Here is a 44,788-nt window from a genome sequence, read left to right on the forward strand (position 1 = left end):
GCGTTCCAGTAGAATCGTCCTGACGATACGTAGTTGCGCGCTGTCTCGGCGTTGGGCTTTTCGACGAAGCGCGAAACTGCAGCCACGCGGTCGTCAGTTGCTGCAACCTCGATGTAGCCGTATCCAGTTTCCGCATGCGTTGGCTTGATGCCGAACACGATGATGCTCCCTGACTCGGCGGCATGAACGCCCGACTCGACGGTCTCCCAGAATTGCGCGTCGGTCGATATTTCGTGATCGGAGGGAACCACTAGCACAAGTGCATCGCTGCCATGTTCCGATATTGTCTGCAGGGTGGCTATGGCGACGGCTGCGGCGGTATTGCGACCGACAGGCTCGAAGATCGGCTTACCGCCGTTCAGGCCGAGCGAAGCAATGTCAGAGATAACACGATCGGCATGTCGTTCGGAAGCGATCAGGTAGATTGGGGTCTGATTGTCGGGCCGCGCCTTGAGGCGCCGGACAGTCTTTGCGAGCATTGAACCGTCGCCCGAAAGGTCGTGGAATTGCTTTGGATTGTCTTCGCGCGAAAGCGGCCACAGGCGTGAGCCCACGCCCCCGCTCATGACAAAACACACCAGCTCGGATGCCATATTCGAGTCCCTTCTCAGAAATCTCTAACTACTGGCTCGACCTTTGGATCTTGGCGCAACTGCAGGTCGAGAGCATCGACCATGTCGTGGCGCCCTTTGGACGGAGCAGCGCACCAGAGCCGGATCATAGGCTTCTCCGAGAGGCTGTCACTGTGGCCCCGGCGAGGAGCTGGCAGCAGCGGCGTGAGGCAGGCAGACTGCGAAAAGCCATGCCGACATTCTGGACCAGGCCGCCAAGGAACAGCCCGGCGATTGGGCGCCAGGCAGCGATCAAATGGCTGCCCAAGTCACGTCCACTACCATCCAGCGCGGCGGCCGGCCCGACGCCGCGTCGTGATGCAATTGAGTTTGTAAAGGACACCTTCCGCTCCGAAATCGCTCACGAGGGAAGGTTTTAGCATGCTGCGGGGCGCCGGCCTCGTCAGGAATTCGGGCAGTCCTGACATCCAGATACGCTCCCCTCATCCAATAGGAGATGCCAATCGGCCGCCGAAAGGATGTCTCGTAGAGGCGAGAGCGTTTTGTATTCTGGCACATGCGTTCCATTCGGGCGCTCACGTTAAGGATTGGGCCGCAAAATGCCGCTTCCCGCATTGAGGTCCCCGTCGCGCGAACTCGTCGATGAAAGGCGCCTTGGCCGGCTGGTTCGGCTTCTTCAGGCCACGCAAGTCGAAATCGAGAAGGAGGCGACGCAACTTTATCGGTCGGAAAACGCGATGGCGGACTGCGCCGCGTTTTCTGTGCAGGCGCTCGAGAACGGCGAAACCCTCGACGTTATCTCCGTCAGGATCGATACGCTCACACATAATATGATGTTGAATCACCAACGGCAGGTCTCGCTGCAGCGGCAGCTGTCATTCGTGCGCAGGACTCAAGCAGAATTGCAGCGCCTTCTTCCCTCCCATAGGACGTAGCCGCATACGCCAATTGGCGGCGTTTACCTTCCGCACCGCCGGGATAGTCTTTTGGGGCAATCTGGGATCGCGGGGCCGCAGCTTTCCACCAGACATCGGCCGGACAACATGCTTCGCCTGCATCAGGATGGCGCGTGCGCCGGAGTTTCCCGCACGCCTGCAGGAGAAGTTGAATGGACCGCATGTTGCCTCATCAATGGCCTGCGACAACGAACAAGCAGGGTGCCATCAGCCAGGAGTTTATCGGCCTCGCTGATATAACCGGATTTTTGCGGCGTTACCTCAGAACGATCATTGCCTGCCTTGGCGCCGCGCTCTTGGTGGCCTGGTTCTACAACTCGACCACCGACCCGGTGTTTACCGCCAGTGCGCAGATCCTGATCGAGCCGAAAGTGCCGCAACATCTCCAGGAGGGCGGAGAAGTAAACCTGTCATTGGACACCGCGCAGGTGGAAAGCCAGATCGCAGTGATGCAGTCGGAAAAAATCGCCGCGATGGTCATTGAGCAGCAGAAACTCGTCGAAGACCCTAAGTTTAACCGTCCACAAGCGCCGATTTTGCCGGGGGCATTCAGAAAAATAAAAATGGTCCTGGCTGACGCTTTGGGAGCCCAAAAAAGCGCCAGGCTGACCTCGCTGTGGGATTATTTCGGCTTGGGCATGCCAGAACCCGCCGCATCACTGAGCGACTATCAGAAATTCCGCCACACAATGTCGAGTTTCCGCGACGGCCTCGATATCCGCAGGGTCGGTGTTTCCTACGCGATAGACATTTCCTTCACCTCCGTTGATCCCGAGGGCGCATCCAACATTGCCAACGCCACGGCCGATGCCTTCGTGCATGAACAGATCGAAACCAAGGCCGACGCGGCACGGGAAGGTGGCGCGTGGCTTGAGAAGCGTCTTCAGCAGCTTCGTGCGCAAATGAACGCGGCCATGGCGAAGGCTCAGGAATTCCGTTCTCGGCACGACTACAGCGTCGGCAACGAGGCCAACAATGAAGAGGCCAATGCCACGGACGGCGTCAACGCCGTGCCGACGCTCGAAGAGCTCGAGGTGACCGCCGAAACCTATCAGAAGATGTACGAAAGCTTCCTCCAGGCCTACACCAACTCGGTGAGCCAGCAATCGTATCCCGTGGCCGACGCGAGGGTGATCACGGCCGCGACAGCGCCGCTTTATCCGAGCGCTCCAAGGCCGAAACTGGTCCTTGCCTTCGCCGCGATTGCCGGGCTCATTGTCGGCATCGGGATTTCGTTTGTGAGGCACACGCTCGATTGGACCGTCAGGTCGCCGCGGCACATCAGGGAGAACCTCGGCATCGAGTGCCTCGGAGAGTTGCCTTTGACGAGCAAGCGAATGGAATCCGGCCACATTGACGAGGTCAAGAGACGTCCCTACTCGCGATACAGCCAGTGCCTCAGGAAGGCACGGGCCGAGATCAGCCTTGCGGAAACCAACCATCAGGTCAAATTCCTCGGGTTGACCGCCGTATCCAACGGCAGTCCCAAGAGTTCCGTCATCAGCAATCTCGCCACGCTTTACTCGATGTCGGGTCTAAAGACGCTGGTGATCGACGCCGATGTCCGGCGATCGGTGACCACCATGCGGCTGCTCGGCCGCTCGGTTGCCTATGACAGACTGTGCCAGGACCCGATCCGGCTCAGCATCGTGCGCGCACCAGGCCGATCGTTCGACCTGCTTCGCAGTTCCGTGGTGGAGGGCACCGACTTGTTGACGCCACGCAACATGGAGGCGTTCCTCTCGGAAGTTACAGCTTTTGGTCTCGCCGATCACGAACTTGGCGCTTACGACGTTGTCATCGTTGACCTGCCGACACTGGCCTCGGGAGCCGACGAACTGATGGTCGGATCCGTTCTGGACGGTGTCGTCATCGTTGCGGAATGGGGCAAGACGCATTCCGAAACGCTGCGGGACCTTGTCAGAGCGTTGCAGGCCAGCAGGGCGCATGTGCTTGGAGCCCTTTTGGCGAACGCTCGGGCGATGACATCCAAACAGCGCACGACATGAGAAGGGCAGATGCGTCGTCGAAAGCCTGGAAGACGTTCGGGATCATCCCTTGGCATTAGGGTTAGGGTGGGGCGCGTAGTGCTACCTCCTTTGCCTTTCTTGCCGAGCGTCCTCCAGATTGGGAAACTGTCAGCGTCACACAATTCGAAACAATGATCGTCATGACAAACGCCTTCGAGAAGCAGTCACATCTGGCACCCTCGAGTTGGGGCCCGCCATCCGTTCCGGTAGCAGTCGACAACCGAGCGGTCCTGCATGTTGTTTCGGCTCCCGACCACGACAGTGGCGGGGTGTTGTTGATCGACTTGTCACCCGCCACCAGGGCAGGCTCTACAAATCCTCCCGTGGGAGGTCTTCTGAAGCGAATCCTGGATTTGATCATAGCGGTCACGGCGCTTGTCATGGCCGCGCCGGTAATGGTTGCTGTTGCCCTGCTCATCAGGATCACGACAGGCGGCCCGGCGGTGTTCCCGCACCGCCGGGTCGGCCTCGGCGGAAGACCGTTCAACTGCTATAAGTTCCGTTCGATGGTCGCCAATTCGGAAGCCGTTCTGAAAGCCTGCCTCGAAGCCAATCCCGACATCAGAATGGAGTGGGAGAAGACCCACAAGATCAGGAACGACCCGCGCGTGACGTTCCTCGGGCGAATGCTGCGAAGGTCAAGCCTCGATGAACTCCCCCAGCTCTACAACATTGTCCGTGGCGACATGAGTTGCGTGGGGCCAAGGCCGGTCGTGAAGGAAGAGCTCCAGCTTTACGGCGACCACGTAGCGGACTATCTCCGCGCCAGGCCGGGACTGACCGGTCTTTGGCAGGTGAGCGGAAGAAGCAGCGTGGACTACGCCACGCGCGTGGCGCTGGACAGCCACTATGTTCGGAACTGGTCTGTCTGGTCCGACATCGTGATCCTGTTCAGGACCGTCTTCGCGGTGATGCGCTTCGACAGGACCTCCTAATCCCCCTGACCCGTCACTCTGCGGTTTGCTTCCAGCGGACGGACAGAAACACCCCTATGATGTACGCGCCTGCCAACACGAATGCCAGGATCAGGAATTTGAGGACGCTCACATGGCCCGGAAATCCAAAGCCGTTCCAGGCCAAGCTTCCAATCGCAAGCAGGGCGGTGGCTGCGAGAAGGGCGGAAACCTTGAACCGCAGGCCTATCAGAGCGCCCGCAGCCGCCAGGGCGATTAGTGTCATGAGCACCGACATCTCCAGTGGCAGGACGGATCGACTCACTGCGGCACAAGGTTCCGTCCGGGGCCTGAGGGCCCACGGTGCTCACTGATATGCGGCCTCAAAGAGCAAGGCAAGTGCTGCGAGCATTGCCTAGACGGTCGGCTTGAGTGCCGAGTCTTGCTTCATCTTCCTGATCTTCCTGAATGGCTTCGGCCGCCGTGGTTTCAGGGCACAAGCCAAGCCGATCATATGGAGGCGATCGAGAGCGTCACAGGATCTGATGCGGGGGGACCGATCAGCCAACTGGTCAGTTGCCCTGGCGGATCGCGGACTTGATCAATTGATGCCCTGAACCGGAACCGTCTCGGCCTGAAGGCTACCGCCTGCAGGTATGCTAGCCAGACCTGCGTCCGGCGCCGGGATCTCGACCTTCACTGTGTCGCCGGGTTCTAATGCTGTCGTCTCCTCGGCGGGAAGTTCGGCTGTGCTTCTATCCGTCGTCCGGACGATCTTGAAGATTGGCTTGGCACTTTCGGAGCGTTGCCTCAGAGCGAGTAGGGCGGGGACTGCAATCTCGGTTTCGTGCAGCAACTGCACCGCGGTATCGGCCTTGCTGGTCACTTCGTTGAGCTGCAGCTGGGTTTCGCGCAAACCTTCAGCGACTTCGCTGGCGTGCCGGTTGCTGATGTTGAGAATCTCGATGTCGGTCTTGCTGATCTCCTGCCTCACGCGCAGCAGCGAGGTCTCGGCAGCGAGCCTGTCCCCTTGCATCTGCGCGACCGTCCCCTCAAGCGATAGCTCGCGTGGTGCAACCGCCAGTCCCTTCTCGACAAGCGTCGAAACACTCGCGAGCTCCTTCTGGACAAGCTCGATCTGTTTGTCGTGGAATGTCAGTTGCTGTCCCAGCGAGTCCAGTTCCTTTTCCAGGAAGTCCCGGAGTTCATGGAGTGAACGCAGTTGCGTCGTCAGCGCGTCCTTGCCGATCGCAAAGATCTTGCGCTCCTGGTCCATTGTCGATGCAACGGTTTGGTTGGAAGCCCTGTCGTTCAATTCCGCAGGAAACGAGATCTCCTCGCTGCCGGCCAGTTCGGCTTCGAGGCGCGCCTTGCGGGCAAGAAGGCTGACATTGTTCAGCGCCAGTAAACCCACATCGCCCTGGCCTGAGATGACTTCCCGCCCCAGCCGCGATATGTCGTCCTGGCGTATGGGCAGGCCGCCCGCGATCCCCACCGCCTGCAGCACGGTCAGTCCGGGCCGATAAGGAAACTCCCCGGGTTGCTTGACATTGCCGACGATGTAGAAAGGTCTGTACTGCACAATTTCTACAGCGACATCGGGCTGGCGGCCGAGCCCCATGTTCCGCATCAGGCGATCGCCGATGGCCCGGGCGAGGTCGCCGGGAGCGGTGCCCTGCGCGCGTATCTGGCCGACAAACGGAAGGAAGAGCGTGCCGTCGGCACCGACGACGAAAGCGTCGTTGAGAGCCGTCCATTCGAAAATCACATCACGTGATGCGCGCCATTCATAAACCTTGAGCCTGACCTTATCTTGGGGTCCGAGCAGATACTCGGCAGCCGCGGAAGGCAAGGCGCCGGCGACTGTCGCGGCCAGTGAGGCAGACGCGATCGTCAAAACCCATTTGCGCATTGTCTTCCCCTTCGTCAGATTTTCAAGATGTACTCGGGTTCGATTCGGCCAATCGCGACGTGCAGGATAGCGAGCAGGTTACCCCTGAGCCTGCCCCTACGGTCGACATACGGCTCGGGCCACAGGCTCTTTGCCAGATTGGCTGCAATATTCCTGAGCATCAGGGGAAGCGCGAAAGAGGCCGGCACGGACCCCTTTCTGATCAGATAGATCGCATTAGCAACCTGGGAGTAGCCGAATCGCTCTCCGCTGACGCGACCTGTCTTGATGCCCAGATGGACTCCCCTGATCGAGGATACGCAGACCACCCGGCCTTTGGATCTCAGTTGGCTGGTGAAGTCGATGTCCTCCTGCCATCCATACAGGACGAGGCGCTCGTCGAAACGCAAATCGCCCACAAGCGAGGAACGGACCGACATGTTACATCCGTATGCACCCACATGGTCGATTGCCGAAGGTCCGGCACTGCGGGTGCCCTCTGCTGCCCGCAGCGCGGCTTCGGCATCTTCCCAGGTGAGGCCAGCGTTGGCGGCCCCGTCCTTGATGACCCTGCCCATCACCACCGCCCACTCGTCATTTGTGATAAAGGCTTCTTCGACCTGCTTCAGGTATTCGGCCGATGGGACGAAATCGTCGTCGAAGAATGTGATGATGTCGAAGCGCGCCAGCGACGGCGCAAGAGCCGTGTTCCGCTGTGCGGTCAGCCCCCTCGGCCCGAAAACACATTTTACAGGAAAGGGGCAACTGGCCGGCAATTCAACATGCGTGGCGTCGGGCGCGGACACTATGACTTCATCGGGAAGTCTTTTCTGGCTACCCAAATAGCCGAGCAGGCGCGCAACCTGCGCGCTGCGGCCTAGGGTTGGGATAATCACTGCCAGTCTCATGCCAGGTCCATGTTTCGCTGTCCGCCGACCCTAGGACGGCGAACACACCTGGACAGCCTGCATAAAAGGGTAAGCACAGCCCCAGGTTACCTCGGAGCACAGGCTTTTGGCGTATTGCGGGCCGACTCGCTCCAACCAAAAGGATTAGGCCGGCCCGCGCTCCCAGCGTCCTGTAACCGATCGGACGACTTGCAAGAGCCATGGCATGAAAGGGAGACTGCCGGCAGTGCGATTGCTGGCTGCGGCAAGGGGGGAACCATGCTCCACGAACGTTCTTCCGACCTGGCAATCGCCGCCAAATTCGCGGTGCCAATCGAGAAACCGCCGACCGCGCCGGGAAGTGTCGACAGATACGCGAGAATAGCGGTGGTTCACGACTGGTGCCCCAACTTCCGGGGAGGGGAGCGGGTTCTTGCGCAAATCTGCAAGCAGTTTCCGAATGCCGAAGTCTTCACGCTTTTCGATTTTCTGCCGGCCGACGTCAAAGAGCAATATTTCCGGGATGTGGAATTCCATACGTCGGCAGCCAACCGGATTCCCATGGTGCGGAAGTTCTACCGGTCTCTTTTCTTCTTTTGCCCTTTCCTGATCGAGCAGTTCGACGTGACAGGCTACGATGCGGTGATCTCCTCTTCGGCCGCGTTTTCGCGCGGCGTCATCACCAGGCCGGATCAACCGCATTTATGTTACGTGCACAGCCCCGTCCGCTATGCGTGGGATGAGCAGTTCTCCTATCTTCAGCAGGGAAGGTTGGGCTTTGGTCCCAAGGGAATTCTCTATCGATACATGCTGCACCGGCTGAGGACGTGGGATACCAGGACCGCGCATGGTCCGGACCTGATGTTGGCGAACTCGAACTATGTCCGTTCCCGAATCCAGCACATCTACGGGCGCGACGCGCGTGTCGTCTTCCCGCCGGTTTGCGTAGGAGAACTGCCGTGTGTGGAGGACAAGGATGACTACTACGTCTCGGCATCCTTCCTGGCCCCATACAAGCGCACCGACCTGGTCATCAGGGCCTTCAACGAAATGCCGTCGCGACGGCTGGTCGTCGTTGGCGAGGGCCAGCAATCCGCCAGCTTGCGATCGCTGGCTGGGCCCAACATCTCGTTTTCGGGTTTTCTACCCCGCAAGGAGTATATAGAGACGCTGGCGCGGGCAAAGGCCATGGTCTTCGCGGGCTGCGAGGACTTCGGCATCGCTTTGGCCGAGGCGCAAGCCTGCGGGACCCCGCTGATTGCCTTCGGCCGCGGCGGCGCGGTTGACATCGTGCGGCGCCTGGGGTCATCGGCCGAGCCGACGGGGGTGCTGTTCAAGGCGCAGACTATCGAGTCTCTCAAGGCGGCGGTCGTGCGCTTCGAAGAAAACAGCCACGCTATCACCCCCAGTGCCTGCACCGCCAATGCAGCGCGCTTTTCCGAAGAGAACTTCGATCGCGCGATTCTGGAATCGATCGGGGCAGTCCAGTCGCTTCACGACATCATATGAGTTCGCGCACCCTGGCGCCCTTGGTTTGTGCGTCGAGGCCGTCGGCGGCCGCCATGGCCTTGAGATAAAGCAACGCCGTCGCCCTCCAGCTGTATGCTGAGGCTCTTGCCCTTCCCTTCGCCACCATCTCCGTTCGCAACGCCTGAGAACGATGAAGTCGCATGAAGCTGTCGAACCATGCCTCCGGATTGTCGGGAGAAGCGTATAGGGCCGCGCTCGCGCAGACCTCAGGCAGGCTTGCGCGGTCGGAAACCACCACCGGGCAGCCGACAGCCATCGCCTCGAGGGCAGGGAGGCCGAAGCCTTCGGTAAGCGACGGGAAGGCCAGGCAGAGCGAGTCCGCAAGGAGAGCAGCCAACTCGCCATCCGAAACGCGGCCAAGCCAGTGGATGTTTCGCGCTTGCGTGCGCGCAGAACCTGACCGGTAAACGCGGCATTCCGACATTCCGACGATGGCTATCCTGAGCCCGACTGCTCCAAGCCGGTCAGCCATGTTCAGGACGAGGTCTACATTCTTGTGGGGTGCGGCACTTCCGATCATGACTATGGTGTCCCGGGAGGCCGCCAACCGTGTCGGCGCCGAGTGCTCAGGCTTCCAACGCAAGACATGCTCATGGCCGTTAGGGGCCACGAGGGCCCGATGGGCCTGGATCACGCCTTGGCGGATGAGTTCACCGAGCGAGAAATCGGAGACAGTCGAAATACTCCACGCAGTCTTGCCGAGGCAAGGCAACAGCGTTCTGTAAAGGCTTCTGAAGGCGAGGGAATAGCTCTGCGGCGCGTTCCAGACATTTGCGTCATGAATACAAACGATATGTTTGTGGGCAAGCAGCGGCCCGGTATTGCAGAGGCTGAGCAGACCGCCGCCGTCGAGAGCGACGGGAAGTCGCGCTTGCTCCCAAACATGCCCGCGCGCGCCGCCGATCTCGCGGCGTTCGATGGACGTGAGGGGGATGTCCCCGGATCCGGGTGGACAGAGCAGGCGGAGCTGGAGATCGCTAGCAAGTGGTACTCGCTCCTCAATCAAGGAGTCCAGCGAACGGACGACTTCATGGGCATAACGTTGCACGCCCGTTGTCGCCTGGGAAAGAAAGCGCCCATTGATCGTCCAACGTCGTGGCATGCCCTTACCCCCGAGACTTTCACTGTGGAGCGGCCATAGGGGCGCAGTCACTACGGCCATTCGGTCACCTGTTGGCGCGGAGCCTCATCCGGCCGGGCGAGGGCGGTGTTGAACCTACCTCGAACGTTGGAGGGCCGTGCGCGACCGAGAATGCTAATCTGACCACAGGTGCGGCCGGACCGGAGAGGGTTATGGGTAATTCCGAATTCGATGCGACGCAGTCGCCGCCATCAAGGCGGTTGAATGGCCACGACAGCGGCACACAGCTGGCGGGAACCCTTGTCGAAGACGCCAAATACCTGGTTGGTATACCCGAGCGAAAGTCACGGGATCAGGGGGCGGCGAGGCGACGCTGGACGATAAACGGAGACTTCACGACGCTTCGCCGTAATGGAGTAGCCCGTTATGCTCGCGAAGTGACCATGGCTCTCGATGCTCTCATTTCGGAAGGTCATCCCCTTGGTCGCGACCTGGACATGGATCTGGTGATCCCACGCCCGCTAACCGAACCCTTGCCCCTTAAGGCCATCGCCGTCCGCATCATTCCGGAATTCAACAGACCACGACTTCCTCAATTTTGGGTTCAGGCGCAGTTGCCCTGGCATGTGCCTGGCGGGTTGCTGAGTTTCTGCAATCTCGCTCCCGTCATGCTTAGCCGTCAAATCGCTTGTATCCACGACATGCACACCAGGCTGATGCCGTTGAGCTATGCGAGAGGCTTCCGGTGGGCGCACCGCCTCATCCTCCCAGCGCTCGGCAGGCGGGCTGCTCGTATCACGACGGTCTCGCAGCTGGCGCGAAGTCATCTGATCAAATTCGGAATAGCACCGGAGGAAAATATTGTCGTCACCTACAACGGCAGCGACCATGCCAGGAGATGGGATGCCAAGAAATCGTCCCTGGCCGTGGATCGGCGTAGGCCATATGTCCTTTGCCTTGGCCGGGGGGACCAAGAATACAAGAACCTGGAGCTTCTCGCCCGGCTGGCCCCACTCCTCGATGACATGGGTCTGGATCTGTGGATGCCTGGCGACGTCGACGAAGCCACGATCCTGCGATACGTTGCGAAACTGCCCGACAACATCGTCTTGCTTGGCCGCATAGGCGATGACGACTTCAAGAAGGCGCTCGAGGGCGCTTTGTGCTTCCTGTTCCCCTCACGCATCGAGGGTTTCGGGCTCCCCGCGGTCGAGGCGATGGCGTCTGGCTGTCCCGTCATTGCATCGAGCTCGCCGTGCCTCCCGGAAATCTGTGGGGACTCTGCTCTTTATGCCGATCCCGACGATGTCCATGCGTGGGCCGAGAAGGTCCGCCAGCTTGTGCTCACCCCAGCCTTGCGCGATTGGCTGGTGACCAAGGGCAACGCCAGGGCAAGCAGTTATTCCTGGCGGTGGATCGCGTGGAAATACCTGGAACTGATGGTCCAGGTTGACGCCGATTTCGGGGAGCGGTCCCGCGGCTGGAGACCGTCCGAAGGAAGCGACCTTGTCGATTTCTCGAAACCGGCCGCAAAGCCGCGCTGATTGAAGGCTTCGTGTCTGGCCGGGTGCCAATCCGCGCTCGACGGCCTAACAGAAACGATTGACCCAATATTCCTCAAATGGATTAGCAATGCGCCGTTTGGGTCAATTCTCAGGTCCGCTCGCCTCCGGTAAATTGAGATCGAAGCCGATCGAGGGCAAACAGGCCACCGTAGCGGCTTCATTGGATAGGGCGATGGTCTTCTTAACACTCGGCACGGTCGGCCTGGCATCGATAACGTCCAGGGTCAACGCTGAGTACTCTCCGGCCACGGCCCGGTCTGCTCAGGCAAGGAAGTTCTGGCACAATCCTCAGCTTTTGAGGCTCGTATCCGCCTATGCCATCGCCTACATCCACATGCCCGCAGTGGTTGGCGCCGCCCACATTCATCCGGCTGTCTTGGAGATTTTCCGTTTCGGAACGGATCTGTTCGTGGTTCTGGCCGGCTTTCTAAGCGCGCATGTGCTCGGGAACAACGGCACGTCCGCAGGTGCTTATTTGCGCGCAAGGCTCATTCGCATCGTGCCTTTATACTGGGGCTTCACGGTTCTCGCATTTCTTGTCGAAAATTACGCGATGAATAACCATTCGACGCCCTTGTCAGCACTCTTCATGTCGCTTGCCTTCGTCCCCTATGGTCCCTACCCGATCCTGTATCCGACCTGGACCTTGCTGGTCATCGTCGAGTTCAGCTTGATTATCGCGGCTTTTCAGACTGCCAGCGCCAAAAACGGTGTTTTCTATTCCGCCGCCTTTGCGGTACTCCTTGCAGGCGCTGGCAAAATAACGAGATTTGAAAACCCGATTTTCGTATTCTACACCAATCCCATACTGATCGATTTTGCCCTCGGCATCCTCATCTTCACGCTTGTCAGCTCTGGGCCGTTCCTTTTCAAAATGCCGCGGCGCCGCGTCGTTGTTCTCGCAGCGGCGGCAGTCACCTTCGGAGCTGTGGCTGCAGTCTTGCGTCCGTTCTTCTGGCCGGCGCTGCCCCGCGTCCTCGCCCTCGGCGTGCCGATGTCGCTTCTATTGCTGGGGGTTGTTATTCTGGAGCAGCTTGGCATCTACAACGACTCGAGATTTGTGAACTTTCTCGCCAAATGCACCTACGCGATCTATCTGACACACTGGTTCATGGATCTCATCTCCGAAAAGCTCGTTGTCGAAAGCGGAAATTCGGCACGGCTGGCCACGGTGCTGTTGTTCGTGACCCCCATGGCCGTAACCTGCGTTTCAGTCTTCATTTATCTTTATGTTGAAGTGCCTATGACTCGATACCTGTCCGACTGGTTCGTCGCACCGGGAATATCACCGTCATCGGCAGCGCCCAGATCGACGACAGGGCATCAAGGTGGCGCGCAGCCCGGATCGGAGCATCGGAGCCGTTTGCCATGAGCAAGATCCTGGGCTGAACGCCTCATCTTAAACAAAGCCACCGACAGAAGCTGAGGTCGGCTTCTCGCTTTTGAGTAGGTCAATTCAATATCGACGTCCGAAACGAAAAAGATAACGTTATGAGACACCGCTCGGCGCCAGCTCTACCTCTCGTCGCGGTGGTAACGCCCGTATACAACGGAGGTGCCTATCTCGAGGCTACGATGAGATCCGTTCAGCGGCAAAGTTATGATAACATTATACACGTTATCGTTGACAATTGCAGCTCGGACAACACGCCGCAAATCATCGATCGCTTTCGGTCGGAGCGTGTTGAACTGATTACCATTCGCAATGACAGCCTCCTTCCGCTGCGAGAAAACTGGACTAAGGCGCTTTGTGCGGTTCCCACCGAGGCCCTTTACGTGAAGGTTCTATGCGCAGACGACCTGATGCATAGCGATTGTATCTCGCGCTTCGTGGAGATTGCTCAATGCGATGAAAAAATCGAAGTCGTTCTTTGCCACGACATCTTCATGGACAGGGTCCATCGCGCGAATTTGCCGTTGAAGCAAGGTATTTTTGGAGGCATTGAGATTGCGGCCAAGATGCTAGACGAAAGCATTAATTGGTTGCCCTATCACCATCTATTCGTTCGATTTCCTGGCAGCGCGCAAAGCGCGGTTTTCTTCAACGATGCCCCGATCCATTTTGATTTTTCTGCAGTCGTGCGCAGTGTCCTGCGTGGCAAGCTCGCCTATCTGCACGCGCCACTCGTCTACACACGGTGGCACGCGAATTCGCTTACCAGCCAGCAGCTCGGTGCGAACCAGTTAAGAGCCTTACTTGAGCGTTTTGACATTTTATGTGCCTTCGGGGCTCAGTGTTGGGACGAGGCGACCTTCCGAAGTAAAAAGGAATGTATGCGTGCCAGAATGATGCGCTTGGCCATAAAATGGACACTGATGGGAAGGCTGGACGCGGCTCAGGAACTCTTGAAGGGCCTGAAAGAGCGGCAGGTCGCTCCGAACGCCGCGGATTGGGCCAAATCGCTGGTTGAATGGCTGCCCTATTCGAATTGGAAACGAAGCTGGCGTCTTTCAACGGGCCCTGAGATTGACGAAGCCAAGTTCTGCTCGGAGAATCTTTAAGGCGGCGGCCGCTGACCGAACGCATCCACAGGAGCTGCTGGGCTGTTGAAGCCGCGACTGATCGCGCGATCGACAATCTTTCAGTAGGCAATAATTAGCGCCTCGGCTTAATCAAAGGAACTTGGACAACAACTCCTGCTCGTGCTCCTTTACCCGAAACAGTACATCATCGAGGTGCCGCCGAAGGACTGCGCGATAGTGCTTCCTGTTTTTCAGCAATTCCGTGAGGTGCGTCTCCAACAGGTCCAGGTTGAGATTTTCTATGGATTGACAGAAATTCCCAAGGCCGAAATCAGTCATCACCGCATCGTTCTTGGCCTCGTATCCGATGGAGATTGTCGGTAGAGCAAGCTTCAAAGCGCAAACCACGTTATGAAAACGTGTGGCGACAACGACGTCAGTGTCGCCAATTTGCCGCATGACGTCATGCAGGGACTTGATTGGCTCGGCGACAAGCTGACGAGCCTGCCGCGTGAAGCGGGTGCCGTCGATCAGGTCATATCCGCTTGCCTTAGCAATTCGACCGATATCCCTGACTGCCCGCATATCCACGGTTTCGCCGATAATTAGGCGTACTCGGTAGCCTCGATCCAGCAATGAGTTGACGAAACGGCCCATCTTCTCGATGTAGGTTTCATAGATAGCGGTGTCCGATCCTGAGCGCGCGCCTGCGCGCCAGCCGTTGTAGTTCATGAGCCCAACCCCAACTGTCGTCAGTTTTCCTCCGGTGTTGTCTCGCGCGGGCAATGGCGTAGGCAGTCTGAACACCAGATCTGGGTAGACTTCATCTCTACTTGTATCGATGCCGAGTGACGATAAGAAATCCTTGGAGACCTGATCGCGGAACGAACGGAAGTAGGCCCAGGCCGCTGCAGACCTCAACATCCGGCGGCTGGTAGAATTTAGGATCGGACCTGCGCCGGTTCCAATAAAGCAGAACTTCACCCCCGACAGTCGCGCAGATGCAGCCCAGCGGAACAGACCGTAGGATGTTCCAAATGGACCTGAGCCGTAGTCGTTTAACGTTGACGTTCCTGGCACAATTATGATGTCGAATTGCCTGACATATTTGATTGCCCGGCCCCAGTTCGCTAGCCTTCCAATTGTTCTCAGGCTGACTTTATTGCAGAACCTCAGGAGGGCATTGGAAAACTCTGGGGCGCTGATTGGTGTTGTGGCAATCTGATGCGCTTTACCAATGGCATCTGGATCAACACAGACGCACGCGATAGCCGCCTCCGGCCGAGCTTCCCGCAAGAAAATCAAGAACGCTTCCAACGACGCGTCATTACCGAAATTACCCCCGCCAAACATTCCGAAAAGGCATATTTTCTGTGGCTTTGCGCCGATGACCTGCGAGAACCCATTCCTGCGCGAAAGGACCATGGTCTGTGCTCGCTATTGGTGCATGCATGCGCGCGGCGGCAGCATGATACTGCGGCCGTGCACGCTCTGATTGGAAGGGGTGACAGAGGTCAGGAGGTTCGAATGGCAAATTCGGCTGCTTCGGCATGGCTCGCACTCCAAGCCTTTCGGCAGGGTGAGGCCCTGCTTCTTGTCCCGCTGGTTCTCGTCCATGAACATTCGCGTCCTTCCAGGCTCGTTTGGATAACCACTGGCCATGCGACTTTTTCGTCGGCCATCGTGTTCACTGATGCTCGCCTCACTCGGCCGGGCGGAGCGAGGCACGCCCGAAACCGGGGATGGACTTGATTATCTCGTCAACCAAAGGATGTCGGGTAAGGACCAATGCCGCTCCCCATCCAGCCAACGCCAACACCCCTGCTGCGAGTGCCTGCCCATGCGAAAGAGCGAAGCCTGTGCCCGACAAGAAAGCCACGCACAGCGGACCAGCCGCGCTCGCCATGGCCATGACTGCACTTCCCCATAGCGCTGCGGCGATATCCTTCAGCTTCAATCCCAACCGTCGCCTAACGAAGCTCAGGGCAACGTATGCCTGGAAAGGAATCGTCACCAGCATACACCAGGCGGCCGCCTGCAATCCACCGAAGATGCCAGCCATTGACAACAGAATGCCAGAAATCGGGAAGACGATGAGGGCACGGATGAACAAGTCGCGGATCGCACCGACTGCAACCAATACCGGGTAATTGAGCTCAAAACTGAAGGAGAAGAGAAGAGCAATCGCGAGGACCTGAACAAGCGGCGCAGCCTCGATCCATTGGCGACCGAGCACGACGTCCACGACCGGGTAGGCCAGCACTGAGAGCACAAGGAGAGCCGGCCAGTAGAAAGCCGTGACAATAGAAAGGGCCGCGAGATACGGGCGCTTCAAATCGCTGCCTTGTCTGACCTCTGCCGAAAACGCCGGCAATACGACAGCCACGGCCCCTCCGAGGAGGAGTTTGTCGGGTATCTGGCTGATCAAAAGGGTCCTGCTGAACAAGGCTGCGGCATTCGGTGACACCAGTCGGCCCAACAAGAGCAGGGGCAGGGCGTCAAAAATGCGGAAGAGTATGGCGATGGAGCCGTTGTATCCGCCGAACGAGACCATTGCGCGCCAATTGACGAGGGTTGGCTTGAACATCCAGAAATGCGGGCACAGGGCAAGCGCAAGGCATGCAGCAAGCCCACTGCCGATTAGCCACGCCCAAGCGAAGCTCATATAGCTGAAGCCCGCGAACGCCAAAGCGATTGTTGCCACGGCTCCTGTCGCTCCGTTGGTGATGCTAATGGCAGCTACCTTGCCGAAGGCCATGTCCCGGCGCAGGAGAGCGTTGACCAGGATGACCAAAGCGTCGAGGAAGAGGCAGGCTGAAATAACTCGAAAATAGGGAACGAGGTTCGGCTCCGCGTACACTGAAGCCAGAATAGGGGACGCGGCTAGGAGAACGGTGACGGCAATCCCGGTAAGGACGAACATCACTGTGAAGGCCCCCCGAATATCCTCGCGGCTGAGTTCCCCGCGCTGGATCAGAAAGCTTGAACTGGAGAATTCCCTGACGGACAGGGCTATCGCCAGGATTGCCATCCCGATCACCGACACGCCGATTTCCTGTGGTGTCAATATGCGCGAAACCACTGCGGTCGTGGCGAAATTCGATACGAGCAGGACATAACGTTCGCCCGTGCTCATCAGAAGTGCGCGTTTAACAGAAGGCATAGTGCCCTTTCCCGGTAGCGGCGGGGCCGCCTTCGTCACGCTGAATAGTCCAACAAACCCAGTTAAAGGTCAGTACCTTCAAAGTAAGGACTAATCACAGACGAAAGGGGTAACGGGCATGCCGGCCGGAGTTGTCGGGCCTTGTTCCAGATCAGCTAAGGGCTGATCAGATTTGGGTAAAATAGAGCGTAAGAGGTTCAAGACAGGGCTTGAGTTGGTGGCGACCTCCGAAAGGGGTATCGCAGACGCGTCGGTCACCCGTATGGGTAGATTGCTACCGGCGCTCGCAGTCCCGACTATCGAGGCCGCCCCCGACCGGGAGAACTGTCGCCATGTCGTTTCGTTTCGCAGTCGCTTTGGCTTGCCTGCTGGCGTTCGTCTCGTCTGCCTCCGCCAATTTCCTTTGGGGCATTAACGGCCATCCGATAGTTGCTTATCCGGGTATCCCGATCGAACGGCAACTCGACTTCGTCAAGGATCTCGGCCTGAAGTCATACAGGGTCAATGTTAGGGGCGAGAGCGACGTCGATATGCTTGCCAACCTTGTCTCCGCCGGAAAGGTGAGAGGCATCGAGATCCTGCCCGTCCTCACGCCCGCCGGCATCGATATGGACAAGGACAGTCCGGAAGAACTTTACGCCAGGACCCGGAAACTTGCGATCGCACTTGGCTCAAGGTTCAAGGCCGACATCCGTGTCTGGGAACTCGGCAACGAGATGGAGAACTACGCCATCATCAAACCTTGTGAGAAGCGCGATGATGGTTCGCAATATCCATGTGGTTGGGGACCTGCAGGTGGAACGGGAACGCTCGATTACTACGGCCCGCGCTGGATGAAAGTGAGTGCCGTCCTCAAGGGCCTGTCCGAAGGGATGATTGCGGCCGATCCGACCATCAGCAAGGCGATCGGCACCGCCGGATGGGGCCACGTCGGCGCGTTCGCACGGATGAAGCAGGACGGCATCGCTTGGGATATCTCGGTGTGGCATATGTACGGCGAGGATCCGGAATGGGCTTTCCGGGAAATCTCGGCCTACGGCAAGCCGATATGGGTTACCGAATTCGACAACCCTTACGGAAGCCAGCGCGGCGAGAAGCAGCAGGCCGACGGCATCAAGCAGACAATGACGAGACTTCAAGACCTCAACAAGAAGTACAAGGTCGAGGCCGCGCACATCTACGAACTCGTCGATGAGGCCTACTGGGCTCCTAGCATGGAAGCCAATATGGGATTGGTGAGGCTGATCCCGGCGCCCTATGGTAAATGGAGGGTCGGCGAGCCTAAGCCGGCCTATAAGACGGTGCGTGACTTCACCCGCGGCCCGCAGCCGGCGCCTAGGCCGTACCGGGAATGCGATCCAGAGACCCTGGCTGCAAACAAACCCCTATATGTGAGGCAGGCAAGTTTCGTCTATTGCCTCATTCTTGGTCACGATGGCGACACGGCCAGCGTGGATCGTTGGTCGGCAGCTCTTGAAAGCGGGAATAGCAAGCTTGCTGACATGATATTGGACATGATGGACACCGACGATTTCGAAAGCAGATATGCCACGATCGGCCTGACGGACCGCGCCTATATCAGTTTCCTCTACCTGCTGCTTCTTGACCGTCCCGCAGACAACTACGGCCTTGACTCCTATACGCGGCCGCTACGCGCGGGCACCATGACCCGCAAGGACGCAGCCTTCGGCATTGTCACCTCAGCGGAGTTCAACTCCAGGCACTCCGCCATCCATGAGGTCTCCGGGGCGCCGACCCCTGGGTGAGCATGAACGACGGGCCGGAGGGAGTGAGCGCAATGCGCTTGATGTCTGTTCTCATGACCTGCGTCTATTTGGTGGCTATGGAGACCGGAAGCTTGGCCTGCGAACGCGACAAGGGGACGCGTTTCCCCTTACGGATCGAATCTGGAAAGAGCTTTCCGGTCGACAAGGACGGCGATCCATTCTTGATGCATGGCGACTCGGCCTGGTCCCTCATCGCAGATCTGAAGGATGACGAAGCATACCTCTATCTTGAGGACCGCAAGGCTCGTGGTTTCAACACGGTGCTGGTCAACCTGCTAGAGCACCGATTTTCCCGCAACGCGCCCGCAAACGCATATGGCGAGAGACCATTCGCTGGCAACGCCGATTTCGCCGTTCCGAATGAGGCGTATTTTGCCCATGCGGACCGTGTCCTGCAGAAGGCATGCGACCTCGGTTTCCTGGTGCTGCTTGCCCCAGCCTATCTCGGCTATCGCGGTCGTATTGACGGTTGGTATCAGAACATGGCGGCTGCTGGGCCAGGAAGGCTTGCTTCGTACGGCCATTTCGTCGGACATCGCTACCGGCACTTCGACAATATCATGTGGGTCAACGGTGGCGATGATGATCCAGCGGACAAGGATCTGGTGAGGGCTGTTGCCAAAGGCATCCTTGACGAGGAGCCGGGCGCTCTTAGCACCATCCATGGCGCTCCCGAAACGCCACCACTTGATTTGTGGACTCACGAATCCTGGCTGAACGTGAACAACATCTACACATACGGCCCTGTCTACACTGCCGCGGTCAGGGAGTACGGCAGGGGTATGCCTTTCTTCCTGATTGAGAGCGCCTATGAGTTCGAAAGTGGTACCGACGAGTACCGGGTCCGCATTCAGGCTTACCAGGCGATCCTCTCGGGCGCCTTTGGCCACCTCTACGGCAACAACCCGATATGGCATTTCGGCGGGCCCGGTCTCCATCGGCAAACATTGGGGTGGAAAGAGGCTCTGAACAGCCCGGGGGCAAAAAGCATGGAGGTGCTTTTCGCCTTCGTCTCGTCGATAAAATGGTGGCTGCTCGAACCCGACGCCACGAACAGCTTCCTGGTCAACGGTATGAGCGCGGGCATGGAAAGGGCGGTCGCTGCGACCGCAAGGGACGGATCCTATGCTGTCGTCTACATGCCCGGCAACGGCCGCATTACAGTGGACCTGGCGCGGCTTTCGGCGGCTTCCGTCCGCGCTCGCTGGCGCGATCCGACCAGCGGAGAGGTGATGGATGTCGAAGGTTCTCCCTTCAAGGCGGAGCGCACGGTTTTCAAGCCGCCAGAGCTAAACAGCCGCGGATACAAAGATTGGATCCTGGAGCTGATAGCTCAAGGCCGCCCCGAAGCGCAAAGTCAATGAACGCGCGATTGCGTGCAGCAGGCAACGCAAGGCAAGAAGTGCGCCGATTCCTCCGAAAGCATTAGACGAGCGCCACTGCAAAGGAGGTAAGCGCCGGCAACGCTTCCTCGAACGGGGAAACCTGGGCGTCCATTGGCGTTCTCCCCCGTTCCTTCAAGCCCAAGTAGCCTCCCGGATATCAATATCGGTTTGAGAAGAGGTGCGCGATGAAAGTCATGGTAACCGGCCATCAAGGCTATATCGGATCGGTGATGGTGCCGATGCTGCTTCGTGCCGGGCATTCGGTGACGGGCTATGACAGCGATCTCTACCGGCGCTGCACCTTTGCCGCTGGGGGCGAGCGGGCTTCAATTCCATCTATCCAAAAGGACGTCAGGGACGTGCATGCGCGCGACCTCGAAGGGTTCGATGCCGTCATCCACCTTGCGGCCCTTTCCAATGACCCGCTGTCCGACCTTGATCCGGACATCACCTATGAAATCAACCATAAGGGCAGCGTCCGCTTTGCCAAAGCGGCCAAGGACGCCGGCGTGTCGCGCTTCCTGTTCGCTTCGTCGTGCAGCAATTACGGACAGGCGGGCGACGGGATGGTCGATGAAACGGGCGAATTGAAGCCGGTAACGCCCTATGGTTGGTCCAAGGTCCTTTCAGAACGGGATATTTCCGAACTGGCCAGCAACAGCTTTTCTCCCACCTATTTCCGCCCCGCCACGGCCTATGGGCTCTCGCCGCGGCTCCGTTTCGACATCGTGTTGAACAATCTGGTCGCGTGGGCGGTCACCAAAGGCGTCATCCTGCTGAAGTCCGATGGAACACCGTGGCGGCCGATCGTCCATATCGAGGACATTTCCAGGGCATTCATTGCCGGGCTGGAGGCGCCCCGCGAGGCCATTCACGATCAAGCCTTCAATGTGGGACGAACCGACCACAATTACAGGATCCGGGACATCGCCGAGATCGTCGCCGAGATCGTGCCCGATTGCCGGCTTGAACTCGCGCCCGACGCCGGACCCGACAAACGCTCCTATCGGGTCAACTTCGACAAGATCGCGCTTGCCCTGCCTGCCTTCAGGCCACAATGGGATGCGCGCAAGGGTGCCGAGCAACTCTACCAGGCATACCGGAAGTCGAATGTCACGCTGGAGGAAGTCGAGGGGCCGCGCTTCCAGCGTATCGGTCATATCAGGCATCTGTTGACCAGCGGACTTTTGGACGAGCGGATGCGGGTCGCTGGAGTATCCAAGCCATTGGAGGAGGCGCTCGGATAAGCTGGATGGAACACCTGAACCCCGCCGGGATCGGGCCGCCGCCGGCAACCGGAATCGGTCACGAGATTTATGGCCTGGCCGAACGTCTGTTTCCCATCTGCCGGAGCATCACGGGAAACGGCGTGCGAGCAACGCTGGATGTCTTGTCACAGCATATCGAGTTGGAACGGCACGAAGTGCCCACCGGGACGCAGCTGTTCGACTGGACCGTTCCAAAGGAATGGAACATACGCTCGGCAACCATCACAGGCCCGGACGGACATACGGTCCTCGATTTTGCGGACTCCAACCTGCACGTCGTCAACTACAGCTTGCCGTTCAAGGGGATCCTGACGCTCGCCGAACTGAGGCCGCACATTCATACGCTGCCCGATCAGCCGCAACTGATCCCCTACCGGACCAGCTATTACGCCCCGACCTGGGGCTTCTGCGCAGCCCACGTCCGTGTGGCTGACCTCCCCGACGGTTTCTACCATGTGGAGATCGACGCCGAGCTCGAGGACGGCAGTCTCACATACGGCGAATACCTGCACCGCGGTCAGACCGAGCGGGAGTTCCTCCTCTCGGCGCACATTTGCCATCCCTCACTTGCCAACGACAACTGTTCGGGCTTGGCGCTGCTGGCGATGCTGGCGAGAGGTCTCAAGGCAAGGAAGACACGGTACAGTTACCGCTTCCTATTCGCTCCCGGCACGATCGGCGCGCTCGCGTGGCTGTCGCGCAATGAGGACCGAACATGTCTCATCGACCACGGTCTGGTGCTGTCATGCGTTGGCGATTCAGGAGGCCCGGCATACAAGCGCAGCCGCCGCGGCGACGCCTTCATCGACCGAGCCATGTCCCACGTGCTGGGGCATCGCGCCGGGGCAAAGCTGATGGATTTCTCCCCATATGGTTATGACGAGAGGCAGTATTGTTCGCCGGGCTTCAATCTTCCGGTCGGCATGTTCCAGCGAAGCGTCCACGGCACATTTCCCGAATACCACACATCGGCCGACAATCTTGACTTCATCAGCCCAGAGCATCTCGAGGATTCCTTCCGCATCTTGATGGAGTTGATCGACATTGTCGAAGAGGACTGGACGCCGTTGAACCGCTTGCCCAAGGGCGAGCCGCAGCTCGGCAAGCGCGGCCTTTATGCAGCCGTGGGAGGGCAGAAGTCGTCGGGGGCGACGTCGATGTCCCTGCTTTGGGTGCTGAACCTCGCCGATGGGCAGCATTCGCTCCTGGCCATGGCGGAGCGCTCGAACCTGCCCTTCAAGGAACTGGCCGCCGCTGCGAAACTGCTGTTGGAACATGAGCTCCTGGTAGCCTTATGAGGCCGTTACGGTTCGCCGTCTGACAAGGGGCCAACTTTTGTCCCTTTCCGACATGGCCGTCGGCATCAAGGGCCATGCGATGGAAAAGGTGGGGTCATTGTAGAGGACGCCGGTCGACGCGTTGGGCGTATAGAACTGTGATATGAGATACGAGACCTCGGTGCCGTCGGTTAGGGTCTGGAGGCCGTGGGCGAAGCCGGCAGGGATATAGAGCTGCTTCATGTTTTCGGAAGTCAGCTCGAAACCAAGCCACTTGTAGCGTGTCTGCGAATTCGGACGCAGGTCCACGACGACGTCAAAAATCGCGCCGCGGACACAGGAGACCAGCTTGACCTCTGCGTAAGGCTCCTCCTGGTAGTGCAGCCCCCTGAGAGTTCCCTTTTTGATCGAATGAGCCCGGCTGTGCTGGACAAAGCGCGTCGCCAGACCACAATCGGCCATCTCCTTCTCACAGAAAAGGCGGGTGAAAGAACCACGGTCGTCAAGCATGGGAGTAGGCTCGATCACCCAGACCCCTTGAAGCTCCGTTTCGGTGAACTGCATGCCTTGACTCCCCGGCGCCGAGCGAGACTGCCGCATCAATTGTCAGCGTCGCCAGCCCACGCTGTAAGGGCTACCTAAGCCTTAGCTGGCCTCTCCGATAGCGGTATGTGCGGATGAAAGCTGACTACCCGTTCGGCGAGCCTGGCGTCGGGATCACCGCCGCCGGCTCGCTATAAGGATTAACGCGCCCGACGGATTGGCAAATCGAAGCGGAGAGGGCCGGATCCTAACCTGCCGTCATGTGCCTACTCAGGCGCGGCAGGCATGGGTTCTGCGGAGCGGACCCGCGGGTTAGGTAGCAGACAGGAGCGGGGAATGAATATTCAGGCTATCGAAACCGTTCGCGGTCACGGTGCGGCAAGCCGCGATGTCGGTTGCAGGCTCTGCGGGTCGCGCCTGCGCCACACCTTGGTGGATCTAGGCATGTCCCCGCCTTGCGAAAGCTTCCTGCAGGCCGAGCAGCTTGACCAAATGGAAGCTTACTATCCGCTCAACGTGCTTGTCTGCGACACTTGCTACCTGGTGCAGCTCAAGGAGTATCTGAGCCCCGAGACCATTTTCAGCGAATATGCCTACTTCTCCTCGTTCTCGTCCAGCTGGGTGGCTCATTCGAAAGTGTATTGCGAGGCCATCACCAGACGGCTTGGGCTTGGCCGTGACAGTCTTGCGGTCGAGCTCGCAAGCAACGATGGCTACCTGCTGCAGCACTTCCTGCCACTGGGCGTTCCGGTTTTGGGCGTCGAACCGGCAGCCAATGTTGCGCGCGCCGCGATCGAGAAAGGCGTGTCCACCCGGGTCGACTTCTTCGGGGTCCGGCTGGCAAATCAACTGGTCGGGGAAGGACGTCGCGCCGACCTGATCATTGGCAACAACGTCCTGGCACAGGTCCCGGACCTCAATGACTTTGTCGCCGGGATAAGAATCCTGCTCAAGCCTGAGGGCGTGGTCACGCTCGAATTTCCGCATATCGAGCGGCTGATGGCGGAGAACCAGTTCGATACCATTTATCATGAGCACTTTTCATATTTCTCGCTGCTGACGATCGAAATTATGGCGGCGCGCCACGGATTGCGGCTGATCGACGTCGAGGAGTTGCCCACCCATGGCGGCTCGCTGCGCGTCTATCTCGCCCATGATGGCAGTCGCTGGGGCGTGGATGACAGGGTGGGCAAACTTCTCGCCCGAGAAAAGCGGCAGGGGCTAACGGAGATGATTACCTATGCCTCCTTCGGTCACAAGGCGCAGCGCGCCAAGCGCGACCTGTTGGCGTTCCTTATCTCGGCCAAAAACGAAGGGAAGAAGATTTGTGGCTACGGCGCTCCAGGCAAGGGCAACACGTTGCTCAACTACTGCGCTATCGGCACCGACTTCCTTGACTTCACGGTCGACCGTAATCCTTACAAGCATGGTCGCTTCACACCGGGGATGCATATCCCGATCAAATCCGTCGAGGCCATCCACGAAGTCCGGCCAGATTACATCCTCATCCTGCCGTGGAACCTGAAGGACGAGATCATCGAACAGATGCGCCATGTCGCCTCCTGGGGTGCAAGGTTTGTGGTCCCAATTCCTTTTGTGGCGGTGATCGATCCATCGGAGTTAGGCAGATGAAAGTTGTCCTCTTCTGCGGCGGTCGCGGAACCCGGATCCGCGACTATTCCGACAGTATACCCAAGCCGATGATCCCGCTTGGCCATCAGCCGATCCTGCGCCATGTGATGCAGTGGTACAGCGATTATGGACATGACGAATTCGTCTTGTGCCTGGGCTACAAAGCCAATGTCATCAAGGATTTCTTCCTCAACACACGGCCGCAGACCTTTTCCGATTGCGTGGTCACGCAAGGAGGTCAAGACGTGAAACTGCTCGGAGACCAGGTCAAGGACTGGAGCATTACCCTGCTTGATACCGGGGTCTGGCGCAATATCGGCGAACGCCTCTGGGCGGCAAGGGACCAGGTCAAGAACGAGAAGATGTTCCTGGCCAACTACTCCGATGGTCTGACCAACGTCGATCTCGACGACGTGGTGGCGAAATTCGAAGCCAGCGGCAAGATCGGTTGTTTTCTCGCAGTGCGCGCACCACTGACATACCATTTGGCCGATATCGCGGAAGATGGTCGCGTGCGTGAGTTCCGCACAACCGATACCTCGGAGATCTGGATCAACGGCGGCTACTTCCTGTTCCGCCCGCAAATCTTCGACTATATGCGCGATGGCGAGGAGCTCGTTCTGGAACCTTTCAGACGACTGATCGACGACAACATGCTCATGGCGTACAAACATAATGGCTTCTGGCGATCGATGGATACGCTACGCGATTGGCAATCGCTCGAAGACATGGTCGAACGGGGCGACATGCCCTGGAATAGAAAAGTTACCGCCGAGAAAACCAGGCGCGGTCTGGTGATGGCCGCTTCATGAGAGGGCTTGGCCTCGCACGTGGCGGGGAGGAACTCTCGATCCTCTGCCTTGGCGCCCATTCCGATGACATCGAGATCGGCGCCGGCGGCACTATCCTTGGTTTGATCGCGTCGGGGGTGAAACTGGACGTCCACTGGTGTGTGCTGAGCGCCGGCGGCCAGCGGTCGGTCGAGGCCCGCGCTTCGGCCGAAGCGTTCCTGAAAGGATCGAAGTCGTCCGTAATCGACATCGCGGATTTCGAAGACAGCTATTTCCCGGCCCATAGCCGGGCGATAAAGCAGCGGTTGATAGATCTAAGATCTCGCGTCCATCCCGACCTGGTGCTGACCCATGCGAGGTTCGATGCCCATCAAGACCATCGGGAGGTCAATCAACTGACCTGGAATGTCTTTCGCGATCATCTTGTGGTCGAATACGAGATTCCCAAATGGGATGGCGATCTTTGCCAGCCAAATGCCTACGTGCCGCTCTCTGCCGCAGTGCTGGAACGCAAGATCGAGCTCCTGCAACAGCACTTCGGCACGCAGCGCTCCAAGGACTGGTTCGACCGCGACACATTCGCGGGGCTGGCGCGATTGCGCGGGATGGAGTGCAGGGCCCCGGAACATTTCGCCGAGGCGTTTACACTCAGAAAAGCCAGACTTCTTTAGCGGATTTCCGTCCCGATTTGCTTGAGGGCTTGTCTGAGCCGAGGGGGCGCATGGTTCCTGGGGAAGACTTCGGGTCGGGCTTTGCCTTCACGAGCCATCCTCGACGTGGTTGGCGATCTTCGCACGACACTTTTGGCGCACCACGCTGCCAGATCGGGGTTACCGGCTCATGAAGTGGGTACGAGCCCGCGGGTTTCTGATTGTCGTTTGGTCTCACTGCTCGCTGGCCGAGGGTTCTGTGAGACGGCCGATATCTGGGCCTGTGCATCGCCGTTGTTGAAGCGACGAAACACGATCTGCGAGGGGCGGCCGACCAAAAATTGGCTTGCTCCCGAATCCAGGGCCTTCGCGTACACGCCCAGAGCACCATCGACGGCGTCTATGGTTTTCATGACCGACGCGTCGTCGTGCGTGTAGCTGACGACGAGAGATGGCATGAGGACACCACGCTTGATCGTCTCCTGCAGGAACAGGGAACGGTATGTCTGTGAGGGCTTGCCGTCCTGGTCAAGCGTGGCGTAGGCGAGACAACTGGGACGGCCGACAACTTTGAAGTGCCGATCCAGTCCATGGCGTCTGCAAACCTCCGTGATGCCTTCCTTCAATTTCGTTCCCTGACGGTGCAGGTGTTCGATGACGGACTGGTCCTGATAAACCCGCATGGTCGCGATGGCCGCGGCAAGCGCGTGGGTTTCCGCACCATGCGTGGTCGACAGCAGAAAGACACGGGGGCGATCCGTATGCTCGAGCCCACCCAGCCGCATATATTCGCGTTTGCCTGCCAGGGCGGAGACCGAAAAACCATTGCCAAGAGCCTTGCCGAATGTCGACAAGTCCGGTTCGATGCCATAGAGCCTTTGTGCTCCCGCTGCATGCCACCTGAACCCGGTGATCATTTCGTCGAGAATGAACAGCGCGCCATTTTCCCGGCAAAGACGCTGGACATTATGCAGGAAGCCGTCGGCCGGATCGTCGCCACGGGAAGGTTCCAGGATCAGAGCGGCTACCTTACCCGGGTGCCTGTCGAACAAATCCTTAACACTAGCGATGTCGTTGTACCGGAAAGTGAGGGTCAGGTTTTGAACCGCTTCTGGAATTCCCGCATTCATCGGTGTGGTGCCGATGAACCAATCGTCTGTCGAAAAGAAAGGGTGGTCGGCGCAGCACGCGACGAGATCGCGACCCGTGTAGGCGCGGGCAAGGCGGACGGCGCCTGACGTCGCGTCCGATCCGTCCTTGCAGAATTTTACCATCTGCGCGCCGACGAGTTCAAGGAAGGTTTCGGCGCAGTCAACTTCGATCCTTGCGGGGCGCGTGAAGTTGGCTCCGCCTACAAGCGCCGCCTCCACCGCCCTGAGCACCGTTGGGTACGCATGCCCCAGCCCGACGGAACGGTTGCCCATGCCGTATTCGATGTATTGGTTTCCATCGACATCCCAGACGTGGCACCCCAGACCACGTTCGATAAAGCCCGGCGCGAGAACGGGATACTGATCCTCGCCTTTCGCGTAGGTGTGGCTGCCGCCCGGGATCAGCTCGCGGCCACGTTCTTGAAGGCGTCCCGATTTGCGAAAACAGAGGCTTTGCTCAGGCATGCGGACTGCTCCAGTTCGACAGAAAGTCTAGATGCCTGAGCCTGGATTTTCGCGTTCTCCATAAGGTCACCGGTTTAGCACTTATGGTGGATGGTTGGCCCGATTGTGCGGTCTTGTGCGGCAAACGCGCAACTGACAAGCAGCATCAAGGCGCAAGCGAATGAATTCGCGCAGCGTTGCCTGCGGCCGGGAGCAGCTAATCCAGCGTAGGTTGCTTGAACCAGGCTCAACACTGGGACCCTGGGCGAACAGCCGGCATGTCCGAAATGCTGATGAGCATTTGCGCCGCGGCTGCCGCGAACTACGACCCCTGACCCGCGGACAACCCGGAAATTCCAGGCGATCCTGCCAAATAGCAGTCCCCTGCGTGATCACGCCATTCACGAAAAAGAATCTTATGGTAAACAGCTAGGAGCGGTCGATTCCCCCCGGGATGTAGCCGCTCAGAATGAAGCCCGCCCGGGTCGCTACCGTGGCGGGCTTTTCGTTGACGGCGACGCGCTTGGTGCGTTCGCTAAAACAAGACCGCGATCGTACATTGAGGGAGGCGGCGTGTGATTGCGATCACCGTTCAGCCGCAGTTCCTTCCGCGAAGAGATCATTGACCTTGTATGCGACTTCCGTGCGGTTGGTCGCCTTGAGCTTCTTCATGATGTTGCGGATGTGCACCTTCACCGTGCTTTCGCGCAGGTTCAGTTCAAAGGCGATGATCTTGTTGGCCTTGCCGCGTCGGAGCGCCTGCGCGACCTCAGCCTGCCTGAGCGTGAACATGCCGGTCAAAGGCGCATCACGGCTGCTTGAATCTATCAGGTGACGCATAGACAGTACGCTACTTGCCGGAACGAAGATGCCTCCCGCTGCCGCAAGATTGATTGCCTCGACACAGACATCGATCCCTACAGAGGTTGGAATGTAGCCACGCGCGCCACATTCGAGAGCCGTCAGTATCTGTGCGAGGTCTTCGGTGTCCGCCAAAATCACTACGGGCACTGACTTGAATTCGCTCGAAATTCGCCTGATCTGGTCCGCGATACCCTGGTCGGTGACTTTCCGGCCACCTAGGTTGAAGAGAATGGCTGCAAGGGTCATCCCCTCTTTGGCGCGCCATTCGGCAATCGATCCCATGGCCTCGACGGCCATGCCGAGATCGTGGTCTTCCAGCGCCGATGCGAGACATTCGCGGTCGAGCGCCCTGCCGTCCAGGATGAGCAGACATTCCCTGCCTGCTCGCTGCACCATTCCCGCTCCGCTTGACGGGATGTCTGCCTGATCTGCCGAAGTATATTTATGCAGTCCTACTGTGGAGCCCATACACTTACCCACCCTTTTTCCACGCGATCCGCCCTGCGGCGGCCAATTAGCCCCTCACTCTTCAGTTCCTCCAGAAATTTAAAAATAGCGCCCACCATTTTGGGAGCTTCAGCTGGAATTTGCCCAGCTTTGCACTCACTGCTGTTCCCTGTTCCCAATCCCAACCAGAACAACCTAAGCTTATGGGCTATTTATGAGCCAGCGCTAACTTAGATTAACATTTGGTTAAATTTTTGAATCTGCGAAAAACACTAACGGCTAGCCCCGCCGCGGACGCTACGGTGTTAGGTAAAACAGCGAGCTGGCCAGTCGTGGATGTGTTGTGGAGCGTCTGAATACCGCACGACATCGCAACGCTGCGAAGGTGAACCCATCCGAAGACAGCTGGCCTCGGCGGTCCTCATCCCATAGGCGTAGCCAAGGACTGCTTGCCCCTCCGGCAGTCAAAAGCCAATGTATCACCAAAGCATCGGTTGATTGCTTAGGCGCCGACACTGTCATCTAAGCGCCTGCTTCGCGCAACGCTCAACCAAAGGACGGCGTAGGGCAGCTCCATGGCGCTCCTTGGACGCTGTGGCAAATGCCAGCTCGTTTGGTCGGGAAGGGGAAGGCAAATCCGCCAGCATCCCTAGCGGACATGAGGGTCCGAAGCAGCACACGGTGGCCTACTTACCCCGACAGAGCCACGCCATGTATAGCTCGGGCTCAGGCGGTCCCCTGGGGATCATTCTCGGTCAGCCAAGATGCGTCCAGAACAGGTCCGGCATTCTGGACATCGGCTTCGAAGGCGTCGATCAACCTTTTGGCGGCTTTGCTGGCGATATGGCTCTCAGGGTAGGTGGCCTTCACGGCCCGTGCACACTCGTAAACCTCCTTGAGTTTCCTAACCTGCTTGAGCCCTAACGCGCGATATACTCCATGGCTGGTCATATCGCCTCTCCTCCCTGTAGTGGAATTCTCCGCTGCCTGGCCTACTACGCGCCTGCATTGACAGAGAGTTTCCTGGCTGAAAGCAAAAAACTGCGTGCGACTGTAGTAAGGTCGTCGGCTTCCCGGGTCGAGGCGTTCTTTAGGGGGCCCGCCGGAACCAGGGCTTAGCCATTCGCGGGAGGGTACGACCCGCTTCGCGCCTCCGTCGCAGACCTGTTTGTTCTCGAATTGTGCTCAGGTGCATGTTTTGGCGCGACGTTGATGGGGACATTCGATCACTCAACGCCCAGCGCTTTTGAGCGCACGCCACCACCTTGACTATCAAGGCCACGGAAGTGACGTCGGGACGAGCATTGGCGCGCTCTACCATCGCCGGTGGAAGGCTACCCCCTTTGACTCACTTGCTCAGGACATCCAGCTGTTGAAAGATTAGCGATCGGACAGCTCGCTGTATCCGCGTCACAGGGCCAAACCAAGCGGGAACTCGTCGGCATGCAGGTGTCTCTGCCGGGACTGCTAATATGCGCGGCTATTTTGGTCACGTCCTACTATTTAAGGGGAATGCTGATCATCGGCTTGATCGCTTCCCAGGCTTTCGGCGCGACGGCCGTCATGACACTGACCTTTCTGGGCGGGTCATCTCCATTGATCTATACCATGTTCGCGGCCTTGCTTGTCACGACCGTCGCTGCAAGACGCCGCATATGGCTTGATCTTGGACTCGTGTTCGGAAGCATCCGGACGGTCTGGATCCTGACAAGCCTCATGTTGTACGCAGTCATCGGATCATGGTTGTTTCCGAGATTCTTTGCAGGACAGACCGCCGTATTCGTGCAGTCCAAGACCCGCGGCATAGTCATAGAAGATTCTTTGGCGCCGGTTTCCGGCAACATCTCTCAGACCGGCTATTTCGTCCTTGGTGGACTCGCCGCTATAGCGCTTTGCGCCCTGCTGCTGCACTCCGACCGGATCGACCAGGTCCGGCGCGGCTTCTTCTTGTGGTGCGGCCTCCACACGGGGATGGGAGTCTTCGATTTCATCAGCAAGACGGTGGGCGCGGGAGACCTGCTGGGCCCGATCAGAACCGCCAACTACGCGATCATATCGAACGCGACGGAGGCCGGATTCGTGCGGATCACCGGACCTTTTTCGGAGGCCTCTTCATTCGCCAGCGTTTCCCTCGCCTGCCTGGCATTCTGCTACAGCTACTGGAGAAGGACGAAATCACCGCTGGCCAAATGGCTGTCTGCCATCCTGCTCTTCCTGTCCATCCTGTCGACTTCATCGACCGCCTATGTCGGGCTGATACTGCTATGCGTCCCCGTTGCTTTGTCGATGCTGGCCTCGGTCCTGAGGGGAAAAGTCGAGGGCGAAGAGATCCTCATAATGGCACTCATGGTGTTGGGCGGGACTGCCATATTGGGCATAAGTCTTTACAAGGCCGAGGCGTTTGACCCGTTCGTCAGGCTGATCAACAGCACCATCATCAACAAAGCGGATTCCGGCTCAGGCCATGAACGCACCTATTGGAATGTAAAGAGCCTGCAGTCATTTCTCGATACCAGCGGACTGGGTGTGGGGTTCGGCAGCTCAAGAGCATCGAGTTGGCCCATCGCTGTCCTTTCCCAGTTGGGCCTGTTCGGGTCGCTGATGATGGGGGGCCTGCTGTGTGTCCTGGCTAGGGGGCTGGGAGGGGTTCGGCAGTGGGTGGATCCAGAAACAGACGCCGTCGTGGCCAGCGTCAGGAATGCTGCCCTTGCAAGCATAATTGCCATTTCGGTGTCGGGCGGCAGCGCTGATCCAGGCATCCTCTTTTTCATTGCACTTGCAGTCGTTTGCGCCACGAGAGTCAGTGCTCGGCGCGGCATTGCCGCATTCGAGCGATCTAGCCCGGCGTCCAGCGACGGCGCGGCCAACGCCGTGTACTCCGGTTCCGCCGAGTTGGGTTTGCGACGGCAAAGGTTGCTGGCAATGTGCCAGGGCCCGGTCATGTTCAAAATGGACGGGGATGTTGACTAACCGGCGACCTTGGGCTCGAACGCCCTTGGCTGGGGCGCCGGTCGCCTGGCGAGGAGAGGAGGGTTGCCGCCAAAAGCTGGTCGCAGCCTGCGGGCTGTGCCGAACAAGTGCAACACGCTGGCGCCACAAGCCTGCCTGACCTCACCTGCGCATCCGACGGCTATATCGTTGCGGGGCAGCTCATCCGTGCGAAGCTGATGCCGGTTTTGCGAATTTTCAGAAGACTTTTATATTGCAATCAATATTTGCTTCCATCACGGGCCTACGGCTTTCGTCGGATACGACTACCGAAAGCTTGCTTTGCAACTCGCCCTGAACTTCGTCCTGTGCCATGGCGACCAGCATTCTGACTGCGTCTACCCGGGCCTCGCGCGCACCGACGTAATGGGTGCCCTCCGTGTCGGGAAAATGGGATTTGCCGTCCCGAACATCGAAAAAAAACAGTGGCATTTTGCATCCGCGCTTAACAACAAACCGCTCCTCAAAGCGGGGTTTTGCATCTTGCTCACGGCTGCTTAGGGCATTCCCCCACAAGATTCTAGCAACCGCAGATGGTCAACCGGAGACGGTTGTGGAGAACTCAAATCCGGTTGATCACAAAATATTAATAACGATCGATTGGCCGACAAAACCGTTTCCCGAGGCTTCGCCTGCTGCACTATCGGAAGGCGACAGCCATCGCCATTTCAAAATCAGTGTCGGCCCGCTAAGGGCGCAGCAGGCGTCGAGCCTAGGCTCAACCAAACTGATAGATAGGCCCGAGGAATGGTTCCGGTAAGCTACCGCCTCGACAAGCGCGTTCGTGTCGTTTTCATCGTGCGGAGTTTCCTTTCGTGCCTCTGAATTTCATTGCCGAAGCCCGGCCCAACACCTTCGCGTTTGAAACCTCTGCGCTGATCAAGGCATGCGGCTTCAGGGAATATGACGCGCGCTGGTGGTTTGGCCAGGTCGCGCCCGAACTCAACCTGATCGGCGTCCAGGCGCTTGGCATGGGGCTCGGCACGCTGATCCGGCGGCTCGGCGCCGGGCCTGACATCGTCACCGGGCATGATTTCAGATCCTATTCGCTCGGCATCAAGCTGGCGTTGGTTTCCGGGCTGATGGCAGCCGGTGCACGGGTGAAGGATATCGGTCTGGCGCTGTCGCCGATGGCCTATTTCGCGCAGTTCGAGCTGGAGACGCAGTCGGTGGCCATGGTCACCGCCTCGCACAACGAAAATGGCTGGACCGGCGTCAAGATGGGAGCGGCGCGGCCGCTGACCTTCGGCCCCGAGGAGATGAGCGCGCTGAAGGCGATCGTGCTGGCCGCCGATTTCGACCTTACCGGCGGCGGTTCCTATGATTTCGTCGACAATTTTCGCGCCACCTATCTCGACGATCTGACCCGAGACAAGCGCATCACACGTAAGCTCAAAGTGGTTGCCGCCTGCGGCAATGGCACTGCTGGCGCCTTTGCACCGGAAGCGCTGGAACGGATCGGCTGCGAAGTGATCCCGCTCGATGTCGAGCTTGATCATACGTTTCCAAACTACAACCCCAATCCGGAAGACATGCAGATGCTGCATGCCATCCGAGACAAGGTGCTTAAGACAGGGGCCGATGTCGGTCTGGGCTTCGATGGCGACGGCGACCGCTGCGGTGTCGTCGACAATGAAGGCAACGAGATCTTCGCGGACAAGGTCGGCGTCATGCTGGCACGGGACATTTCCAGCCAATATCCGGGTTCGACCTTCGTCGTCGACGTCAAGTCGACCGGACTGTTCAACACCGACGCGGTGCTGCGCGCCAATGGCGCCGTTACCGACTATTGGAAGACCGGCCATTCCTACATCAAGCGCCGGGTTGCCGAACTCGGCGCGATCGCCGGCTTCGAAAAATCGGGCCATTTCTTCTTCAACCGCCCAATCGGGCGCGGCTATGACGACGGACTGGTCACGGCAATCGCCATCTGTCAGATGCTGGACCGCAACCCCGCCAGTTCGATGGCCGATCTCTACAGGGCCCTGCCGCTGACCTTCGGCACGCCCACAATGTCGCCGCACTGCGCGGACGATGCGAAGTATGGCGTGGTCGAGCGGGTGGTCTCCGATTTTCAGGCGATGAAGCGGGACGGCTCCAGTTTCGCCGGCCAGAAGATCGTCGACCTTGTCACCGTCAATGGGGTGCGGGTCGTTGCCGAGGACGGCACCTGGGGTCTGGTGCGCGCCTCGTCGAACAAGCCGGAACTGGTCGTGGTCGTCGAAAGTCCGGTCTCGTCCGAGCGTCGCCGCCGGATGTTCGATGCCGTCGACGCCGTGTTGCGCCGCAGCCCGGAAGTCGGCGCCTATAACCAAACTTTTTGAGCGGGCCAAGCGGCGAGAATGGCGGCTTGGTGCAACTGATTATTGCAAAGTGGGACGACGGGCTCTTGCATCCTCAGGCTCCAGGGCAGGCTCTGCCGGGGTTCGCAGCGTCAAAGCTGTGCCGTAATGGGCCACCCGCAAATGGTCCCTCAATTGCATCTCCCATCCAGCGTCAGGGGTGAACCTTTGGCGAGCGCTGGGATAACCATCATGATTGCAAACACACCGCGGCTCGGCTGCAACAGGTGCAAACTTGCTCTTGTCGGCGATGAGACACGACCATCGAATGTCCTGAGATGCCCTGGGTGTGGGGCTTCAGACACGTGCGAGAATGTGATGCTGGAGATTGACGAAAGGCGAGCCGAGGCACTTTCGCGCGCCCTTTGCCGGCCAGAAATGCGGGGTGTAAGAACGGGTCGGCCAAAAGTGTACCGTTTCGCGCTTCTGTTTGGGACAGGGCGGCTCGTGCGTGCCGACGTCAAAGACGGGCAGTAGCATCGCGCCGGCGGGCGGCCCTTGCCGGGCCGACAGCAAACGCCAAGATTAGGTGCTTCTGTTGACGTGATCGCGAACCGAAATGGCTAGCTGTACTCCACGACTGTCAATTGTCTGCCATGCACCTTCCTCAGGCGAACGATTTGCGGGCAGTATGCAAGCTGTATGTAGCCATCTGTACAGAGCAAGGAAGGTAACGGCGCGCACCGCGGTCCATGGCAGCTGCCGGAAGTACGCGCGACTTCAGAATTCGTCGGAGGCTCTTAGTCCGTAAGGCCTACTTGAATATTTGCCAGACTATGATGCATCCTTGAGGCCACAGATGGTCCTTGGCCCGGTCACCTCAGTGCTGAGCTAGTGGCACTCTGACTACGGTCGTCGAAACGGAGCTCAACAATGACGCCCAAGCGCTTCACCCGCCCGGTTCATGTAATTGTGGGACTTGGCTTTGCGCATGAGGTGTCATCTGTCATGGATGCCTATCAGCTTCTCGACGAATGGGTCGGGTTCCGCAGCCCAACACATGCGGCCACACTTGCGCTTTTCCGGTCGGCCCTTGCAGACGACGAAGATGCTGAAACGGCTCGCCTTGCCTTTGAGGCATTTGCTCGATCTCGGGGAATTCTCGCCGCGCAGGAAATCGAGTCCTCTGGTGGTGCTGCAGAAGAGTGGATGACAGCCTATGACAGACGGTCAGAAGTCGTGGTTGATGGCTAGTGCATATTGCCCAACAGTGACTTCGGTTTTGAGAAGGCGATACGCATAAGACCTACGCAAAGCGCGTCGCCTGAAATCCGTCTCGACGCGAAGCGCTTTAGGCGATGACCGCAGCGGTCACCCCCGTGGCTGCAAGTTCTTTGTCCGCACGAGGCCACCTCGGCGGGCGGTCCCGCGACGAGCCTGACGGTTTGTTGGCAAAATCGGCAAAGCTCAACCAGATATGGGCTCGGCGAGTTCGTCGGCCGCTTCACTGACGCCGCAGGCAGCCGCGCGCTCGAGCCAGACCCGGCCGGCCGCGGGGTCGCACTCCCCGGCCAGGCCATTGACGAGGTAACGCCCAAGCATGAGCTGGGCTTGGCCATGACCACGCCCGGCAGCGGCGGCGAACCATTTCTGCGCCGCCTTGTGGTCAACCGGCAAGGCCTGGCCAGCACCGTACAGCGCACCTAGCGCAAACATCGCCCCAGCGTGGCCGTCGAGAGCGGCCTGCTTGAACAACTGCGTTGCGACCTCTGGCTCGCGGGCGCCACCGCGCCCGTTGAGCAGCATCTCGGCAAGCGCGACCTGTGCGTCGAGGACGCCGGCTTTGCCCGCCCGGGCAAACCAGAGGCGGGCCTGCCTTGGGTCCGTCGCCACGCCGCGGCCATCCTGGAGGAGGCGGGCATACATATATTGCGCCTCCGCGACACCTTCGGCGGCCCGCCTCAGCCACTGCGCCGCTTGTGCCTCGTCCTGGCGCACGCCAACGCCGTTGGCGAAGCAGAGCCCGAGATTGAATGCTGCAATCAGGTCGCCCGATGATGCGGCGGCCTCGAACCAACCGGCAACGCTTGCGCCGTCGTCCGGCTCGCCGGCTCCTCCGAGGACGAGATTGGCGAGGTCGATCTGTGCGTCCTGATTGCCGGCATTGGCAGAGGCGCGCAGCCAGCGTGCTCCCTCTTCGACGTCCTCAGCCACGCCGTTCCCCGTTAGGTAGAGAGAGGCCAGGGCGCGGGCGGCGGCCTGGTGACCCGCTTCGGCCGCCCGCCGATACCAGTTTGCCGCTTCCGCAAAATCGGGCCGCTGGTTTTTCACGTAGTGATCGCCCAGGAGATAGGCGGCCTCGCTGTTGCCGGCCAAGGCGGCGCTGCGCATCCAGGCCTCGCCGGCAGCGGGATCATGGTCGACGAGGCCCCCATCAATCAGTGCCAAGCCCAGCCGGAACTGTGCGGAGGGAAGGCCCTTCTCTGCGGCGGCCTGATAGAGTCGAGCGGCGGCCGCCAGGTCGCGTGAGACGCCGAGCCCGTGCTCGGTGAGGACCGCCAGAAGATAGGTTGCGGTCGGCAGGCCGGCGTCGGCCGCGCGTCGTACCTCGGCCGCAATCCTGACCCGGTGTTCGCGATTGCCACGCCGGGCGAGCGACAGGGCAAGGCCAAGACATCCTTCGGCACAGCCGGCGGAAGCCGACTTCTCGTACCAGTGATGCGCCGCATCTGCGTTGCGCATCGGCTTGGGGCCGCTGGTGAGGATATAGCCAAGGATCGCCTGTCCGGTTGGCGAGCCCGCCTCGGCGGCCTTGGTGGCCAGTTCGAACGCTGCCGTGAAATCCGGTTCGCCTGGGCGGTCGCGTTTGAACAATTCTTCCGATCCGGCGCCTTTAGCGGCGGCTTCCGCCGGGACCAGCCCGGTCACGTAGAGAGCGGCAAGGAGCGCCTGCGCATCGGCGTTGCCGTGATTGGCTGCCCGCAGCAGCCAACGCGCGCCTTCCACACGGCTGGGCGGCACACCCGCTCCCTCGAGATAGCAACGCGCGACCCGGTATTCGGCCTCGACCATTCCCGCACGCGCCGCTACCGCCACCAGCGGAAAGGCTTCAGCTGGTTTGCCGGCGTCGAAAAGCTGGATAGACCGGCGCAACGCTGCCGCCGGGGAAACGCGTCCAGCCAGCCGATGCAGAATTGTCATGGAACCCGAACCTCTGATTGCTCCGATCCTCTATGGCTCCCGCATCGCCTCCTGGCTGACCGGGAGCATCACTGCGAGTATGTACTTGAGCACAGTACGCCGACCGACCTTGACGTCGGCGGTCACCGGCATTCCGGGGCTGACGGTGAAACCGGCAGGCACGCCGTGAAGAGCGACCTGATCGATGGAAATGCGCACGCGATAGAACGGCTCGGCGTCGGAAGGCAGCATGGCCAGCGAGCTGTTCGGATCGCGGGCTTGCTCCTGGGCAGAAAAGGAATCCGGGCTGAGCGTCCGCACGGTGCCATGCGCAAGCCCATATTGCGAATAGGGGAAAGTGTCGAACTTGATAACCACCTGGTCGCCGACATGGACGAAGCCGCTGCTGCGACCGACGATGTTTGTCTCGATCTCGAGCGGCGCGTTAGCCGGTACGAGGGTGATCAAGCGCTCGCCGGACTGCAGGACCGAACCGACCGAGACCTTGGCCACCGATTGGACGGTGGCGTCGGCTTCACTCTTCAATTCCACCAACTGCTTGCGCAGCTTTGCCTTGTTGAGAAGTTCGCGCGCGTCGGATATCCGCGAACTCGCCTCCGAGAGGCTTTGTGAGACATCGGCACGCCATCCCTGAATGTATCCGTCGCGCTCGGCGGCCACGGCCTGCTGCTGGAGCCTTGCGGCTTGGGCCGTCTGCTCGGCATTGCCAAGCGACCGGGACATTTCGGCGCGATTGTCTTCGGCCAGCAGGGTGTTGAGGCGGCTGCCCACCTGCCGTGCTTCGAGCTGCTTGCGCATCTGTTCGATCGACGCCGCCACAGTGAGCCGCTGGCGGTAGCCGTCGGCATCCGACAGCGAACGCGAGATCACGGAACCGAGTTCGTCGCGCTGGCGGTCGAAATTTTCGACCTTGGCGTCGTAGACCGCCTTGCGGCGCTCAAAGATCGATGCCTGCAGGGTCCAGCTTGGGTCCAGACCGTCATAGTTGAAGACCTTGCCGTCTGCTTCCGCCTTCAGGCGCGCCACTTCGGCTTCAAGTGTCGAAACCTGCATCGCAAGCGCCGCCAGGTCGGCTGAAGCAAAGGTCGCATCGAGGCGAGCAAGCACTTGACCGGCCTGAACGTGCTGTCCTTCACGAACGTCGATGGAACGCACGATCGCCGTCTCCAGCGGCTGCACCAGGATGTTGGGCGCGTTTGACACCACCAGCCCCCTTGCCGTCACAACCTGATCGACCGGTATTAGTCCTGCCAGGGCGATCAGCGCCATGACGAGGCTCGCAATGATCCAGACGATGCCGCGCGCCGTGCGCGGAATGGGTGCATTGGTGACGGCGCTTGACGGCCACTGGAACTCCAGTATGGCCGGGCTTGTCGGATCCCTCGTTTCCATCCGCTGCCGCCGGGCGGGGAGGGCGATGAGCGAGGTGCTACTCATGGGTTACCGGACCTGAAGCGTAGATTGTCTTGGCATCGTCAAACCAACCGCGGCGGTATGGCGACCGGACGGCCTTGGCGGCCATCGAGGTGCCGGTTTTGCTGCGACCACAGCTGGCGGTAGAGCGTGCATCGCTCGAGCAGCGTCGCGTGCGGCGCGACGTCGAGCACCTTACCCTGATCCATGACCAGGATGTTGTCGCATTCTGTCAGCGAGGACAGCCGGTGCGAAACGATGATCATGGTGCGCCCGCTGGCGATGCGCATGAGGTTGGCGCTGACCACTGCCTCGCTCTCGGGGTCGAGCGCGCTGGTCGCTTCGTCGAGGATGAGGATTGTCGGATCGTGGATGAGGGCGCGCGCGATCGCCAGCCGCTGCTTTTGACCGCCTGAAAGATTGGGCGAACCTTCCTCGATGTAGGTGTCGTAACCATTGGGCATCCGCTCGATGAATTCCTGGGCGCCGGCGAGATGCGCGGCACGCATGGCGTCGGAAAGCGTCAGCCCTGGTCGCCCGGCGATGATGTTGTCGCGGATCGAGCCGCGGAACAGAAAATTGTCCTGGAGCACCACGCCAAGCCCTTGGCGAAGATGGCGCAGGTTGATCTCCTTGAGGTCGACCCCATCAAGCTTGAGGAAGCCGCTGTAGTCACGGTTGATCCCCTGCAGGAGGCGCGCGATGGTCGACTTTCCCGACCCACTGCGCCCGACAATGCCGAACATGGTGCCGGCAGGGATGTGGAAGCTGACCCGGTCGAGCGCCGGTGTCTTTGTAGCGATATAGCTGAAGGTCAGGTCGCTGAACGCCACCTCGCCGACGAGCTTGGGTCTCAGGCCGGTGGAATTCGAGCTGCTCTCCAGGGGCCGGTTGAGAACCGACGCTGCCTCGCCGATGGCCGCACCGACCTCCTCATAGTCTTCAACCAGTCGCGCCAGGCCGACCAGCGGCTGCGCCACGCGCTGGGAGATCATCATGAAGGCGAACAGGCTGCCGACCATGTAGCCGGAGCGGTCGTTCATGGCGAGATAGGCGCCGATCAGCATGGTGCCGAGCACCATCACGCGTTCGATCGGCGTGACCAGGGTCTGCGGCCAGCTGGCGAGCTGGCCGAAGGCGAGACGGGCCTTTCCCGCTTCAGCCACCCGCTCATCCCAGAGCGCCTTGCGTTGCGGCTCAAGGCCGAGCGCCTTCACCGTCTTGATGCCGACGACAGTTTCGCCGAGCGCCGCCGACTTCCAGGTCTCGGCTTCGACCACCCGTTGGTACCTGCGGCGCAGCGGCTTGAGATAGGCAAGGATGATCAGCATGATGACGACCGCGCAGGCCACCACGATCCAGGCCAGCGTGGCGTTGATATAGAACATTACCGGCACCAGCACGCACAGCGTGATCAGATCCAGGAACGTGCTGAGGAGCTTTCCGGTCAGGAATTCGCGGATACGATAGACCTGGGCGAGGTGATACATCGTCTCGCCGGCCGGATGGCGCTCGAAATAGTCGAGCGGCAGGCGCAGGAGCCGGCTAAAGACGTGCAGATGCAGCTTGGTGTCGAGACGGGCGCCGACGACGTTGATGATCAGCCGCCGCGCATGGCCGAGCAGGGTCTCGTAGACGAAAACCACGGCAATCACCGCGGACAGGAGCACCAGAGTGGACAGGCTGTTGAACTGCAGCACCTTGTTGACCAACGTCATGACCATCAGCGGCGGCAAGATGGTAAGGACACTGAGCGTGAACGAGGCAATGGCGATGTCGCGCAGGGGGCGGCTTTCGAGCCGCACCAGTTCGGCCAGCCAGTGCAGGGTGAAAGGCGCGTCCGCCGCCACATGCGACCGTGTGGGGCGCAGCAGCACGGCCTCGCCGGTCCACACCTGGGATAGCCGCAGCTCGTCGACGGCGGTGACCTCGCCGTCGTCTGGCGCGTCGGCACTTTTGAGGAAGACGACGTTGCGCTCGGCACTCGCGCCAGTAAGGAGACCCGCGCCGCCATCGTTGAACAACAGGACGACCGGTCCGGTGTCCTGGAAGCGCAAGAGGTGGGCCCAGCGGATGCGTATGGCGCGCGACCACATGCCGGCGTTTTGCGCCCACTCGGAGAGATCGGCGGCGCTCGGCACCGGGTTCGCCGTCCTGAATTCCGAGGGATCGAGTTCGACGCCGTGATAGCGGGCGGCCCGCAGTACGGCCTTGAGGCGCGCCCCGAGCTGGTCGAGCTCGGCGGGACCGCCGGGCGCATTCTGGCCGTCGGCCTGGTCCGCCGCAGCCTCGACTTCGGTGCCGGCGCGGATCCGGAGCGGCTGATTGTCAGCATTTACGGGAACGTTTACCACAGGCTTCTCATCCGGTACGCAGCGCCAACGATCCACAATGGCCAGGCCGAGGCGTTTCTGCCGAGGTTCCTGGCAATGCCGCACTGTACTCCGAACTGATCGGGAGCGCGACTCTCATGGCTTTTCCTCTCTCGAGATGATGAACGCGCGGGTGCCGATTTCCAGGTTAGCCCGCGCGTCCTTTTTTCAAACTTGGACGAGTTCCCGTTCGTCCGTTCAACAGTCCTGCTCACTCATGTGGCTTCAAGAGATCCTTGAGGGTCGCCTTGACGGTATGGTCGTTGCTGGCGTAGCCGGCGCCAGGCTTGGTCTGGTCGGAGGTAAGATCCGTGCTCGCCCCCGTCGGCTTGTTTTGGTTCTGACCAGATCCGCTGATCGTCTTGAGCAGGTCTGTCGTCACCGATGTGGCTGCAAGCCCGATCAGGTTGCGGAACGACGCTTGGCCGCCGGGGTCACTGCCGTTGCCGGTCGAGCTCGACTGCAGGAATTGCGGCGAGTCCTTGAGCCCCAGCGTGCTGGCGGTGACGTTGGCTTTGGAACCGCCGTTTCCGTTGCCAGAGTTGCCCTGACCCTGATGTGAGCTGTTGTCGGCATTATTATGATCTCCGGAATTACCCGGCGCGGGCTGTTCTCCGTTGCCGTGGCCGTTGTTGCCGTGACTACCAGTTTCACCACCACCCGAACCGGTCGGGCCAGTCGACCCTGTCGGACCAGGCGAGCCGGTCGGACCGGTCGCTCCGGTCGAGCCAGTCGAACCGGTGGCACCGGTCGAGCCTGTTGCTCCGGTCGAGCTGGTGGCACCTGTCGCGCCTGTTGCACCCGTAGAGCCAGTCGCTCCAGTCGAGCCTGTCGCGCCGGTCGAGCCAGTTGCGCCGGTCGAGCCAGTTGCGCCGGTCGAGCCAGTCGCTCCGGTTGCACCGGTCGCACCTGTTGCGCCGGTCGCTCCGGTCGAGCCAGTCGCGCCGGTCGAGCCTGTTGCACCGGTCGAGCCTGTCGCGCCGGTTGCACCGGTATGGCCAGTCGCGCCAGTGGAACCCGTGGCACCGGTTGAGCCAGTGGCTCCGGTTGCACCGGTATGACCTGTCGCACCGGTCGAACCCGTAGCACCCGTCGAGCCAGTCGCTCCCGTTGAGCCCGTGGCGCCTGTTGCCCCTGTCGAGCCAGTCGCTCCGGTCGAACCTGTCGCTCCAGTTGCTCCGGTGGCACCGGTATGACCAGTCGCGCCAGTGGAACCCGTGGCACCGGTTGAGCCGGTCGCTCCGGTTGCACCGGTATGACCTGTCGCACCGGTCGAGCCCGTAGCACCCGTCGAGCCAGTCGCTCCGGTATGGCCAGTCGCGCCAGTGGAACCCGTGGCACCGGTTGAGCCAGTGGCTCCGGTTGCACCGGTATGACCTGTCGCACCGGTCGAGCCCGTAGCACCCGTCGGGCCAGTCGAGCCAGTCGAGCCAGTCGCACCGGTAGAACCAGTCGCACCTGTGGAGCCGGTTGCACCGGTAGACCCTGTGGCACCGGTTGCTCCAGTCGCACCGGTCGAGCCTGTTGCTCCGGTCGAGCCTGTGGCACCCGTCGAACCCGTTGCCCCGGTAGAACCAGTCGCACCAGTGGAACCCGTAGCACCCGTCGAGCCAGTCGCTCCGGTATGGCCAGTCGCACCAGTGGACCCCGTGGCACCGGTCGAGCCAGTGGCACCTGTGGAGCCGGTTGCACCGGTAGACCCTGTGGCACCGGTTGCTCCAGTCGACCCGGTCGAGCCTGTTGCTCCGGCAGAGCCAGTCGCGCCGGTCGAGCCTGTGGCACCCGTCGAACCCGTTGCCCCGGTAGACCCAGTCGCACCGGTCGAGCCTGTTGCTCCGGTCGAGCCTGTTGCACCGGTCGAACCTGTTGCGCCGGTCGCTCCGGTCGAGCCTGTTGCACCCGTATCGCCGGTCGCACCAGTAGCACCGGTTGCTCCAGTCAACCCGGTCGAGCCAGTCGCTCCGGTTGCACCCGTCGAGCCGGTGGCACCAGTCGCCCCGGTCGAGCCTGTTGCACCAGTCGAGCCTGTTGCACCAGTCGAACCTGTTGCACCGGTCGCTCCGGTCGAGCCTGTTGCACCCGTATCGCCGGTCGCACCAGTAGCACCGGTTGCTCCAGTCAACCCGGTCGAGCCAGTCGCTCCGGTTGCACCCGTCGAGCCGGTGGCACCAGTCGCCCCGGTCGAGCCTGTTGCACCAGTCGAGCCTGTTGCACCGGTCGAACCTGTTGCGCCGGTCGCTCCGGTGGAGCCTGTTGCTCCGGTCGAGCCAGAGGCACCGGTCGACCCAGTCGCTCCGGTTGCACCGGTATGACCTGTCGCACCAGTGGAACCCGCGGCACCGGTCGAACCAGTGGCTCCGGTTGCGCCGGTATGACCTGTCGCACCGGTCGAGCCCGTAGCACCCGTCGAGCCAGTCGCTCCCGTTGAGCCCGTGGCGCCTGTTGCCCCTGTCGAGCCAGTCGCTCCGGTCGAACCTGTCGCTCCAGTTGCTCCGTGACCTGTCGCACCGGTCGAACCTGTCGCTCCGGTGGCACCGGTATGACCAGTCGCGCCAGTGGAACCCGTGGCACCGGTTGAGCCAGTCGCTCCGGTCGCTCCGGTATGACCTGTCGCACCAGTGGAACCCGTAGCACCCGTCGAACCAGTCGCTCCGGTATGGCCAGTCGCGCCAGTGGAACCCGTGGCACCGGTTGAGCCAGTCGCTCCGGTTGCACCGCTATGACCAGTCGCTCCGGTCGAGCCCGTAGCACCCGTCGAGCCTGTTGCCCCGGTATGGCCAGTCGCGCCAGTGGAACCCGTGGCACCGGTTGAGCCAGTCGCTCCGGTTGCACCGGTATGACCTGTCGCACCGGTCGAGCCCGTAGCACCCGTCGAGCCTGTTGCCCCGGTATCGCCAGTCGAACCTGTAGCTCCGGTCGAACCCGTGGCACCGGTATCGCCAGTTGCACCTGTGGCACCGGTTGCTCCAGTCGAACCTGTAGCGCCAGCATCACCGGTGGCACCTGTCGAACCCGTGGCGCCTGTGTCGCCGGTCGAACCCGTGGCTCCCGTTGCTCCGGTCGAGCCCGTGGCACCCGTATCGCCGGTCGCACCTGTGGCTCCAGTCGAGCCTGTGTCGCCCGTGGCACCAGTAGATCCTGTAGCGCCGGTTGATCCGGTAGATCCCGTGGCTCCCGTTGCTCCGGTCGAGCCCGTGGCACCCGTATCACCGGTTGCACCTGTGGCACCAGTCGAGCCTGTGTCGCCCGTGGCACCAGTAGA

The 44,788-nt window shown here is 60.2% G+C and carries 33 protein-coding genes (1 of these 33 cut by a window edge); 17 read left to right on the top strand and 16 right to left on the bottom strand.

Annotated elements, in window-relative coordinates:
* Window positions 1-593, bottom strand: the 5' end (the start) of a protein-coding gene (locus FJ954_RS24925) for an AGE family epimerase/isomerase (protein ID WP_140663918.1). 1,708 nt of this gene lie to the left of the window's left edge; 593 of the gene's 2,301 nt are visible here — the first part of the coding sequence; its start codon is at window positions 591-593; the stop codon falls past the left edge of the window.
* A gap of 578 nt (window positions 594-1,171) precedes the next feature.
* Between FJ954_RS24925 and FJ954_RS24930 the strand changes: the two genes are divergently transcribed.
* The 3 genes from FJ954_RS24930 to FJ954_RS24940 all read left to right on the top strand — a co-directional run bounded on the left by FJ954_RS24930 (window position 1,172) and on the right by FJ954_RS24940 (window position 4,493).
* Window positions 1,172-1,507: a hypothetical protein gene (locus FJ954_RS24930; protein WP_140663921.1), complete on the top strand. Its 336-nt coding sequence runs from the start codon at window positions 1,172-1,174 to the stop codon at window positions 1,505-1,507.
* 173 nt (window positions 1,508-1,680) lie between these two features.
* Window positions 1,681-3,537, top strand: a complete 1,857-nt coding sequence (locus tag FJ954_RS24935) for a GNVR domain-containing protein (RefSeq protein WP_140663924.1) — start codon at window positions 1,681-1,683, stop codon at window positions 3,535-3,537.
* 344 nt (window positions 3,538-3,881) lie between these two features.
* A complete protein-coding gene (locus FJ954_RS24940; RefSeq protein WP_224720491.1) occupies window positions 3,882-4,493 on the top strand; it encodes a sugar transferase in 612 nt (203 codons plus the stop codon).
* Window positions 4,494-4,506: 13 nt separating this feature from the next.
* On the opposite strand, the gene FJ954_RS24945 is transcribed toward FJ954_RS24940, so the two are convergent.
* The 3 genes from FJ954_RS24945 to FJ954_RS24955 all read right to left on the bottom strand — a co-directional run bounded on the left by FJ954_RS24945 (window position 4,507) and on the right by FJ954_RS24955 (window position 7,250).
* Window positions 4,507-4,737 carry a hypothetical protein gene (locus FJ954_RS24945; RefSeq protein ID WP_140663930.1) on the bottom strand — a complete coding sequence of 77 codons (231 nt, stop codon included), beginning with the start codon at window positions 4,735-4,737 and terminating at the stop codon, window positions 4,507-4,509.
* 315 nt (window positions 4,738-5,052) lie between these two features.
* Window positions 5,053-6,363 carry a polysaccharide biosynthesis/export family protein gene (locus FJ954_RS24950; RefSeq protein ID WP_140663933.1) on the bottom strand — a complete coding sequence of 437 codons (1,311 nt, stop codon included), beginning with the start codon at window positions 6,361-6,363 and terminating at the stop codon, window positions 5,053-5,055.
* A gap of 14 nt (window positions 6,364-6,377) precedes the next feature.
* Entirely contained in the window at window positions 6,378-7,250 is an 873-nt protein-coding gene (locus FJ954_RS24955) for a glycosyltransferase (RefSeq protein WP_140663935.1), read from the bottom strand.
* A 258-nt stretch (window positions 7,251-7,508) separates the two neighbouring features.
* Here FJ954_RS24955 and FJ954_RS24960 point away from each other — a divergent pair, with 258 nt between their 5' ends.
* Window positions 7,509-8,738 carry a glycosyltransferase gene (locus FJ954_RS24960; RefSeq protein ID WP_140663938.1) on the top strand — a complete coding sequence of 410 codons (1,230 nt, stop codon included), beginning with the start codon at window positions 7,509-7,511 and terminating at the stop codon, window positions 8,736-8,738.
* Here the strand turns inward: FJ954_RS24960 and FJ954_RS24965 are convergent.
* On the bottom strand, window positions 8,731-9,807 hold the full coding sequence (locus tag FJ954_RS24965; RefSeq protein WP_348641144.1) for a glycosyltransferase family 1 protein: 1,077 nt from the start codon (window positions 9,805-9,807) through the stop codon (window positions 8,731-8,733). The two genes, FJ954_RS24960 and FJ954_RS24965, sit on opposite strands and share 8 nt — an antisense overlap.
* 245 nt (window positions 9,808-10,052) lie before the next feature.
* On the opposite strand from FJ954_RS24965, the gene FJ954_RS24970 reads away from it, so the two are divergent.
* From FJ954_RS24970 to FJ954_RS24980, 3 genes are all read left to right on the top strand, one after another.
* Window positions 10,053-11,384: a glycosyltransferase family 1 protein gene (locus tag FJ954_RS24970; protein ID WP_140663944.1), complete on the top strand. Its 1,332-nt coding sequence runs from the start codon at window positions 10,053-10,055 to the stop codon at window positions 11,382-11,384.
* Between the two features lie 88 nt (window positions 11,385-11,472).
* Window positions 11,473-12,777 carry an acyltransferase gene (locus tag FJ954_RS24975; RefSeq protein ID WP_140663947.1) on the top strand — a complete coding sequence of 435 codons (1,305 nt, stop codon included), beginning with the start codon at window positions 11,473-11,475 and terminating at the stop codon, window positions 12,775-12,777.
* Between the two features lie 119 nt (window positions 12,778-12,896).
* Window positions 12,897-13,907 carry a glycosyltransferase family A protein gene (locus FJ954_RS24980; protein WP_140663950.1) on the top strand — a complete coding sequence of 337 codons (1,011 nt, stop codon included), beginning with the start codon at window positions 12,897-12,899 and terminating at the stop codon, window positions 13,905-13,907.
* 111 nt (window positions 13,908-14,018) lie between these two features.
* Here FJ954_RS24980 and FJ954_RS24985 read toward each other — a convergent pair whose 3' ends face one another.
* Window positions 14,019-15,293: a polysaccharide pyruvyl transferase family protein gene (locus FJ954_RS24985; RefSeq protein ID WP_140663952.1), complete on the bottom strand. Its 1,275-nt coding sequence runs from the start codon at window positions 15,291-15,293 to the stop codon at window positions 14,019-14,021.
* A 277-nt stretch (window positions 15,294-15,570) separates the two neighbouring features.
* Window positions 15,571-17,004: an oligosaccharide flippase family protein gene (locus tag FJ954_RS24990; protein WP_246681145.1), complete on the bottom strand. Its 1,434-nt coding sequence runs from the start codon at window positions 17,002-17,004 to the stop codon at window positions 15,571-15,573.
* Between the two features lie 359 nt (window positions 17,005-17,363).
* Between FJ954_RS24990 and FJ954_RS24995 the strand changes: the two genes are divergently transcribed.
* The 4 genes from FJ954_RS24995 to FJ954_RS25010 all read left to right on the top strand — a co-directional run bounded on the left by FJ954_RS24995 (window position 17,364) and on the right by FJ954_RS25010 (window position 22,769).
* Window positions 17,364-18,797, top strand: coding sequence for a DUF4214 domain-containing protein (locus tag FJ954_RS24995; RefSeq protein ID WP_140663955.1), 1,434 nt, complete (start codon window positions 17,364-17,366; stop codon window positions 18,795-18,797).
* A 32-nt stretch (window positions 18,798-18,829) separates the two neighbouring features.
* Window positions 18,830-20,182 carry a DUF4038 domain-containing protein gene (locus FJ954_RS25000; protein WP_181177919.1) on the top strand — a complete coding sequence of 451 codons (1,353 nt, stop codon included), beginning with the start codon at window positions 18,830-18,832 and terminating at the stop codon, window positions 20,180-20,182.
* A 206-nt stretch (window positions 20,183-20,388) separates the two neighbouring features.
* Window positions 20,389-21,450, top strand: coding sequence for an NAD(P)-dependent oxidoreductase (locus tag FJ954_RS25005; RefSeq protein WP_140663959.1), 1,062 nt, complete (start codon window positions 20,389-20,391; stop codon window positions 21,448-21,450).
* A gap of 5 nt (window positions 21,451-21,455) precedes the next feature.
* Window positions 21,456-22,769 (top strand): DUF4910 domain-containing protein, encoded by a 1,314-nt coding sequence (locus FJ954_RS25010; RefSeq protein ID WP_140663962.1) that lies wholly within the window; start codon window positions 21,456-21,458, stop codon window positions 22,767-22,769.
* Here FJ954_RS25010 and rfbC read toward each other — a convergent pair.
* Window positions 22,764-23,312 carry a dTDP-4-dehydrorhamnose 3,5-epimerase gene (gene rfbC, locus FJ954_RS25015; RefSeq protein WP_140620160.1) on the bottom strand — a complete coding sequence of 183 codons (549 nt, stop codon included), beginning with the start codon at window positions 23,310-23,312 and terminating at the stop codon, window positions 22,764-22,766. The genes FJ954_RS25010 and rfbC overlap by 6 nt on opposite strands.
* A 315-nt stretch (window positions 23,313-23,627) precedes the next feature.
* On the opposite strand from rfbC, the gene FJ954_RS25020 reads away from it, so the two are divergent.
* Genes FJ954_RS25020 through FJ954_RS25030 form a run of 3 tightly spaced genes read left to right on the top strand, consistent with a single transcriptional unit; the run spans window position 23,628 to window position 26,385 of the window.
* Complete coding sequence (locus FJ954_RS25020; protein WP_140663964.1) at window positions 23,628-24,923, top strand: class I SAM-dependent methyltransferase; 1,296 nt, start codon at window positions 23,628-23,630, stop codon at window positions 24,921-24,923.
* Window positions 24,920-25,735, top strand: a complete 816-nt coding sequence (locus FJ954_RS25025; protein WP_140663966.1) for a sugar phosphate nucleotidyltransferase — start codon at window positions 24,920-24,922, stop codon at window positions 25,733-25,735. Before FJ954_RS25020 ends, FJ954_RS25025 begins: the two co-directional genes overlap by 4 nt.
* The gene (locus tag FJ954_RS25030) at window positions 25,732-26,385 is read left to right on the top strand and encodes a PIG-L deacetylase family protein (protein ID WP_140620157.1); all 654 of its coding nucleotides are present in this window, start codon (window positions 25,732-25,734) and stop codon (window positions 26,383-26,385) included. The genes FJ954_RS25025 and FJ954_RS25030 overlap by 4 nt, the downstream gene beginning before the upstream one ends.
* A gap of 167 nt (window positions 26,386-26,552) precedes the next feature.
* Here FJ954_RS25030 and FJ954_RS25035 read toward each other — a convergent pair whose 3' ends face one another.
* From FJ954_RS25035 to FJ954_RS25045, 3 genes are all read right to left on the bottom strand, one after another.
* Complete coding sequence (locus FJ954_RS25035) at window positions 26,553-27,980, bottom strand: glutamate-1-semialdehyde 2,1-aminomutase (RefSeq protein ID WP_140663969.1); 1,428 nt, start codon at window positions 27,978-27,980, stop codon at window positions 26,553-26,555.
* 564 nt (window positions 27,981-28,544) lie between these two features.
* On the bottom strand, window positions 28,545-29,219 hold the full coding sequence (locus FJ954_RS25040; RefSeq protein ID WP_246681146.1) for a response regulator transcription factor: 675 nt from the start codon (window positions 29,217-29,219) through the stop codon (window positions 28,545-28,547).
* Between the two features lie 777 nt (window positions 29,220-29,996).
* On the bottom strand, window positions 29,997-30,221 hold the full coding sequence (locus FJ954_RS25045; RefSeq protein WP_140620151.1) for a hypothetical protein: 225 nt from the start codon (window positions 30,219-30,221) through the stop codon (window positions 29,997-29,999).
* A gap of 492 nt (window positions 30,222-30,713) precedes the next feature.
* Between FJ954_RS25045 and FJ954_RS25050 the strand changes: the two genes are divergently transcribed.
* Window positions 30,714-32,240, top strand: a complete 1,527-nt coding sequence (locus tag FJ954_RS25050; RefSeq protein ID WP_181177920.1) for a hypothetical protein — start codon at window positions 30,714-30,716, stop codon at window positions 32,238-32,240.
* A gap of 216 nt (window positions 32,241-32,456) precedes the next feature.
* On the opposite strand, the gene FJ954_RS25055 is transcribed toward FJ954_RS25050, so the two are convergent.
* Window positions 32,457-32,690 carry a hypothetical protein gene (locus FJ954_RS25055; protein WP_023774750.1) on the bottom strand — a complete coding sequence of 78 codons (234 nt, stop codon included), beginning with the start codon at window positions 32,688-32,690 and terminating at the stop codon, window positions 32,457-32,459.
* Window positions 32,691-33,073: 383 nt separating this feature from the next.
* On the opposite strand from FJ954_RS25055, the gene FJ954_RS25060 reads away from it, so the two are divergent.
* Both FJ954_RS25060 and FJ954_RS25065 read left to right on the top strand, forming a co-directional pair.
* Entirely contained in the window at window positions 33,074-34,582 is a 1,509-nt protein-coding gene (locus FJ954_RS25060; RefSeq protein ID WP_140663974.1) for a phosphomannomutase/phosphoglucomutase, read from the top strand.
* Between the two features lie 891 nt (window positions 34,583-35,473).
* Window positions 35,474-35,794, top strand: coding sequence for a DUF982 domain-containing protein (locus FJ954_RS25065; protein WP_140663977.1), 321 nt, complete (start codon window positions 35,474-35,476; stop codon window positions 35,792-35,794).
* A gap of 213 nt (window positions 35,795-36,007) precedes the next feature.
* Here the strand turns inward: FJ954_RS25065 and FJ954_RS25070 are convergent, their stop codons facing one another.
* From FJ954_RS25070 to FJ954_RS32155, 4 genes are all read right to left on the bottom strand, one after another.
* Entirely contained in the window at window positions 36,008-37,612 is a 1,605-nt protein-coding gene (locus tag FJ954_RS25070; protein ID WP_246681147.1) for an SEL1-like repeat protein, read from the bottom strand.
* A gap of 159 nt (window positions 37,613-37,771) precedes the next feature.
* Window positions 37,772-39,133 (bottom strand): HlyD family type I secretion periplasmic adaptor subunit, encoded by a 1,362-nt coding sequence (locus FJ954_RS25075; RefSeq protein ID WP_246677788.1) that lies wholly within the window; start codon window positions 39,131-39,133, stop codon window positions 37,772-37,774.
* Window positions 39,134-39,216: 83 nt separating this feature from the next.
* The gene (locus FJ954_RS25080; RefSeq protein ID WP_140663985.1) at window positions 39,217-41,508 is read right to left on the bottom strand and encodes a peptidase domain-containing ABC transporter; all 2,292 of its coding nucleotides are present in this window, start codon (window positions 41,506-41,508) and stop codon (window positions 39,217-39,219) included.
* Between the two features lie 229 nt (window positions 41,509-41,737).
* Window positions 41,738-41,908 carry a hypothetical protein gene (locus tag FJ954_RS32155; RefSeq protein WP_246681148.1) on the bottom strand — a complete coding sequence of 57 codons (171 nt, stop codon included), beginning with the start codon at window positions 41,906-41,908 and terminating at the stop codon, window positions 41,738-41,740.
* Between the last annotated feature and the right edge of the window lie 2,880 nt (window positions 41,909-44,788).

The organism is Mesorhizobium sp. B2-3-15, assembly GCF_006442875.1.
In the GTDB taxonomy this organism is placed as follows: Bacteria; Pseudomonadota; Alphaproteobacteria; order Rhizobiales; family Rhizobiaceae; genus Mesorhizobium; species Mesorhizobium australicum.

Coding starts and splice junctions, on each gene's coding strand:
- FJ954_RS24930 (WP_140663921.1), top strand. CDS start 1,172: ATGCCGCTTCCCGCATTGAGGTCCCCGTCGCGCGAACTCGTCGATGAA.
- FJ954_RS24935 (WP_140663924.1), top strand. CDS start 1,681: ATGGACCGCATGTTGCCTCATCAATGGCCTGCGACAACGAACAAGCAG.
- FJ954_RS24945 (WP_140663930.1), bottom strand. CDS start 4,737: ATGACACTAATCGCCCTGGCGGCTGCGGGCGCTCTGATAGGCCTGCGG.
- FJ954_RS24950 (WP_140663933.1), bottom strand. CDS start 6,363: ATGCGCAAATGGGTTTTGACGATCGCGTCTGCCTCACTGGCCGCGACA.
- FJ954_RS24955 (WP_140663935.1), bottom strand. CDS start 7,250: ATGAGACTGGCAGTGATTATCCCAACCCTAGGCCGCAGCGCGCAGGTT.
- FJ954_RS24960 (WP_140663938.1), top strand. CDS start 7,509: ATGCTCCACGAACGTTCTTCCGACCTGGCAATCGCCGCCAAATTCGCG.
- FJ954_RS24970 (WP_140663944.1), top strand. CDS start 10,053: ATGGGTAATTCCGAATTCGATGCGACGCAGTCGCCGCCATCAAGGCGG.
- FJ954_RS24975 (WP_140663947.1), top strand. CDS start 11,473: ATGCGCCGTTTGGGTCAATTCTCAGGTCCGCTCGCCTCCGGTAAATTG.
- FJ954_RS24980 (WP_140663950.1), top strand. CDS start 12,897: ATGAGACACCGCTCGGCGCCAGCTCTACCTCTCGTCGCGGTGGTAACG.
- FJ954_RS24985 (WP_140663952.1), bottom strand. CDS start 15,293: ATGGTCCTTTCGCGCAGGAATGGGTTCTCGCAGGTCATCGGCGCAAAG.
- FJ954_RS24990 (WP_246681145.1), bottom strand. CDS start 17,004: ATGAGCACGGGCGAACGTTATGTCCTGCTCGTATCGAATTTCGCCACG.
- FJ954_RS24995 (WP_140663955.1), top strand. CDS start 17,364: ATGTCGTTTCGTTTCGCAGTCGCTTTGGCTTGCCTGCTGGCGTTCGTC.
- FJ954_RS25000 (WP_181177919.1), top strand. CDS start 18,830: ATGCGCTTGATGTCTGTTCTCATGACCTGCGTCTATTTGGTGGCTATG.
- FJ954_RS25005 (WP_140663959.1), top strand. CDS start 20,389: ATGAAAGTCATGGTAACCGGCCATCAAGGCTATATCGGATCGGTGATG.
- FJ954_RS25010 (WP_140663962.1), top strand. CDS start 21,456: ATGGAACACCTGAACCCCGCCGGGATCGGGCCGCCGCCGGCAACCGGA.
- rfbC (WP_140620160.1), bottom strand. CDS start 23,312: ATGCAGTTCACCGAAACGGAGCTTCAAGGGGTCTGGGTGATCGAGCCT.
- FJ954_RS25020 (WP_140663964.1), top strand. CDS start 23,628: ATGAATATTCAGGCTATCGAAACCGTTCGCGGTCACGGTGCGGCAAGC.
- FJ954_RS25025 (WP_140663966.1), top strand. CDS start 24,920: ATGAAAGTTGTCCTCTTCTGCGGCGGTCGCGGAACCCGGATCCGCGAC.
- FJ954_RS25030 (WP_140620157.1), top strand. CDS start 25,732: ATGAGAGGGCTTGGCCTCGCACGTGGCGGGGAGGAACTCTCGATCCTC.
- FJ954_RS25035 (WP_140663969.1), bottom strand. CDS start 27,980: ATGCCTGAGCAAAGCCTCTGTTTTCGCAAATCGGGACGCCTTCAAGAA.
- FJ954_RS25040 (WP_246681146.1), bottom strand. CDS start 29,219: ATGGTGCAGCGAGCAGGCAGGGAATGTCTGCTCATCCTGGACGGCAGG.
- FJ954_RS25045 (WP_140620151.1), bottom strand. CDS start 30,221: ATGACCAGCCATGGAGTATATCGCGCGTTAGGGCTCAAGCAGGTTAGG.
- FJ954_RS25050 (WP_181177920.1), top strand. CDS start 30,714: ATGCAGGTGTCTCTGCCGGGACTGCTAATATGCGCGGCTATTTTGGTC.
- FJ954_RS25055 (WP_023774750.1), bottom strand. CDS start 32,690: ATGCCACTGTTTTTTTTCGATGTTCGGGACGGCAAATCCCATTTTCCC.
- FJ954_RS25065 (WP_140663977.1), top strand. CDS start 35,474: ATGACGCCCAAGCGCTTCACCCGCCCGGTTCATGTAATTGTGGGACTT.
- FJ954_RS25070 (WP_246681147.1), bottom strand. CDS start 37,612: ATGGTCGAGGCCGAATACCGGGTCGCGCGTTGCTATCTCGAGGGAGCG.
- FJ954_RS25075 (WP_246677788.1), bottom strand. CDS start 39,133: ATGGAAACGAGGGATCCGACAAGCCCGGCCATACTGGAGTTCCAGTGG.